General features: G+C 53.7%; 45 protein-coding genes (1 of these 45 running past the window's edge). 27 read left to right on the forward strand and 18 right to left on the reverse strand.

The features are described from left to right. The coding region (locus IMQ48_RS22625; protein ID WP_230326530.1) for a GrpB family protein at positions 1–362 on the reverse strand (362 nt) is incomplete at its 3' end. A gap of 365 nt (positions 363–727) precedes the next feature. Here IMQ48_RS22625 and IMQ48_RS22630 point away from each other — a divergent pair. Then, positions 728–1330, forward strand: coding sequence for a hypothetical protein (locus tag IMQ48_RS22630; protein ID WP_196210752.1), 603 nt, complete (start codon positions 728–730; stop codon positions 1328–1330). Positions 1331–1618: 288 nt separating this feature from the next. On the opposite strand, the gene hcr is transcribed toward IMQ48_RS22630, so the two are convergent. The 4 genes from hcr to aqpZ all read right to left on the reverse strand — a co-directional run bounded on the left by hcr (position 1619) and on the right by aqpZ (position 6271). Beyond that, entirely contained in the window at positions 1619–2587 is a 969-nt protein-coding gene (gene hcr, locus IMQ48_RS22635; protein WP_196210753.1) for an NADH oxidoreductase, read from the reverse strand. Between the two features lie 11 nt (positions 2588–2598). Beyond that, positions 2599–4251 carry a hydroxylamine reductase gene (gene hcp, locus IMQ48_RS22640; RefSeq protein WP_096756556.1) on the reverse strand — a complete coding sequence of 551 codons (1653 nt, stop codon included), beginning with the start codon at positions 4249–4251 and terminating at the stop codon, positions 2599–2601. A gap of 155 nt (positions 4252–4406) precedes the next feature. Then, the gene (locus IMQ48_RS22645) at positions 4407–5306 is read right to left on the reverse strand and encodes a lysine exporter LysO family protein (protein WP_096756557.1); all 900 of its coding nucleotides are present in this window, start codon (positions 5304–5306) and stop codon (positions 4407–4409) included. 269 nt (positions 5307–5575) lie between these two features. Next, a complete protein-coding gene (gene aqpZ, locus IMQ48_RS22650; protein WP_196210754.1) occupies positions 5576–6271 on the reverse strand; it encodes an aquaporin Z in 696 nt (231 codons plus the stop codon). A 371-nt stretch (positions 6272–6642) separates the two neighbouring features. Here aqpZ and IMQ48_RS22655 point away from each other — a divergent pair, with 371 nt between their 5' ends. Then, positions 6643–8301 (forward strand): ATP-dependent endonuclease, encoded by a 1659-nt coding sequence (locus tag IMQ48_RS22655; RefSeq protein WP_196210755.1) that lies wholly within the window; start codon positions 6643–6645, stop codon positions 8299–8301. Here IMQ48_RS22655 and IMQ48_RS22660 read toward each other — a convergent pair. After that, positions 8298–9245: a VirK/YbjX family protein gene (locus tag IMQ48_RS22660; RefSeq protein ID WP_196210756.1), complete on the reverse strand. Its 948-nt coding sequence runs from the start codon at positions 9243–9245 to the stop codon at positions 8298–8300. The genes IMQ48_RS22655 and IMQ48_RS22660 overlap by 4 nt on opposite strands. Positions 9246–9405: 160 nt before the next feature. On the opposite strand from IMQ48_RS22660, the gene macA reads away from it, so the two are divergent. Further along, the gene (macA, locus tag IMQ48_RS22665) at positions 9406–10521 is read left to right on the forward strand and encodes a macrolide transporter subunit MacA (RefSeq protein ID WP_196210757.1); all 1116 of its coding nucleotides are present in this window, start codon (positions 9406–9408) and stop codon (positions 10519–10521) included. After that, positions 10518–12464 carry a macrolide ABC transporter ATP-binding protein/permease MacB gene (gene macB / locus IMQ48_RS22670; RefSeq protein ID WP_196210758.1) on the forward strand — a complete coding sequence of 649 codons (1947 nt, stop codon included), beginning with the start codon at positions 10518–10520 and terminating at the stop codon, positions 12462–12464. The genes macA and macB overlap by 4 nt, the downstream gene beginning before the upstream one ends. A gap of 84 nt (positions 12465–12548) precedes the next feature. Here macB and cspD read toward each other — a convergent pair whose 3' ends face one another. Beyond that, a complete protein-coding gene (cspD, locus tag IMQ48_RS22675) occupies positions 12549–12773 on the reverse strand; it encodes a cold shock-like protein CspD (protein WP_096756563.1) in 225 nt (74 codons plus the stop codon). A gap of 322 nt (positions 12774–13095) precedes the next feature. On the opposite strand from cspD, the gene clpS reads away from it, so the two are divergent. Both clpS and clpA read left to right on the forward strand, forming a co-directional pair. After that, positions 13096–13416, forward strand: coding sequence for an ATP-dependent Clp protease adapter ClpS (clpS, locus tag IMQ48_RS22680; RefSeq protein ID WP_196210759.1), 321 nt, complete (start codon positions 13096–13098; stop codon positions 13414–13416). 29 nt (positions 13417–13445) lie between these two features. After that, positions 13446–15722 carry an ATP-dependent Clp protease ATP-binding subunit ClpA gene (gene clpA / locus IMQ48_RS22685; RefSeq protein WP_196210760.1) on the forward strand — a complete coding sequence of 759 codons (2277 nt, stop codon included), beginning with the start codon at positions 13446–13448 and terminating at the stop codon, positions 15720–15722. A 246-nt stretch (positions 15723–15968) separates the two neighbouring features. Here clpA and yegQ read toward each other — a convergent pair whose 3' ends face one another. The 8 genes from yegQ to IMQ48_RS22725 all read right to left on the reverse strand — a co-directional run bounded on the left by yegQ (position 15969) and on the right by IMQ48_RS22725 (position 29241). Further along, the gene (gene yegQ / locus IMQ48_RS22690) at positions 15969–17330 is read right to left on the reverse strand and encodes a tRNA 5-hydroxyuridine modification protein YegQ (protein ID WP_196210761.1); all 1362 of its coding nucleotides are present in this window, start codon (positions 17328–17330) and stop codon (positions 15969–15971) included. A 120-nt stretch (positions 17331–17450) separates the two neighbouring features. Further along, positions 17451–18182, reverse strand: a complete 732-nt coding sequence (locus IMQ48_RS22695; protein ID WP_196210762.1) for a tetratricopeptide repeat protein — start codon at positions 18180–18182, stop codon at positions 17451–17453. A gap of 77 nt (positions 18183–18259) precedes the next feature. Next, positions 18260–18982, reverse strand: coding sequence for a two-component system response regulator BaeR (baeR, locus tag IMQ48_RS22700; protein WP_196210763.1), 723 nt, complete (start codon positions 18980–18982; stop codon positions 18260–18262). Continuing rightward, entirely contained in the window at positions 18979–20382 is a 1404-nt protein-coding gene (baeS, locus tag IMQ48_RS22705; protein WP_196210764.1) for a two-component system sensor histidine kinase BaeS, read from the reverse strand. Before baeS ends, baeR begins: the two co-directional genes overlap by 4 nt. Then, entirely contained in the window at positions 20382–21794 is a 1413-nt protein-coding gene (locus tag IMQ48_RS22710) for an MFS transporter (RefSeq protein WP_196210765.1), read from the reverse strand. Before IMQ48_RS22710 ends, baeS begins: the two co-directional genes overlap by 1 nt. After that, positions 21791–24871, reverse strand: a complete 3081-nt coding sequence (gene mdtC / locus IMQ48_RS22715) for a multidrug efflux RND transporter permease subunit MdtC (protein WP_196210766.1) — start codon at positions 24869–24871, stop codon at positions 21791–21793. The genes IMQ48_RS22710 and mdtC overlap by 4 nt, the downstream gene beginning before the upstream one ends. After that, entirely contained in the window at positions 24872–27994 is a 3123-nt protein-coding gene (locus IMQ48_RS22720; RefSeq protein WP_196210767.1) for an MdtB/MuxB family multidrug efflux RND transporter permease subunit, read from the reverse strand. Further along, complete coding sequence (locus tag IMQ48_RS22725; RefSeq protein WP_196210768.1) at positions 27994–29241, reverse strand: MdtA/MuxA family multidrug efflux RND transporter periplasmic adaptor subunit; 1248 nt, start codon at positions 29239–29241, stop codon at positions 27994–27996. The genes IMQ48_RS22720 and IMQ48_RS22725 overlap by 1 nt, the downstream gene beginning before the upstream one ends. A gap of 279 nt (positions 29242–29520) precedes the next feature. On the opposite strand from IMQ48_RS22725, the gene IMQ48_RS22730 reads away from it, so the two are divergent. Continuing rightward, positions 29521–29580 (forward strand): type I toxin-antitoxin system Ibs family toxin, encoded by a 60-nt coding sequence (locus IMQ48_RS22730; RefSeq protein ID WP_106672390.1) that lies wholly within the window; start codon positions 29521–29523, stop codon positions 29578–29580. A 99-nt stretch (positions 29581–29679) separates the two neighbouring features. Here IMQ48_RS22730 and yegD read toward each other — a convergent pair whose 3' ends face one another. Continuing rightward, entirely contained in the window at positions 29680–31032 is a 1353-nt protein-coding gene (yegD, locus tag IMQ48_RS22735) for a molecular chaperone (RefSeq protein ID WP_196210769.1), read from the reverse strand. Between the two features lie 136 nt (positions 31033–31168). Here yegD and alkA point away from each other — a divergent pair, with 136 nt between their 5' ends. Further along, positions 31169–32038 carry a DNA-3-methyladenine glycosylase 2 gene (gene alkA / locus IMQ48_RS22740; RefSeq protein ID WP_196210770.1) on the forward strand — a complete coding sequence of 290 codons (870 nt, stop codon included), beginning with the start codon at positions 31169–31171 and terminating at the stop codon, positions 32036–32038. On the opposite strand, the gene IMQ48_RS22745 is transcribed toward alkA, so the two are convergent. Next, positions 32006–35335, reverse strand: coding sequence for a diguanylate cyclase (locus tag IMQ48_RS22745; protein ID WP_196210771.1), 3330 nt, complete (start codon positions 35333–35335; stop codon positions 32006–32008). The two genes, alkA and IMQ48_RS22745, sit on opposite strands and share 33 nt — an antisense overlap. 315 nt (positions 35336–35650) lie before the next feature. Here IMQ48_RS22745 and udk point away from each other — a divergent pair, with 315 nt between their 5' ends. The 3 genes from udk (at position 35651) to asmA (ending at position 38845) form a co-directional block, all read left to right on the forward strand. Beyond that, positions 35651–36292, forward strand: a complete 642-nt coding sequence (gene udk, locus IMQ48_RS22750; RefSeq protein ID WP_005128328.1) for a uridine kinase — start codon at positions 35651–35653, stop codon at positions 36290–36292. Between the two features lie 92 nt (positions 36293–36384). Then, entirely contained in the window at positions 36385–36966 is a 582-nt protein-coding gene (dcd, locus tag IMQ48_RS22755) for a dCTP deaminase (protein WP_196210772.1), read from the forward strand. A 25-nt stretch (positions 36967–36991) separates the two neighbouring features. Beyond that, positions 36992–38845, forward strand: coding sequence for an outer membrane assembly protein AsmA (gene asmA, locus IMQ48_RS22760; protein WP_196210773.1), 1854 nt, complete (start codon positions 36992–36994; stop codon positions 38843–38845). Between the two features lie 48 nt (positions 38846–38893). Here asmA and IMQ48_RS22765 read toward each other — a convergent pair whose 3' ends face one another. Then, the gene (locus tag IMQ48_RS22765) at positions 38894–40480 is read right to left on the reverse strand and encodes a TerC family protein (RefSeq protein ID WP_196210806.1); all 1587 of its coding nucleotides are present in this window, start codon (positions 40478–40480) and stop codon (positions 38894–38896) included. 653 nt (positions 40481–41133) lie between these two features. Here IMQ48_RS22765 and IMQ48_RS22770 point away from each other — a divergent pair. The 16 genes from IMQ48_RS22770 to wcaJ all read left to right on the forward strand — a co-directional run. Next, on the forward strand, positions 41134–42273 hold the full coding sequence (locus tag IMQ48_RS22770) for a polysaccharide export protein (RefSeq protein WP_196210774.1): 1140 nt from the start codon (positions 41134–41136) through the stop codon (positions 42271–42273). Between the two features lie 5 nt (positions 42274–42278). Next, the gene (gene wzb, locus IMQ48_RS22775) at positions 42279–42728 is read left to right on the forward strand and encodes a low molecular weight protein-tyrosine-phosphatase Wzb (RefSeq protein WP_096756580.1); all 450 of its coding nucleotides are present in this window, start codon (positions 42279–42281) and stop codon (positions 42726–42728) included. Further along, positions 42725–44887 carry a tyrosine-protein kinase Wzc gene (wzc, locus tag IMQ48_RS22780; RefSeq protein WP_196210775.1) on the forward strand — a complete coding sequence of 721 codons (2163 nt, stop codon included), beginning with the start codon at positions 42725–42727 and terminating at the stop codon, positions 44885–44887. The genes wzb and wzc overlap by 4 nt, the downstream gene beginning before the upstream one ends. A 137-nt stretch (positions 44888–45024) precedes the next feature. Further along, on the forward strand, positions 45025–45867 hold the full coding sequence (wcaA, locus tag IMQ48_RS22785; RefSeq protein ID WP_196210776.1) for a colanic acid biosynthesis glycosyltransferase WcaA: 843 nt from the start codon (positions 45025–45027) through the stop codon (positions 45865–45867). A gap of 2 nt (positions 45868–45869) precedes the next feature. Continuing rightward, complete coding sequence (wcaB, locus tag IMQ48_RS22790; protein ID WP_196210777.1) at positions 45870–46358, forward strand: colanic acid biosynthesis acetyltransferase WcaB; 489 nt, start codon at positions 45870–45872, stop codon at positions 46356–46358. After that, complete coding sequence (wcaC, locus tag IMQ48_RS22795) at positions 46355–47572, forward strand: colanic acid biosynthesis glycosyltransferase WcaC (RefSeq protein ID WP_196210778.1); 1218 nt, start codon at positions 46355–46357, stop codon at positions 47570–47572. Before wcaB ends, wcaC begins: the two co-directional genes overlap by 4 nt. Next, positions 47547–48764 carry a colanic acid polymerase WcaD gene (gene wcaD, locus IMQ48_RS22800; RefSeq protein WP_196210779.1) on the forward strand — a complete coding sequence of 406 codons (1218 nt, stop codon included), beginning with the start codon at positions 47547–47549 and terminating at the stop codon, positions 48762–48764. Before wcaC ends, wcaD begins: the two co-directional genes overlap by 26 nt. Positions 48765–48769: 5 nt before the next feature. Further along, positions 48770–49516 (forward strand): colanic acid biosynthesis glycosyltransferase WcaE, encoded by a 747-nt coding sequence (gene wcaE, locus IMQ48_RS22805; protein ID WP_196210780.1) that lies wholly within the window; start codon positions 48770–48772, stop codon positions 49514–49516. Between the two features lie 9 nt (positions 49517–49525). After that, positions 49526–50080, forward strand: a complete 555-nt coding sequence (wcaF, locus tag IMQ48_RS22810) for a colanic acid biosynthesis acetyltransferase WcaF (RefSeq protein WP_196210781.1) — start codon at positions 49526–49528, stop codon at positions 50078–50080. 24 nt (positions 50081–50104) lie between these two features. Beyond that, entirely contained in the window at positions 50105–51226 is a 1122-nt protein-coding gene (gmd, locus tag IMQ48_RS22815) for a GDP-mannose 4,6-dehydratase (protein ID WP_196210782.1), read from the forward strand. Between the two features lie 2 nt (positions 51227–51228). Next, on the forward strand, positions 51229–52194 hold the full coding sequence (locus tag IMQ48_RS22820; RefSeq protein WP_196210783.1) for a GDP-L-fucose synthase: 966 nt from the start codon (positions 51229–51231) through the stop codon (positions 52192–52194). A 2-nt stretch (positions 52195–52196) separates the two neighbouring features. Then, the gene (locus tag IMQ48_RS22825; RefSeq protein WP_196210784.1) at positions 52197–52676 is read left to right on the forward strand and encodes a GDP-mannose mannosyl hydrolase; all 480 of its coding nucleotides are present in this window, start codon (positions 52197–52199) and stop codon (positions 52674–52676) included. Next, positions 52673–53896 carry a colanic acid biosynthesis fucosyltransferase WcaI gene (gene wcaI, locus IMQ48_RS22830; RefSeq protein WP_196210785.1) on the forward strand — a complete coding sequence of 408 codons (1224 nt, stop codon included), beginning with the start codon at positions 52673–52675 and terminating at the stop codon, positions 53894–53896. Before IMQ48_RS22825 ends, wcaI begins: the two co-directional genes overlap by 4 nt. 3 nt (positions 53897–53899) lie before the next feature. Further along, complete coding sequence (cpsB, locus tag IMQ48_RS22835) at positions 53900–55336, forward strand: mannose-1-phosphate guanyltransferase (RefSeq protein ID WP_196210786.1); 1437 nt, start codon at positions 53900–53902, stop codon at positions 55334–55336. A 141-nt stretch (positions 55337–55477) separates the two neighbouring features. After that, entirely contained in the window at positions 55478–56848 is a 1371-nt protein-coding gene (cpsG, locus tag IMQ48_RS22840) for a colanic acid biosynthesis phosphomannomutase CpsG (RefSeq protein WP_196210787.1), read from the forward strand. A 54-nt stretch (positions 56849–56902) separates the two neighbouring features. After that, positions 56903–57671: the 5' portion of an undecaprenyl-phosphate glucose phosphotransferase gene (wcaJ, locus tag IMQ48_RS22845; RefSeq protein ID WP_196210788.1), read on the forward strand. The gene runs 626 nt beyond the window's last position; only the first 769 of its 1395 coding nucleotides appear in the window; its start codon is at positions 56903–56905; its stop codon lies off the right edge, out of view.

Consider the following 57671-nt stretch of genomic DNA (forward strand, 5'->3'; position numbering starts at 1 on the left):
TTTTCATAATGAAAAAGTCGATGGCCATGAAAGCGGGGTTCACGAACAATGAGTTCGTATCCAAGGTTTTCAAGTGCTAATAAATATATTCCTTCATCCGCAGCATCGGCAACCGTCACGTCAATATCAATAACGGGTTTAGCGGCCAGACCAGGTACTGCCGTGGAACCCACATGATCAATTTTTAGTAGATTCGAACCTAATTTATTCTTAATTTTAGATTCCAATGCTGAATATATTTCCGGCCACGAGGGATCATAAACAACGACCGTAATATTCTCAATCGGCGGTACACCATTAACAAAGTAGCTGTCCTGAAGGTCGATGACATAATGCTCCATCATCTCTTTTTTGCTAATCATAAACTGATACCCATAGATCATTCAAATTATGAACAATAGTGTACAGGACATGGGGTTGGATGTCTCTCAAGCGACCGCTTTTGGCACAGAACGGACAAACTGACTGAGCTGAAGGTCCGCTGTGAGCGAGGAGCGGAAGCTCACGGTTGTTTTCACATCAGATGAAGGCATTACTTAAATCACGGTGTGTTAATCAACTAGGCGCGGCTCAGTATGGGCATGTATACAAATTGAGAGGCGAAAGGTTCATTTCTATAGCCCGCTCCTCGTCGCACTGGTACTATGAATAGGTATCTACGTCAGCTATCTTAACAAGAAGAAATTATTTAGAAATATTTAAACATCTTTGAAGCAATGAGTTTTTTATGATAAAATTTGTTTATATCTCCATGTTATTAACCAGTGTGGTTCTTTCAGGGTGCGCATCTGATGATATTCCTCCTCATATGGATCTTATCTGTGGATCAAATACATTTCATGTGACTAGTGATGAATTTGGCACACCACAATCTGTATTTTTGGACGGGACCAGTTTTCATTCTAAAGCTACTTTCAACCCATACACAAGTATGTATCAAGGATGGACGTTAGATCATCGATATTTGTTAACATTCCATCATACCCCTGGTTATTTACCTGAGTACAATGCAAATATTATAGATTCGACTAAATACATTACTGGTGTGCCTAGAGGTGGGGTTATTTTCAATGGTGGGTGCTCACGCGCTGATAGAATTACCAGCGATAAAATTAACACAGCAATTGGACGTGGATTAAATACATTATTTACTGCTGGATCGCATGTTCAGCCAAACAATGACGTTTCAGTTTCGTCATATATACGTAGTAATGGAACATATGTTGATTCGCATATGAGAAGTGCACCAAATGGTGATACAGAGGACAACTGGAGTCATCAAGGCAACACAAACCCATACACCGGTAAAATTGGATCAAAACTCGATTAAAGAGGTCTTACTGCAAAGTGAATAAACTCGAATTTTCTAGATGGTTCCGAGCCAACCAAGCACTTATATAAGTTGCAGGTACTCGGACTTCACATGCATTGTGATTACCCGCAACCACAAAAACCTGTAACAGTCATATGTATAATGTCCTCAATAAAGTCCGCTCTTGGCCCATGGCAGACAATCACCTCAACATACACAACCTGCAAACCAACATCCGCGCCTCACAAGCAAAAAAAAGGCCGCCCAGCATAACCAGGCAGCCTTTTAATCTCAGATGCTCAGCAACTATGCCAGCACTAAATCACCCTGCGGGTGGCAGGAGCAGGCCAGTACGTAGCCTTCGGCGATTTCCGCGTCAGTCAGCGTCATGGTGCTGGAAACCGTGTAGCTACCATCAACCACTTTGGTTTTGCAGCAGCCGCACACGCCTGCACGGCATGCGGCGACAACCGGCACTTTATTGCTTTCCAGTGCTTCCAGTAGCGTGCTGCCTACCGGCGCATAAAACTCTTTTGCCGGTTGTAGCTTGGTGAACTTCAGACCGCTGGTGGCGGCTTCCGCTACCGGTGTGAAGAACTGTTCTTTAAAGAAGCGCGTTACGCCGAGCGCTTTCACTTCTTTTTCGACCAGATCCATGTACGGAGCAGGGCCGCAAGTCATCACGGTACGTGAAGTTAAGTCCGGTACGCTTTTCAGCAGGTCGGTGGTGAGTCGGCCAGGAACAAAGCCATGGGTGGCATTGTTTTCAGCGACCAGCGTCACCGGATACTCGCGCCATTCGTCGGCAAAAATGACATCTTCCGGCGAACGAACGTTAAAGATAACCTGCACATCGGCCTGCGGACGGTACTTCGCCAACCAGCGACGCATCGACATGATAGGCGTCACGCCACAGCCGGCTGCCAGCATCAGGAACTTGTCTTCTGCTTTATCTTCACAGGTAAACTCACCCATGGCATCAGACAGCCAGATATAGTCGCCGCGCTTCACGTCGCGGGTGAGCCACTGTGAACCCGCACCGTCGTCAATGCGGCGGATGGTCAGCGTGATGTACTCGCTAACGCCCGGCGTTGAAGAAAGGGTGTAGGCACGCAGCGTATCCGCTGAGTTACGTACGCTGACCAGTGCATACTGCCCGGCACGATAAGGATAATAATCGTGGCACAGCAACGAAATCGTCCATACATCCGGCGTTTCCTGATGGATGTGATGAACCTGCATCCGCCACGGGCACTGATGGGTTGGCATTGTCATGACTTAACTCCTTACGCGCTCAGCAGCTGCTTCATGTCTTCTTCAACGGTGGTCACGGAACGCAGACCGAATTTCTCGTTGAGCACAGCCAGCAGGTCCGGCGTGAAGAAGCCTGGCGCAGTCGGGCCAGTGACGATGTTTTTCACGCCCAGAGACAGCAGGGTCAGCAGAATAACAATCGCTTTCTGTTCGAACCAGGAGAGCACCAGAGACAGCGGCAGGTCGTTCACGCCACAGCCCAGTTTCTCAGCCAGAGTCACCGCCAGGATGATGGCAGAGTAAGCATCGTTACACTGACCGGCATCAACCAGACGCGGCAGACCTTCGATATCGCCGAAATCCAGTTTGTTGAAACGGTATTTACCGCAGGCCAGGGTCAGGATCAGGCAGTCATCCGGCACGCTGGTGGCGAAATCGGTGAAGTAGTTACGTTCGCCGCGTGCGCCATCGCAACCGCCGACCAGGAAGATGTGGCGCAGTTTTTCGCGGCTCACCAGGTCGATCAGCGTATCAGCAGCGCCCAGCAGCGTCTGACGACCGAAACCTACGGTGATCAGGTGCGGGATTTCGCTGTACGGGAAGCCCGCCATTTGCTGTGCCTGCGCGATAACCGGACCAAAGTTGTCGCCTTCGAGGTGGCTCACACCCGGCCAACCGACGATGCTACGGGTCCAGATGCGGTCGTCGTAAGCGCCAACGGTTGGATCGATGATGCAGTTAGAGGTCATCACGATTGGGCCTGGGAAGCGGGCGAACTCAACCTGCTGGTTCTGCCAGCCGCTGCCGTAGTTACCGATCAGGTGTTTGAATTTACGCAGTTCCGGGTAGCCGTGTGCTGGCAGCATTTCACCGTGGGTGTAGACGTTAACGCCGGTACCTTCGGTCTGCTCCAGCAGGTTGTACAGATCTTTCAGGTCGTGACCTGAAATCAGGATGCATTTACCTTCGGTCGCTTTGACGTTGACCTGAGTTGGGGTTGGGTGACCGTATTTGGTGGTTTCGCCAGCATCCAGAATGCTCATCACTTTGAAGTTCATCTGGCCGATTTCCATAGAGCACTCCAGCAGAGCGTTCATATCGGAAGGCCAGGTACCCAGCCACGCCATAATTTTGTGGTACTGCGCGTAGATATCGTTGTCGTACTGACCCAGAACGTGCGCGTGCTCCATGTAAGCAGCCGCACCTTTCAGGCCGTACAGGCACAGCAGACGCAGGCCAAGAATGTTCTCGCCGATAGTTGCTTTATCTTTGTTCGGGGTAAATTCAGCCGCCTGGCGCTGCAGGTCGCCCAAATCGTCGCTCACCAGTTGCAGGTCAGCCATTGGGTTTTCAACCGTTGCGTTGGCATCAATGTTCAGGCACTGCGCTTTCAGGGCGTCACGCATGGCGATGGCTTCACGGGCATAGCCGACGATACGTGGGGAGTCGAAGTTAACGTTGGTCAGGGTAGAGAAGAATGCGCGCGGGGCAAAGTTATCCACTTCATGATCGATGATACCGTATTCACGCGCTTTAACTGCCCATGCAGACAGACCTTGTAGGGAAGCAATCAGCAGATCCTGCAGATCGGAGGTTTCTGCTGTTTTACCGCACATACCTTGCGCGTAAGAGCAGCCGTTCCCTGCCGGAGTACGGATGGTTTGTTCACATTGCACACAAAACATGGTCACACCTTTTAAAGTTATATTTAATATACATGTTTAAGATTATGCCTGCGCGCGAAGGGATTAAAGGGATTTCTGCTACAACTTGCAGGGAGATTGATTTAGCGCAATTTTGGCGGTAGATGACTACCGCCAGAGGGGTATTTGTTGGTTTATCAGGCGGAGAAAAAGGCCATTAACAACGGTACTAACAGACTCAGAATAAAGCCGTGAACGATGGCTGCAGGCACCATTTCCAGACCGCCGCTGCGTTGTAATACGGGGAGGGTGAAATCCATTGAGGTGGCGCCACATAGCCCTAATGCAGTGGACCGGCTGCGACCCACTAAGCCCGGAATCAACATAATGGCAATCAGTTCGCGTGCCAGATCGTTAAAGAAGGCGGCGCTGCCAATGACGGGGCCGAAGGACTCGGTCAGCAGAATGCCGGACAGGGAATACCAGCCAAAACCTGAGGCCATCGCCAGGGCGGTTTTTAGCGGTAGTCCGAGGATTAATGCATTGATTACGCCTGCCAGCATTGAACTTGCTACCACGACAACGGCAACAATCATTCCCCGGCGGTTCAGCACAATCTGTTTTAATGTCATACCGCTGTTGCGCAGTTGAATACCCACCAGGAACAATAAAAAGATCAGCGTATATTCACTGGCTTCGGTGGCGTGCTGTAAGAATGAGAACCCAGTGAGTCCCAGCAGAAACCCCAGTACGACAACGCCGCAAAGTTGTAGCGACTCCAGCGCCATGGCAATGCGTGATGGCAGCTTTTCCTGCCGATGGTTGTGCCGCCAGGGGAGTGAACGCTCGAGCCACAACAGCGCGGCAATATTACATAGCAGAATAACTGTCACGCTGACGGCAGAATAATGCAGTATCGATAACAGATTGCTGGCGAGGTTATCCAGAAACGCCAGGCTGATACCCATAAAAAAGAGAATAAGGTAAACGATCCAGCTCAACAGGCGATTGATGAGTTTTAAGGCAGCCCTGTGCCGAAGCGGAATAAGATAGCCCACAATAAGTGGAATCAGAATGATTAACAGCCCTGAAAACATGAAAACCCGGTCCTTGCAGAGAAGTAAGACGAAATGCGCCACTATAACCTAAATAATTCAAGTTGCAGGAAGGCGGTAAGGGAGTGACCCCCCGGGAGCGTACTCAAGTATGTGACTGGGGTGAGCGAGCGTAGTCAACACATCTGCAACTTGAAGTATGACGGGTATACACACTACTGAAAGCAAAGAGGGGAGTAAAGTTGCAAATAAAAGGATATAAAGCGGGGAGGAAAAGACCTGACTTGATGTCAGGTCTTTTTCGTTATCGATTAATCACGTTTTTCCAGCAGCGTGCGATAAATAAGGCCACCGAGGATCCCACCGATAATCGGCATAACCCAGAACAGCCACAGTTGCTGTAACGCCCAACCGCCCTGGAAGAGGGCTACCGCGGTGCTACGCGCCGGGTTTACGGAGGTGTTAGTGACAGGAATACTGATCAGGTGAATCAAAGTTAGTGCCAGACCAATAGCGATCGGCGCAAAACCTGCTGGCGCATGTTTATCCGTTGCTCCGTGAATCACTAATAAGAAACCTGCAGTCAGCACAATTTCAATAACAATGGCAGAAAGCATGGAATATCCGCCAGGTGAATGTTCACCGTAGCCGTTTGATGCAAAACCACTGGCGGTGGCGTCAAAACCGGCTTTACCGCTGGCAATCAAATACAATACCGCTGCCGCAACAATCCCGCCGATAACCTGCGCAATAACATAGCCAATCACGTCTTTTGCCGGGAAGCGACCGCCCGCCCATAGGCCTAATGTCACGGCCGGGTTAAAATGGCCGCCTGAAATATGTCCCACGGCGAATGCCATGGTTAATACGGTCAGACCGAATGCCAGCGCGACACCGGCAAAGCCAATTCCTAACTCCGGGAATGCTGCGGCCAGTACGGCACTCCCGCACCCACCAAAAACAAGCCAAAACGTACCGAAGAATTCAGCTGCTAATTTCCTGAACATAACCACCTCAATTAAAAGTTCCGGGTTCGTTTTTCTGGCCCGGTATTTCATCGTTAAAAGGGACGATGATTAAAGAGCGTGTATTCTAGAAAAAAATCTCATCCCTTCGCCACTTAAATTAATGAAAAAATTTGATTTAAGGCAATATGATGTAAATCCTTTTTGGCGTTCAGGTGGATAAAGCATAGTTCAATTAGCAAAAAGTAAATGGTTGTGCGCTGTAATAATATCTGGCGTAAATTTTAAGAAGAATATTCTGATTTTTTTATTGTTCCGACTTACGTCTGTGCGATCCGCTGGTGTTCTGCACGTCAGGTTGACGTTATACTCCTGATAACTTGAAGGAAAAAGTTAGCATTTCCGGAGGCTATATGATTCTCGAACGCGTTGAGATTGTTGGGTTTCGTGGTATTAATAGGTTGTCGTTGATGCTGGAACAGAACAACGTACTGATTGGGGAGAACGCGTGGGGTAAGTCCAGCCTGCTGGATGCGCTAACCCTGCTGTTGTCACCGGAATCGGACTTGTATCATTTTGACCGCGAAGACTTTTGGTTCCCTCCGGGCGATATCCAGGGCCGGGAACACCATCTGCATATTATCCTCACCTTTCGTGAATCTCAGCCGGGTCGTCATCGGGTACGCCGCTATCGTCCGCTGGAAGCTTGCTGGTCGCCGTGTCACGATGACTATCACCGTATTTTCTATCGGCTGGAAGGTGAGTGTGCGGATGACGGTAGCGTCCTGACGCTGCGCAGTTTCCTTGATGGCGAAGGGCGTCCGCTCGCGCTCGACAATATTAACGAACTGGCGCGTCATCTCGTTCGTCTGATGCCGGTGCTGCGACTACGTGATGCGCGCTTTATGCGGCGGATCCGCAACGGCACGGTGCCGAATCTGGCCGAAGTTGAAGTGACTGCCCGTCAGCTGGATTTTTTGGCGCGTGAACTGGCAACCCGGCCACAAAATCTGACGGACGGGCAAATCCGCCAGGGGCTGTCAGCAATGGTACAACTGCTGGAGCACTACTTTTCTGAGCAGGGCGCGGGCCAGTCTCGTCATCGCCTGATGCGCCGGCGTTCCAATAACGAGCAGCGTAGCTGGCGCTATCTGGATATTATCAACCGGATGATTGATAAGCCCGGTGGACGTACACATCGTGTGATTCTGCTGGGGCTGTTTTCAACGCTGTTACAGGCTAAAGGTACGTTACGGCTTGACAAAGACGCCCGTCCCTTGCTGTTGGTTGAAGATCCTGAAACGCGTTTGCACCCCATTATGCTGTCGGTCGCCTGGCAGTTGCTGAATCTGTTACCTCTGCAACGCGTGGCAACCACCAATTCAGGTGAATTGCTATCACTTACCCCCGTTGAGCATGTTGTGCGCCTGGTGCGTGAATCTTCGCGTGTCGCTGCCTGGCGACTAGGACCGGGAGGCCTGAGTGCGGAGGACGGGCGGCGGATTGCCTTTCATATCCGTTTTAATCGCGCATCGTCGCTGTTTGCCCGCTGTTGGCTGCTGGTGGAAGGCGAAACGGAAACCTGGGTCATCAACGAACTGGCCCGCCAGTGCGGTCATCATTTTGACGCCGAGGGAATTAAAGTAATTGAATTTGCTCAGTCCGGACTTAAACCGCTGGTAAAATTCGCCCGCCGGATGGGGATTGAGTGGCATGTGCTGGTTGACGGTGACGAGGCAGGGAAAAAATATGCCGCCACCGTACGCAGTTTGCTGAGTAACGATCGTGAAGATGAGCGCGACCATCTGACCATGCTGCCCGCGCTGGATATGGAACACTTTATGTATCGTCAGGGCTTCTCAGACGTCTTTCATCGGGTGGCGCAAATCCCGGAAAACGTGCCGATGAATATGCGTAAAATTATCTCAAAGGCGATTCATCGCTCGTCAAAACCGGACCTGGCAATTGAGGTGGCGATGGAAGCCGGGCGGCGTGGCGTCGATGCCGTTCCCACCCTGCTGCGAAAAATGTTTTCGCGCGTGCTGTGGCTGGCACGCGGACGCGCTGATTAGTGGCGAAACATCAGCGATAGCTGTTCATGGATAGTGTCCAGTAACTGATAACGGCGGCGATATTCCGCCCGCTTCTTACTGGCAATATCCGCCTCGCTTTTTCGCGCCAGCGTGCGTGGAATATGATAATACCCGCGGCTGTCGCATTCACCGCCAACCGACGCCCAAAAAGCATTATAGTCGGAAAGAATAACCTTATTTTTATCATGGTAACGCGGACTGCGAAAGATATGCTGTTCATTACTGACAGCCATAACCTGTTCGATATTCAACTGTTCTGCTAAACGGCAAATGGCTTCCATCACAATACGTTTTGGGAAAATGCCATGGCAGGACTTCGTTGCTTTTTGTGTCGCCTCGTGAGGAAGTGCCGAATTGCCCTGCACGCCGCCAATAAAAAGCGTACTTTTCCTATTATATTCACAGAACGTAAATGTCATTTTAGTCAGAACGTCTCCGGTGCCATTTCGCACCAGAATGGTACATTCGCCCTCTTTATCCAGTACCGGGAAGATCATCATGGTGACGGTAAATATTTCGTCATCTTTGCCCTCAACTCTTGCCAGCTGTAAGCCGTCCTTGCTTAACAAGGCGTTAAATTCAGCAGGCAAGAATGCGTGATGGATGACATGATAATGAAAACGCACGGCATCCAGGCGCATTCTGGGATTGAAGTTTGCGGCAAGGTAGGGACGGTGCAGCCGCACTGGCAGACGAGGTTGACAGGCGAGTAGCTTTTCAAGCTCCGGCCATTGGGCCAGTTCAGTCATCCATTCCTGAGTGAGACGGGGTATCAATAATGAACGCCAGATAAATTTACGTCTAAAACTCCGTTTATCCCAGCATTGCCCAGGACGTAATTGACCACGGCTCAGGCTGTAAAAAAGGTTAAAGCTGGTGACGGGCTTGCTGGAAAGAAAAGTACTTTCAGTTAGTTGACTCATAATATAAATCCGATGGATACCCTGATAGTAATTTCAGCACAGCGGATCTTAACGATTCATCAATAACTCTGTTATTCTTGGCGCTTTTCAACGGCTATTTATTTATCGTTGACGTTTAACACTCCACTCTGGTGGACGTATTGGGGAATTTGGGACTTTTATGAAGCTCAAGGGAAAAATCAAAAAACGCTATTTTATCTTCGCCGTCATCATTATTGTGGCGGTAATTGCACTTTGGCGAACGCTGAATGCGCCATTACCTCAATACCAAACATTAATTGTGCGACCCGGCGATCTCCAGCAAAGCGTGCTGGCAACCGGGAAGCTGGATGCACTGCGCAAAGTTGACGTGGGTGCACAGGTGAGCGGTCAGTTAAAAACGCTGTCAGTGGCCATTGGCGATAAAGTCAAAAAAGATCAGCTGCTCGGTGTTATCGATCCTGAACAGGCGCAAAACCAGATCAAAGAAGTCGAAGCAACGTTGATGGAACTACGTGCCCAACGTATGCAAGCTGAGGCCGAATGGAAACTGGCGCGGGTGACGCTTTCTCGGCAGCAACAGTTAGCGAAAACGCAGGCGGTTTCGCAGCAGGATCTTGATACGGCCGCGACGCAGATGGCGGTCAAACAGGCGCAAATCGGCACTATTGATGCGCAAATTAAGCGTAATCAAGCCTCACTGGATACGGCAAAAACGAATCTCGACTACACCCGTATTGTGGCGCCGATGGCTGGTGAAGTGACGCAAATTACCACTTTGCAGGGGCAAACAGTGATTGCTGCCCAGCAGGCGCCGAACATTCTAACGCTGGCGGACATGAGCACCATGTTGGTTAAAGCGCAGGTTTCCGAGGCCGATGTTATTCACCTGCATCCGGGGCAAAAAGCCTGGTTTACCGTGCTGGGCGATCCGCAGACGCGCTACGAAGGTACGCTCAAAGATGTGCTGCCGACGCCTGAGAAAGTGAACGATGCAATTTTCTACTATGCCCGCTTCGAAGTGCCTAACCCAAAAGGGATCCTGCGCCTGGATATGACTGCGCAGGTGCATATTCAGCTGACAGACGTCAAAAACGTGCTGACCATTCCGCTGGCGGCGCTGGGCGATCCAATTGGCAACAATCGCTATAACGTCAGACTGCTCCGCAACGGAGAAACCCGCGAACGTGAGGTCTCAATCGGTGCCCGTAACGATACCGATGTGGAGATTGTGAAAGGGCTGGAAGAGGGTGATGAAGTCATCATCAGCGAGGCAAAACCTGGAGCAGCACAATGACGGCTTTGCTTGAGCTGAGCCATATCCGCCGCAGCTACCCGTCAGGCGAAGGGCTAGTCGAGGTGTTGAAGGACGTCTCCTTGAGCATCCATGCCGGTGAAATGGTGGCGATTGTCGGGGCGTCTGGCTCGGGAAAATCGACACTGATGAATATCCTTGGGTGTCTGGATAAGCCCTCCAGCGGCACGTACCAGGTGGCGGGGCGCGATGTTTCAACGCTAGATAGCGACGCGTTAGCGCAACTGCGGCGCGAGCATTTCGGCTTTATTTTCCAGCGCTATCATTTGCTCTCGCATTTGACGGCGGCGCAAAACGTAGAGGTACCTGCGGTCTATGCGGGTACAGAGCGCAAGCAGCGACTGGCGCGGGCGCACGCGTTACTGCAGCGTCTGGGATTGGGCGATCGCGTGGACTATCAACCCTCCCAGCTTTCCGGTGGTCAGCAGCAGCGCGTCAGTATTGCGCGTGCGCTGATGAACGGCGGACAGGTCATTCTCGCCGACGAACCTACCGGTGCGCTGGACAGCCATTCCGGTGAAGAGGTAATGGCTATTCTGCATCAGCTGCGTGACCGCGGGCATACGGTGATTATTGTCACCCACGACCCGCAGGTTGCGGCGCAGGCTGAACGGGTGATTGAAATTCGTGACGGTGAAATTGTGCGCAATCCGCCGTCGCAAAAAAACGCGACTGGACGTGAGATTGCCGAACCTACGGTAACGACGGCCTCTGGCTGGAATCAGTTTGTCAGCGGTTTTCGCGAGGCGCTGACCATGGCCTGGCTGGCAATGGCTGCCAACAAGATGCGTACGTTGCTCACTATGCTGGGTATCATTATTGGTATCGCGTCAGTGGTGTCGATTGTGGTGGTTGGCGATGCGGCAAAACAGCTGGTGCTGGCAGATATTCGCGCTATTGGCACGAACACTATTGATATCTATCCCGGTAAAGATTTTGGTGACGATGACCCGCAATACCAACAGGCACTAAAGTATGACGACCTGACGGCTATCCAGAAGCAGTCATGGGTCAGTTCCGTGACGCCTGCGGTATCGAAAAACCTACGGCTGCGTTATGGCAATATCGACGTGGCAGCCAGCGCTAACGGCGTGAGCGGCGATTACTTCAACGTCTATGGGATGACGTTCAGCGAGGGAACCACCTTTAACGCCGAGCAGTTAAATGGTCGGGCGCAGGTGGTGGTGCTGGACAGTAACACCCGCCGCCAGTTGTTCCCGAATAAAGCGAAAGTGGTGGGTGAGGTCGTTCTGGTTGGCAATATGCCCGCCACCGTCATTGGCGTGGCGGAAGAGAAGCAGTCGATGTTTGGCAGCAGTAAGATCCTGCGAGTCTGGCTGCCATACAGCACTATGTCCGGGCGCATTATGGGACAATCGTGGTTGAACTCTATTACCGTGCGCGTGAAGGACGGTTTCGACAGCACTCTGGCGGAACAGCAGCTTACCCGACTGCTGTCTTTGCGGCATGGCAAAAAAGATTTCTTCACCTGGAATATGGACGGTGTCCTGAAAACCGCTGAAAAAACCACGCGCACCCTACAGTTGTTCCTGACGCTGGTGGCGGTAATTTCGCTGGTGGTGGGTGGAATCGGCGTGATGAATATTATGCTGGTTTCCGTCACCGAACGAACGCGCGAGATTGGTATTCGTATGGCGGTGGGCGCGCGTGCCAGTGATGTACTGCAGCAGTTTTTGATTGAAGCGGTGCTGGTGTGTCTGGTCGGTGGCGCGTTAGGTATCAGCTTATCGATGCTGATTGCCTTCACGCTACAGCTTTTCCTGCCCGGTTGGGAAATTGGATTCTCGCCTTTTGCGCTGTTGACGGCTTTCCTGTGTTCAACGGCGACTGGGATTTTGTTTGGCTGGCTCCCGGCACGTAACGCGGCAAGGCTGGATCCGGTAGATGCCCTTGCACGAGAATAATGTGTTGAATTGAAAAAGAAATAAAAATGCCAGCTCTGGGGGCTGGCATTTTGTTTGCGGGATGTACACAATGAGACAGAGGAGCTATGCGACAGCTTCTGCTTCAAGTACGGGCACAATAAGACTGGCGTGATTGCCTTTGGGCCCCTGGTGGACATCAAACTGGACAGATTGTCCGGCTTTTAGCGTTCTGTAACCATCCATCTGAATGGTGGAGTAATGAGCGAAGATATCTTCGCCGCCGCCTTCAGGGCAGATGAAACCGAACCCTTTGGCATTGTTGAACCACTTAACAGTACCCGTTTCCATACTTCGACATCCTTCGTAAATCTTATATAAGTAAGATGGAATGAACCGGTGGCGGAGTGGGGGCTGTTCAAAACCTCGCCAACTCTCGAAACTACAATTTAGAGAAATCAGGCGGGGCGTCAAGCGCCAGGCTTGTGGAATTGGGTAAAAATGCATCAAAATTTGAAGCAGTTAACGCTATTGTCGGATCTGTGACAGATGTCGCGGATGGCACTGATAGATGATAGTTATCTAATAATTGAGGTAGATTGATTGTGCGCATAGGCTCTTGTCAGCGGCAAGTTATTCTGCCGGTAACCGTAACTGAAGATGACGACTGACAATGGGTAAGACGAACGACTGGTTGGATTTCGACCTGCTGGCGGAAGAAAAATTGCGCGACGCGCTAAAACCGCCATCTATGTATAAAGTGATATTAGTCAATGATGATTACACTCCGATGGAGTTTGTTATTGACGTGTTACAAAAATTCTTTTCTTATGATGTAGAACGTGCAACGCAACTGATGCTTGCTGTTCACTATCAAGGTAAGGCGATCTGCGGCGTATTTACCGCCGAAGTGGCTGAGACCAAAGTGGCGATGGTGAACAAATATGCGAGGGAGAACGAGCATCCGTTGCTATGTACGCTGGAAAAAGCCTGAATCAGGCATAAACATTGGGGGAGGTGCCTATGCTCAATCAAGAACTGGAACTCAGTTTAAACATGGCTTTCGCCAGAGCGCGCGAGCACCGACATGAGTTTATGACCGTCGAGCACTTGTTACTGGCGTTGCTCAGTAACCCATCGGCCCGCGAAGCGCTGGAAGCGTGTTCTGTGGACCTGGTGGCGCTCCGTCAGGAACTCGAAGCCTTCATTGAACAAACCACTCCCGTATTGCCTGAGAGCGAAGAAGAGCGCGACACGCAGCCGACGTTGAGTTTTCAGCGTGTGCTGCAACGTGCAGTCTTCCATGTTCAGTCCTCGGGGCGTAATGAAGTCACTGGCGCCAATGTCCTGGTTGCCATCTTCAGTGAGCAGGAATCTCAGGCGGCCTATCTGCTGCGTAAGCATGAAGTCAGCCGTCTGGACGTGGTGAATTTTATTTCGCATGGCACGCGTAAAGACGAACCGAGTCAGTCTTCTGACTCCGGTAATCAGCCAAACAATGAAGAGCAAGCTGGCGGGGAGGACCGTATGGAGAACTTCACCACTAACCTTAACCAGCTCGCTCGCGTGGGTGGGATTGACCCGCTCATTGGTCGAGAAAAAGAACTGGAGCGCGCCATTCAGGTACTGTGCCGCCGCCGTAAAAACAACCCGCTGCTGGTGGGCGAGTCAGGCGTCGGTAAAACCGCGATTGCCGAAGGTCTCGCCTGGCGTATTGTCCAGGGCGACGTGCCGGAAGTCATGGCAGACTGCACGCTTTACTCTCTGGATATTGGCTCGTTGCTGGCAGGTACCAAATACCGCGGGGATTTCGAAAAACGCTTTAAAGCGCTGCTGAAACAGCTGGAACAGGATACCAACAGCATCCTGTTTATCGATGAGATCCACACCATTATTGGTGCGGGTGCGGCATCGGGCGGCCAGGTGGATGCTGCAAACCTGATCAAACCGCTGCTTTCCAGCGGCAAGATCCGCGTGATTGGCTCAACCACTTACCAGGAGTTCAGCAATATTTTCGAGAAAGACCGTGCGTTAGCGCGTCGCTTCCAGAAAATTGATATTACTGAGCCGTCGGTGGAAGAGACCGTGCAGATCATCAACGGGCTGAAACCGAAATACGAAGCGCACCATGACGTTCGCTACACCGCCAAGGCGGTACGTGCGGCGGTGGAACTGGCGGTGAAATACATCAACGATCGTCATCTGCCGGATAAAGCGATTGACGTGATCGATGAAGCGGGCGCGCGGGCGCGTCTGATGCCGATCAGTAAGCGTAAGAAAACCGTCAATGTGGCGGATATCGAGTCTGTGGTAGCCCGCATTGCGCGGATCCCGGAGAAGAGCGTGTCGCAAAGCGATCGCGATACGCTGAAGAATCTGGGCAACCGTCTGAAGATGCTGGTATTCGGACAGGATAAAGCCATTGAAGCGCTGACCGAAGCCATCAAGATGAGCCGTGCTGGCCTGGGCCACGAGCACAAACCTGTCGGTTCATTCCTGTTTGCCGGTCCGACCGGTGTCGGGAAAACCGAAGTCACGGTGCAGCTGTCCAAGGCGCTGGGCATTGAACTGCTGCGTTTTGATATGTCCGAGTATATGGAACGCCACACCGTCAGCCGTCTGATTGGTGCGCCTCCGGGATATGTCGGGTATGACCAGGGTGGTTTGCTGACCGATGCGGTCATTAAGCATCCGCACGCGGTACTGCTGCTGGATGAAATCGAAAAAGCGCACCCTGACGTCTTTAACCTGCTGCTGCAGGTGATGGATAACGGTACGTTGACCGACAATAACGGGCGCAAAGCGGATTTCCGTAACGTGGTGCTGGTGATGACCACCAACGCCGGGGTGCGCGAAACCGAGCGTAAATCGATTGGCCTTATTCATCAGGACAACAGTACTGATGCGATGGGCGAAATCAAAAAAGTATTTACGCCGGAATTCCGTAACCGTCTCGACAACATTATCTGGTTCGATCACCTCTCTACCGAGGTTATCCATCAGGTGGTTGATAAATTTATTGTTGAGCTTCAGGTGCAGCTGGATCAGAAAGGTGTTTCTCTGGAAGTGAGTCAGGAAGCGCGTGACTGGCTGGCAGAGAAAGGCTATGACCGCGCGATGGGCGCACGTCCGATGACGCGTGTGGTCCAGGATAACCTGAAAAAACCACTGGCCAACGAACTGCTGTTTGGTTCGCTTGTCGATGGCGGTCAGGTGACCGTTGAGCTGGATAAAGAGAAAAACGCGTTAACCTACGCGTTCCAGAGCGCGCAAAAGCACAAGCCAGAAGCCGCTCATTAATGTCTTCTTGCACTACAGGCCGGGCGTAATGCCCGGTTTTTTTTCGTCTGATTTTCAGAAGGGTCGATTACAGGCAAAAAATAAGCCTGCGTAAGGGAGATTACGCAGGCTAAGGAGGTGGTTCCTGGTACAGCTAGCATTTATGGGTTATGTTTTTCAGCGAAACGGATAATACCCTTATTGAACGAAACGGTATGTGATCGATTTCTAAGAATCTTCCGAACGCTGAAAAATAACCGTAATTAACTATTTATCATGCGGGTTTCGCGTGGACTCACCGGCAAAATTACGCATTAACAACGCATAATTCAGATCGATATCTTCCGGGACCGGCATCCAGACGGTGTAGCCGTCGCCCGGCGCTACCGGCATCGCTTCGCCTTTGGCATTTTCCATCTGTTCGAGCGTAAAATTGACGTTGCCCGGCGGGGTCATCAACTCCAGGCTATCACCGACGGTGAATTTATTTTTCACGATAACCGCAGCCAGCTCACCTTTACGCTCGCCGGTGAACTCACCGACAAACTGCTGGCGCTCGGAAACGGAGAAACCGTACTCGTAGTTCTGATAGTCGTCATGCGTATGACGGCGCAGGAAACCTTCGGTGTAGCCGCGATGCGCCAGGCCTTCCAGCGTTTCCAGCAACTGTGGGTCGAACGGTTTACCGGCGGCGGCATCGTCAATCGCTTTACGATATACCTGCGCGGTACGTGCGCAGTAGTAATAAGACTTGGTGCGGCCTTCGATTTTCAGCGAGTGCACACCCATTTGGGTCAGGCGCTCAACGTGGGCAATGGCGCGTAAATCTTTGGAGTTCATGATGTAAGTGCCGTGTTCGTCTTCGAACGCGGTCATGTACTCGCCCGGACGCTGGGCTTCTTCGATCATAAACACTTTGTCCGTTGGCGCGCCAATACCCAGCGTCGGCTCAACGTTTTGTACCGGGATGGGCTCGTATTTGTGCACGATGTTACCCACCACGTCTTCTTTGCCTTCCTGCACGTTGTATTCCCAGCGGCAGGCATTGGTACAGGTTCCCTGGTTCGGGTCACGCTTGTTGATGTAGCCGGAGAGCAGGCAGCGGCCGGAGTAGGCCATGCACAGTGCGCCGTGAACGAAGATTTCAAGCTCCATATCCGGCACCTGGGTGCGGATCTCTTCGATTTCTTCCAGCGACAGTTCGCGGGAGAGGATCACGCGGGTCAGTCCCATCTGTTTCCAGAATTTTACCGTCGCCCAGTTTACGGCGTTCGCCTGAACGGACAGGTGAATATCCATGTGCGGGAAGTTTTCCCGCACCAACATAATCAGACCTGGATCGGACATGATTAATGCATCCGGCCCCATTTCCACTACCGGCTTCAGGTCACGAATGAAGGTTTTCAACTTGGCGTTGTGTGGTGCAATGTTGACCACTACATAGAATTTTTTACCCAGTTCATGGGCTTCATTGATGCCGAGCTGTAAGTTTTCGTGGTTGAATTCGTTGTTGCGTACGCGCAGGGAGTAACGCGGCTGGCCCGCGTAGACGGCATCTGCGCCATAGGCAAAAGCGTAACGCATGTTCTTCAGCGTTCCCGCCGGGGAAAGGAGTTCCGGTTTAAACATAGTTTTCTCGTTCTGATGACAGGTCAGACTCGCCTCACTTGGTGAGGCGGTTAGGGGAGTGCCCCCATATTAAGGGCGGGCATTGTAGCGCTGCGCGAGGATACAGTAAACCTTGCGGGGTCAATCAACCCGCAGATAGTGCCCGTCGGCGCGCACGTACATACCGAAACCGCAGTTTTGCGGATCGTCGGTACTGGCGTCGATGCCTTCAGGCGTGACCGTTAGCGAGATATCGCAGTGGATGTAGTCATCTTCTCTGAGTGCAATCACGCCTTTATTGTTTTTCAGCGTGACCAGTTCTGAGAATTCACCGATGTTTGGTCCGTTATAGAGGGCCATCATGCCAAAGTAATACCCCTGAAAATCAACCTGGTAGTCTGATTTTTTCTCTGTAGGTTTTACGTTCAGTGTTTTCCAGTTCGCCAGACCCGCATACTCCCAGTATTCGCCGGCGGCAGAGTCGTTTTTCGGCAATGCGGCTAACTTCTCTTTGATAAGCCCCAGATTGTAGATTGATTTGGTATCGTTGGGATTAATGGTCAGCCAGGCCTGAGCTTTACGCCATTCCCCCTGGCGCATCCAGGTTAGCGCCACGTTGTTATATGCTGTCGCCACGGTTTTATCATCGAGCTGACAACCTTCGCTCCAGGTCACCTGTTTTTCAAAGGCTTCACGCGCTTTGGCATAGTTCCTGGCTTTGTAGAACTGCTCACCCTGGCTGGCGTAGATGGGGACTTTCGCGCAGTCGGCTTCGAGTTGTTGCTCTGTGATTTCTGCTCTGGCTGCAAAACAAACCATTAGCAGGGGGTAAAGAAGTAATTTGGCGTTGAGAATGCGTTCATCCTGAACCATGGGTAGTCCTTTAGGTCGGGGAAGAGTGTAAATTCCGTACGCTGTAGCCTATATCAGCGCAGGATGAGATTTTTTAGTTACGCTATCCGACAGGCATCCGCTTCCCAACGATATCCGACGCCGTACACTGCGCGGATAAACGACTGTTCGGCGTCCAGCGACTCCAGCTTGCGCCGCAGGTTCTTGATATGGCTGTCGATAGTGCGGTCGGTCACGACCCGGTAGTCATCATAGAGATGGTTAAGCAACTGTTCGCGGGAGAAGACTTTTCCCGGCTCATGCGACAACGTTTTCAGTAAGCGGAACTCCGCGGGAGTCAGATCGAGCATCTTCCCGCGCCAGGATGCCTGAAAACGGCCTTCATCGACGATGAGCGGGCTGGCAGCATCCAGTTGCTGCAGTTCGCGCAGGGGTTTACAGCGCCGCAGGATCGTCTTCACGCGGGCGACAACTTCGCGCGGGCTGTAGGGTTTACAGATGTAGTCATCGGCACCGATCTCCAGCCCCAACAGACGGTCAATTTCTTCGATTTTGGCGGTGACCATCATGATCGGCACTTCAGAGAAACGTCGAATTTCCCGGCACAGGGTCAGGCCGTCAGTACCTGGCAACATTAGATCCAGCAAAATCAGATCGGGTGGCGTCTGGCGCACGTATGGTAAAACCTGGTCACCGTGGTTGATGAGCGTCGGGGCATAGCTCGCGGCACGCAGGTAGTCGATAAGCAATTGTCCCAGCTTGGGTTCATCTTCCACGATCAGTATGCGCGGCGTGTTTTCATCAATGGGTAACTCTGTCATACATCTCTCTGTAAGTCGCGTTCCAGTGGTAATTCTACTGTAATGCTTACCCCGCCAAAAGGCGAATGGGCGGCGCGGATATGCCCATTGTGCGCCTCGACGATATTGACGCAAATCGCCAGACCCAGACCGGAGCCTCCGCTGGCGCGGTTGCGTGAACCTTCGGTGCGATAAAATCGCTCAAACAGTTTTTGCAACTGTGCATCGTTTACGCCCGGGGCTGAATCGGCGAAGGTTAACAATACCTGGCGGTCGCGTTGTTCGGCACTAATATGCAGCCCACCGCCGCTGTCAGTGTAGCGCAGGCTGTTTTCCAGCAGATTATTGAACAGTTGCATCAGGCGATCCCGGTCGCCAAACACCGTCATGCTGTCCGGCAGCGAGAGCTGTATTGTGAGACCGCGGCTGGCAAAACGTTCGCGAAATGCGCCGCTTGCCACTTCCAGTAAGGGGATCAAATCCAGGGAGGTTTTTTGGTAGGCCAGCGCGCCCTCATCAGACATCGAGAGCTGATGAAGATCGTCCACCAGTTTGGTTAGCGTGCCCACTTCGGCCTGTAAAGAAGCCACTGACTCCGGGGTGAACTGACGAACACCATCCTGAATCGCTTCCAGTTCGCCGCGCAACACCGCCAGCGGCGTACGCAGTTCGTGAGAGATATCGGCCATAAAATCACGGCGCATCTGCTGGTTCTTTTCCAGCGTACTGGCCAACTGGTTGAAATCCTGCGCCAGTTTGCCCAGTTCATCAGTGCTGGTGGGCGCAACGCGGGTGGTGAAATCACCAGCAGCCAGTTTGTGCGTGCCGTCCACCAGACGTTTGACGGGGGCCAGCAGGCTGCGTGCCAGCGTAAACGTAGCCAGCGCCGCCAGTATTGTGGAGAGCGCGACGATAAGCCAGCTGGTGCGGCGCTGCTGTTTATCGAAATTAATATCTGTATTGCGCGTTAAACGTTCTACGGGCGAAGCGATGATGGCACCCACTTCGATCCCGTTAACCGTTATCGGGCGGCGCGTGCCGTCGCCGGGAACCGGACCTCGTGGGCCGACCAGCACGCGGGCGTTTTGGTCGATGACCCAAAACTGGGTACGCCACCCATGCGGTGGCATACCGGGGCCTTGCTTGTCATCGTTGTTGTCGTGTTCAAAAGAACGCAGGATCTGAAAGACAAAGCGATCGTTATTGCGCAGAAACCGCCAGTTGCCGTGCTGTTGATATTGTTCGCCCAGCGCGTCGCTCAGCATTTGTAGCCGCTGTTCGTTACCGTGTTTGATGTAGTCAATAAACCCGCGTTCGAAGCTTACCCGTACGGCCCAGTGCATGCTGATCAGCAACACAATGCAGGTGGCGAAAATTGCCAGAAACAGTTTGCCGGTTATTCCGGGCCGCCATAACTTCATCAGGTGCTCCTTTTACGCCGTGAAATCACCGCGTTGGCTTGCGTGTCGTTTGGCACGCGGGCAAAAATAATCGCTGGCAGCGCAATAATCAGGGCAATACACAGCCAGGTGTACATAAAGACGGTATGGGTGGTGCCGCTGTCGAGGGCGATATGTTGTTGACCAAACATGCCCAGCAGCAAGCCTGCGATGGTTACCCCGATACTCATCGACAGCTGCATGATCATCGACAGCAGGCTGTTGCCGCTGCTGGCGAGGTTGTCAGGTAAGTCTTTTAAGGTCAGGGTGTTCATCGATGAAAAACGGGTGGAGTTGACCATGCCTTGTAAGAACAGCACGAAGGGCAGCACGTAATACCAGCCTAGCAGCGCAGTGGTCATCAGCAACAGGCTAACCAGTGACAGGCCCAGCGTGGTGGCAACCAGCACCCGGCGATAACCGAACCGATTGACGACCTGAACCACAATACGCTTCATGCCCATGCTGCCCAGCACCATCGGGATCATCATCAGCCCGGCATGAAACGGTGAAAAACCCAGCCCAATCTGCAAAAACACCGGCGTCATAAACGGCAACATACCGCTGCCAATGCGCCCGGCAAAGCTGCCAAGCAGGCCTAATGAGAAGGTGGGGGTGCGAAACAGATGCAGACTGAACAGCGCGCGTGGGTTGTTTCTGGCGTGTCTGATATACAGGATGATTGCCAGTATGCCGCTGATAACCAGCGCCGCCAGCGTAATGTCCGAGATCCCGCTGCCTTTGCTGCCATCCAGCGCCAGCGTCAGTACCGCCATGCCAACGGCCAGCAGCAAAAATCCCGAAAGATCGAAGCGTCGGGTTTGCAGGGTGTAGTTGGGCATCAGCATTAAGGTGGCTATTGCCCCGACAATGCCGACCGGAATATTAATCAGAAAAATCCAGTGCCAGGAGGCGTACTCCACCAGAATGCCGCCCAACGCCGGACCGAGCAATGGGCCAATTTGCCCGGGTAAAGTAACGAAGGTCATTGCCGCCATATACTGCTCGCGTGGGACGATTTTCATCACCGTCAACCTGCCAACCGGTACCATCATCGCACCGCCGACGCCCTGTAACACGCGGGCCATTACCAGCTCATTAAGCGTGCTGGACCCGGCACAAAAAAGCGATCCCAGCGTGAACAGGATGATGGCGGTGAAGAAAATATTACGTACGCCGATCTTGTCCGCCAGCCAGCCGCTGGCGGGTAGCATCACTGCCACAGTCAAGACATATGACACAATGACCATATGCATATGCAACGGGCTTTCCCCGAGGCTTTTGGCCATTGAAGGAAGTGCGGTGTTGACGATGGTGGTATCCAGCGATTGCATAAAAAAGCCGAATGCCACAATCCAAAGCTGCCAGCGGGTGCTGTCGGGAAGTTCTGTCATAAGTCTGCTACCGGGTTGCTGTTTTTACGTGAAAAACGCACACGCAGACGGTCGAAAAAGAGATACACCACCGGGGTGGTGTACAGCGTCAGCAGTTGGCTCACTACCAGCCCGCCGACGATGGTTATCCCCAACGGCTGGCGTAGTTCTGAGCCGTCGCCAGCTGAGAACACCAGCGGCAGTGCGCCAAAGAGTGCTGCCAGCGTGGTCATCATGATAGGACGAAAACGCAGCAGGCAGGCCTGGAAAATCGCCTCTTCCGGCGTTAGTTTGCCGTTTCTCTGCGCCTCAAGTGCAAAGTCGACCATCATGATGGCGTTTTTCTTCACAATGCCAATTAATAGCATAATCCCTATCAGGGCGATTAGGCTGAACGGGGCATTGAACAGCTCCAGCGCCAGTAGCGCACCCACCCCGGCAGAAGGCAGCGTTGAGAGGATTGTTAGCGGATGAACGTAACTTTCATACAGCATGCCCAGCACGATATAGACCGTGGCGATGGCGGCGATAATCAGGATCACCTGTGAGTTCATCGTGTCCTGGAAAACCTGTGCTGTACCGGCAAAACTGCCGCGCACCGTTGGGGGAACGCCAAGCTGGGTCATGGTTCGATTAATGGCTTCTGTGGCCTCAGAAAGCGACGCGCCGGTCGGCAGGTTAAATGACACGGTTGAGGCGGCAGACAGTCCCTGATGGTTCACTGACAGTGGGGCGTTCGCTGGTTGCCATTTGGCAAAATACGACAGCGGTATCGCCTTACCGTCGCTATTAATAACGAACATTTTATCCAGCGCGCTGATGTCCTGGGTGTAGCGCGGGTCGACCTCCATCACCACTTTGTACTGATTCATCGGCTGGTAGATGGTTGATATTTGCCGCTGACCAAACGCGTTATTCAGCAGGCTGTTGGCGGCTTCGACGTCGATCCCCAGACGTGACATGGTGTCCCGGTCGTAGGTCAGATTCATCTCTGCGCCGTTGTCCTGCTGATCGGAGTTGACGTCAGCCAGTTGGGGCAGGGTGGCTAACGCTTTACGGATTTTCGGTTCCCATTCCCGTAATGCGGCAAGATCGTCCGACAGCAGCGTGTACTGGTAGCTGGCGTTGGCTTGCCGACCCCCGACGCGAATATCCTGCACCGCCATCAGAAACAGGTTCGCCCCCGGCTCTTTGGCTAACTTCACGCGCAGGCGGTCGATCACCTGCTGAGCGGTTTGCTGGCGTTCTCCGCGCGGTTTCAGGGTAATGAACATCATGCCGCTGTTAACGCGGGAGCCGCCGGTAAAACCGGTGACGTTATCCACCGCCGGATCGTCACGGATGATCTTCATAAAATCCTGCAACTTCCCGCGCATGGCCTGAAACGAAATGCTTTGGTCGGCCTGGATCCCGCCCATCAGGACGCCGGTGTCCTGCTCCGGGAAAAAGGTTTTGGGGATAGAAATATACAGCCAGACGTTGAGCGCGATGGTTGCCAGTAATACCACGCCCACCATTCGGGTATGGCGTAACACCCACTGCAGCGAGGTAGCGTAACTTTGTTGCAGGGCAACCAGCACCCGGCCAAATCCTCGCTTACGAGACTGTTCACGTGGGGCGCTGGATTTGAGCATCCAGCCGCACATCATTGGCGTGAGCGTCAGCGAGACCAGCAGTGAAATCCCGATGGCAACTGACAGGGTCACGGCAAATTCCCGCAGTAATCGTCCCGGTAGACCGCCCATTAACAGCAGCGGCAGGAAGACCGCCACCAGCGACAGGCTCATGGAGAGCACCGTAAATCCGACCTCGCGCGTACCCTGTAACGCCGCCTGGAGCGGCTTCATTCCCGCTTCCAGGTGCCGGGATATATTTTCCAGCACCACGATGGCGTCATCGACCACAAACCCGGTGGCAATGGTCAGCGCCATTAGCGACAGGTTGTTCAGGCTGAATCCACACAGATACATGGCGGCAAACGTGCCTATCAGCGAGACGGGCACTGCCACGGCGGGGATCAGCGTCGCTCGCCCGGAACGCAGGAAGACAAACACCACCAGGATAACCAGCGCCACGGAGATAATCAGCGTCTGCTCCACCTCTTCCAGCGACGCTCGAATGGTCGGCGAACGATCCTGGGCAATTTGCAAATCAATGGCGGCCGGGATCAGCGTTTGTAACTCCGGCAATTTGGCCCGGATGCTGTCCACCGTCTGGATAATATTGGCTTCCGGTAGTTTGCGGATTATCAACAAAATGGCCGGCTTGGCATTGGTCATCCCGGCGTTACGTACGTCCTGCACAGAGTCAGTGATAGAGGCGATGTCACCCAGACGTACGGCCGCACCGTTGTTGTAGTGAATAATCAGCGGTTGATATTCTGCCGCAGTTTTGAGCTCGTCGTTGGTTTGCACCTGCCAGCGGCGGGTTTCATCTTCCAGCGCGCCCTGCGGTTGACGTACGTTGGCGCTATTGATTGCGCTACGTACGTCATCCAGCGAGACGCCCTGGTTAAACAGTGCCTGCGGGTTCAGGCCAACGCGCACGGCGGGCAGGGAGCTGCCGCCGACGTCGACGTCACCAACGCCGTCGATTTGGGCGATGGTTTGTGCCAGTTGAGTTGAGGCAAAATCGTACAGCTCACCCTGAGAATAGGTATCCGAGGTTAGCGTCAGGATCATGATAGGTGCGTCAGACGGGTTCGCCTTCCGGTACGTCGGTCGGCTGGGCATTCCGCTGGGGAGCAGACTTTGGGCGGCGTTAATGGCGGCCTGAACGTCCCGCGCCGCGCCGTTGATGTCGCGATCAAACGTAAACTCAAGAATAATACGTGTGCTGCCAAGCGAACTGCTCGACGTCATTTCATTCACGCCCGAGATGCGCCCGAGCGAGCGCTCCAGCGGCGTGGCGACGGACGACGCCATCGTTTCAGGTGACGCTCCCGGCAGCGATGCGCTGACCATGATCACCGGGAAATCCACCTGTGGCAGCGGCGCGACCGGTAACAAGCGAAAGCCCAGAATGCCGCACAGGGTAATAGCGACGGAAAGGAGAATGGTCGCTACCGGACGATGAATGAAGAGAGCAAAAAATTTCATTTACGCGTCCTCTTCCTGACGCGGAAAGCGGTTTTTCACGTACAACGACAGTCGGTCAAACAGCAAGTAGATCACCGGCGTGGTGAACAGGGTTAACACCTGACTGACCAGTAGCCCGCCGACCATGCCAATGCCTAATGGGCGACGTAACTCTGCGCCCACGCCGGTACTTAACATCAGCGGTAACGCCCCCAGTAGCGCTGCCAGCGTGGTCATCAGGATCGGGCGAAAACGCAGCAGGCACGCCTGGAATATGGCGTCGCGCGGCGCCATGCCCTGTTCGCGCTCAGCGGCAAGGGCAAAGTCGATCATCATGATGGCGTTTTTCTTGACGATACCGATCAGCAAAATAATGCCGATGATCGCGATAACGTCCAGTTCACTACCGGCAATCATCAGCGCCAGCAGTGCCCCGACGCCCGCCGTCGGCAGCGTGGAGAGAATGGTTACCGGGTGAATAAAGCTCTCATACAGCACGCCGAGCACGATATACATCGCGACGACCGCCGCCACAATCAGCCAGATGGTGTTGCCGAGCGCGGCCTGGAAGGCCAGCGTACTGCCCTGGAACTGGGTGGTAATACTTGACGGCAGGTCCAGCGTTTTTTCCGCCTGCAGTATTGCCTCTACCGCATCGCCCAGCGAGTGGTCATCCGGCACGTTGAACGAGATGGTGGTGACCGGGAACTGATCGAGATGGTTAATCGACAGCGGGGCAAAACGCTGCTCAATGCTGGCGATGGTGCTAAGCGGGACGATCCCGCCGTCGCTGCTGGTCAGGCGAATGGTGTCCAACGCGGAAAGCCCCGGCGCGCTGGTGGTGTCATGTTCCAACACCACCCGATACTGGTTTGCCTGGGTGTAAATGGTTGAAATCAGCCGCTGTCCGAAAGCGTTGTACAGCGCGTTATCGACATCTGCCATGCTGATGCCTAAACGACTGGCGCTGTCGCGATTAACATTTACATAGGCTACCAGACCCTGGTCCTGCCAGTCGCTACTGACATCAGACAGCTGCGGCAACTGCTGCAGTTTTTCCAACAACTGCGGTACCCAGGTGCTGAGGGCGTCCAGCGAGGTGGCCTGCAGCGTAAACTGATACTGGGTGCGGCTTACCTGCGTATCAATGGTCAGATCTTGGGTGGGCTGGAGATAGAGGTCGACGCCGGGCACGTTATCCACCGCATCCTGCAGGCGGGTGATGACCTTTTGCACGCGGTCATCGCGTTCATCCAGCGGTTTAAGGTTAATTTGCAGGCGCGCGCTGTTCAGCGCCGGATTGGTGCCGTCAACGCCGACGAACGCGGTCAGGCTTTCCACTGCCGGGTCCTTAAGGATCACATCAGAAACCTGACGCTGGCGCTGAGCCATGCTGGCAAATGAGCTGGACTGCGGTGCCTGCAACGTGCCCTGAATAATGCCGTTATCCTGGGTCGGGAAGAAGCCTTTCGGAATAACGACCCACAGCATCACGCTTAACGCCAGCGTGCCGAGCGCTACGCTTAGCGTCAGCCACGGGTGGCTAAGCACTTTTGCCAACCAGTGCCCGTATCCGGCAATGACGCGCTCAAACATTTTTTCTGAGGCGCGGGAGAAGCGGTTTTGCTTGCGCAACGACGCCTGGCTGAGCATACGGGCGCACATCATCGGCGTGAGGGTCAGTGATACGACGGCGGAGATCAAAATTGCCACCGCCAGCGTGACGGCGAATTCGCGGAACAATCGCCCGACGATATCGCCCATAAACAACAACGGGATCAGCACTGCAATGAGGGAGAATGTGAGGGAGATGATGGTAAAACCAATCTCGCCTGCACCTTTCAGGGCGGCGGTCAGCGGCTTTTCCCCTTTTTCGATATAGCGCGAAATATTCTCAATAACCACAATGGCGTCATCGACCACAAAACCCGTGGCGATGGTCAGCGCCATCAGGGTCAGGTTATTGATCGAGAAATCAAGGAATACCATTACCGCAAAGGTGCCAATCAGCGACAGCGGTACGGCGACCGCGGGAATAATCGTGGCCGGTATATTGCGCAGGAACAGGTAAATAATCATCACTACCAGCGCAATCGCCAGCATCAGTTCAAACTGGGTGTCGGAAACGGAAGCACGAATGTTGGTTGTACGATCTGAAAGCACCGTGACATTGACCGATTTTGGCAGGCTTTCTGTTAGCGCAGGCAGCATCTGGCGAATGCTGTCCGCGGTGGAGATAATGTTCGCACCAGGCTGGCGCTGAACGTTCATCACGATAGCTTGTTGCTTATTGGCCCACGCACCCAGCCAGCTGTTTTCCGCCCCTTGCTCGACGGTTGCGACATCGCCGAGGCGCACTGGCGCACCGTTTTTATAGGCAATGATTAACTGACGATACTCATCGGCAGACTGCATCTGGTCGTTGGCGGACAGAGTGACGGCGCGCGTTGGGCCATCCAGGCTACCTTTGGCTGAATTGACGTTGGCGCCGGTGATGGCGGTGCGGACGGTTTCGCTGGTCAGCCCTAACGCGGCAATGGCCTGTGCGTTAAGCTTCACGCGTACGGCCGGTCGTTGTCCGCCTGACAGCGTCACCAGACCCACGCCGGAGACCTGGGAAATTTTCTGCGCCACGCGGGTTTCGACCATATCTTCCACCTGCGTCATCGGCATGGCGGTAGAGGTCACCGCCAGCGTCATGATCGGCGGATCCGCCGGGTTCACTTTGCTATACACCGGTGGGTTAGGCAGATCGCTCGGTAATAAATTGGTCGCGGCGTTAATTGCGGCCTGGACTTCCTGTTCGGCGACGTCCAGCGGCAGCGTAAGCTGGAACTGTAATGTCACCACTGATGCACCACCGGAGCTTTGTGAGGACATCTGTTTCAGGCCAGACATCTGTCCAAACTGGCGCTCAAGCGGAGCAGTAACGGCAGAAGTCATCACATCCGGGCTGGCGCCTGGGTAGAGCGTCACCACTTGAATGGTCGGGTAATCCACTTCCGGCAACGCCGCGATGGGCAGGAAGCGATAGCCGATAATCCCGGCGAGTAAAATCGCTACCATCAGCAGCGTGGTGGCGACAGGGCGCAGAATAAACAGGCGCGATGGGCCGCCTGTGTTGTCCGGAGGTAACGCCTGCATCAGGAGCGTGCTCCTTTTTTGCCGTACTCGCGTGCGGTGGCTTTATCGTTTGTGGCTGTGGCGGTATGCGCCTCCACAACGTCAACTTTTGCCCCTTCCGTCAGACGGTCAATACCGTCAGTAATGACGCGATCGCCTGCCGACAGTCCGGCGGTAATCACCACTTTTTGACTGTCCTGAATACCCGGTTTGACCAGATGTTTGCTGACTTTATTCTCTGTATTCAGCACCCAGACAAAGTGACCTTCATTGCCCATTTGTAAGGCCGCAGTGGGGATCACGATGGCGTTTTGTTCGGTGTCGACCAGCATGCGGGCGTTAACGAACTGGTTCGGAAACAGCGTGTCGTCCTGATTGTTAAAACGGGCTTTTGCTTTAATGGTGCCGGTGGTGGCGTCAATCTGGTTGTCGAGGCTCAGCAGCACACCTTCGCTGAGTTTCTGCGAATTGGTACGATCCCAGGCCTCGACCTTCAGCGCGGTACCCGTTTTTTGTGCCCGCTGCACGGTCGCAATATCGTTTTCAGGTAAGGTGAAGATCAGGTCGATGGGATGGGTTTGTGTAATGACGACAATCCCGGTGGTATCGCCGCTGGATATTTGGTTACCCACGTCGACCAGTTTCAGGCCGACACGGCCATCGACAGGGGCGGTGATGCGACTCCAGTCGAGCTGCAACTGGGCGCTGGCGACGCTGGCTTCATCGGCTTTAATCGTCCCTTGCGTTTCGTTCACCAGCGCCTGCTGAGCATCCAGTTCCTGACGGGAGACCAGATTGGTTTTAACCAGTTGCTGATAGCGGGCCAGGTCGCGACGGGCATTTGCCAGCGTAGCGGTATCTTTGGCTAACTGTCCCTGCGCCTGGGCAAGGGCGACTTTGAACTGGCTGGGGTCTATTTCAGCCAGCAGGTCGCCAGCTTTGACCTGCTGTCCTTCCTGAAAGTGTAACGCGATAAGCTGACCGTCTACCCGACTGCGAACCGTTGCGGTATTCGCGGCCGTCACGGTGCCCAGTCCCGTCAGGTAGCGCGGAACGGCTTGTTCAGTGGCGGTGGCTACCTGCACGGGGGCTAACGGACCAGAACGCATTCCGCGACGCCCTGAGCCTGCGGCGTGCTGGGCTTGCCCGGTTGCACCGGGGGGGGGCCCCTGAGATTCACTGCGGCTGTGCCAGAACCAAAATGCTGCGATGGCCGCCACGACGGTCACGATTGCTATCACCCAGCGGGATTTGTTACTGCCTTTCATTGTTATAAGTTTCTCATCCTGAAACGTTTCGCGGAATGATACTAGTTTAGCCAGCGATCAAGGGAGAAAAATGGAGGAATTATGAAACACTGTCGGGATTCGTCTGAATGACGACGCGGCTTTGCGAGGCGTTACGCAACAATGGGCGGTGAAAATCGCCAACGCGGAAGAGTGAGATAGAGTGCGGACAAGGCAAAAGGAGGTCAGCCAGAGATTTCAGCCGGACGCTGAAACGGGAAAGCCCCTCCCGAGGAAGGGGCTCAAAAAAAGGAAAGGGTTATGATGAAGTACGTCATCATACTGGTGATACTCTTAGTCATTAGCTTACCGGCTTACTAAGACACCAGGGGGAGGGGAAACCTTCCCTAACCCTCACTCCTGACCATAAGCCACAGTCACGATGATGTCAATACGCACACTTTTCAGCCTGCGAGCTGCTTAGCGGAAAACCACGTCGGCCCAGCGTGCCAGACCGGCAGTCACCGAACCGAAATCATCGCCACCGGCGATTGGGATCCCCGGCAACTGTTCGGCGAGCGCTTTTTTGATAAGCGGTGAGCGCGCGCTGCCACCGGTCAAATAAATGACATCCGGTTTTTCCTGGGCATTATCCAGCGCCAGCTGCACCTGCTCCAGAATGCGAGCCAGTGGCTGATTGAGCGCTGTCTCCAGCCCCTGTTGGTTGATTGCGGTCGCCAGTTCATCACTGATAAACGGCAGCGCCGCCGTGACGTTTGCCTGTGCGGAAAGCGCAATTTTGCTTTCTTCAGCGCTGCGAACCAGCCGGTAGCTCAGACGCTCGCGCCATACTTTAAGCAACAGCGCGACTTTGTCGGCTTCACGCGCATCGCGGATCAGATCGTTTAACAAGCGTCCGTTGGCGGTACTGTAAAAATCACTTTGGGCAGGAACGTCGTTAATGGCGACGGCGTTCCACCACGGTAGAATAGGTAAGGCGATGCCTTTTTCGGTTTCGCCCCCCATGCCGAGCAGCGGCATCAGGTGTTTAAAGGCCAGAGCGATGTCCAGATCGTTACCGCCTACGCGACATCCACTGTGACCTAACAGGCTGGTTTCGCGATCGGCGCGCTGATGCCACTGCGGGCCCATCAGCAGCAACGAGCAGTCGGTGGTACCACCGCCGATATCCACCACCAGTACGCGTTTTTCGTCTTGCAGCGTGGCTTCATAATCCAGTCCTGCTGCGACCGGCTCATACTGAAAAACCACATCCTGGAAACCGGCGCGTTTGGCCGCGCGCTCAAGAATTCCTTGTGCCTGGGCGTTGGCGTCGTCGCCGCCTAATCCCTGGAAGTTGATCGGACGACCGATAACGGCCTGGGTTATCGCTTCAGGGAGCTGGTTTTGTGCCTGGTTGCGGATGTGCAGCATCATCGCACAGACTAAATCTTCAAACAGCGCAACCTGCTGCGGTTTCAGGCCGCTGGCACCCAGAAACGATTTCGGTGATTTAACGAAGTAGACTTCTTCCGGGTCATCAATATATTGGCCCAGTGATGCCAGACCAAACTGCACGCTATTGGCGTTAACATCAATGTCTTCTTCGCGGTTAAAGCGTACCGCACGACGCAGTAATGCCTGCGTTTCGTCATCCGTTGCCGGGACATCATGATGGCGATACAGCCACTCGCTGACCGCTTCACGCGTTGGAGCGCACAGCATGGAGGGTAACAGCGTGCTGTCATTTTCCATTTTGAGCAATTGAGGCTGTCCGTCACGCATGACGGCCACTGAACAGTTTGCTGTACCGTAGTCAAAACCAATAAACACCGTAAAACTCTCCAGGGCAGTCAAGAAGGGGCGAGACTTTAGCGAAATGTTGTCGCCCCGACAACTGGAATATGAAAGCAAGGCGCATCGTCGGGATAGCGTTTATGCTGTAGTCTGGCAAAAAAAGGAAGCGTACATGTTTACTCTGAGCTGGCAAGCGCCCTATGACTGGCCCTGGATGCTGGGGTTTCTGGCTGCCCGTGCCGTTGCAGGCGTAGAAACCGTGGGGACATTGCAGTATGCAAGAAGCCTGGCGATTGGCGAGCATCGCGGGGTGGTGCGCGTTGTCCCGGATCTGGAAACCAACGTGCTGCAGGTAACGTTAAGTCCGGGACTCCAGCCCGTTGCCCGCGAGTGTCTGGGCAAAATGGAGCGGTTGTTCGATCTGAACTGCAGTCCGCAGCACATTGTCAGCGCGTTGGGGAGTCTGGGGGCGGCACGCCCTGGACTGCGTCTACCGGGTTCGGTTGATGCGTTCGAACAGGGCGTTCGCGCGATTTTAGGCCAGTTGGTCAGCGTGGCGATGGCAGCAAAACTGACGGCGAAGGTGGCGCATCTGTATGGCGATCCGCTTGTCGATGCGCCAGAGTATGTGTGCTTTCCTACTCCTGAAGCGCTGGCCGCCGCACAACCGCAGCATCTGAAAGCGTTAGGCATGCCGCTCAAACGTGCCGAAGCGTTGATTCACCTTGCACGGGCGGCGCTGAATGGCACGCTTGAGCCCGTAGCCCCGCCTGATATCGAGCAGGGGGTGAAGCAGTTACAAACGTTTCCGGGGATTGGGCGCTGGACGGCCAACTACTTTGCGCTGCGCGGGTGGCAGGCAAAGGACATTTTTCTTCCTGATGATTACCTGATTAAACAGCGTTTTCCGGGCATGACGCCGGCACAAATCCGGCGCTACGCAGAGCGCTGGAAGCCCTGGCGTTCCTATGCGCTACTGCATATCTGGTATACCGAAGGTTGGCAACCGTCAGTTGATGGCGAAATTACTGGTGTTGAGTAGCAAATCCAGCGGTTGGGCGTCGGCAATGATATCGCCATAAATCATATCGATACCGATGCCAGACAAGGCATCCATTATCAGCGGCATTTGTACCGGCCCGGCGATAGTTTTGATATCCAGACGTTGCGCGTGGCCCTGAATAATGGAAACCCACATTTCGTCCGTCAGATTGCCGTGCGCGCTGGCGCTCAGTTCGCTGTCGAGTAACAGGTAATCGGCGACGTGATACTTGAGATTATCAAAGACCTCTAAATCGCGACCTACCTGGCTTAAAATGATGCGACAACCTGCCTGGCGTAATCTGTGCATTGCGGAGACTGCCTGCGTTGGGTTAGTTTTCATCACCTCTACCGGCACGGTGAGATGCAATAAACGTGGCGGTAGAGGACTACTTTCCACCAACGCCAGCAATTCATCAACCAACACGGGATTGAGCAACCCGGCGGCGGAAAGGGGCAGGGCAACGCTAAGCCCCTTACTGGCAACCGCAGAGGCGAAATGCTGGAAAAATTCATTCAATACCCGACGGTCAAGGGCATGATTGAGTGCGGGATCGACCAGACTGGCGCGGAAAGTCTGTTCCTCAATGACGTCTCCTTCGCTGTCCCATAAGCGTAAAGAGATAAGCCAGAAGCTAAATGTTTCAGGAATACGCGGAGAAGCGACGCCGTGGGCGATCATCAGCATCGGGTTGTGGGTAATGACCTTGCGCTGTTCATCCGGCGACAGCAGGCCACGCGCCGCATGCGTCTGACTCTGCTGAGGTTCATAGACGCATACCCGCCCGCGGCCGCTATTTTTAGCTGCATAGCAGGCGATATCCGCCTGCGACATCACCTCGGTAGCGACATGGTTTTTGTCATCAATCAGCGTGATCCCGGCACTGGCACCAATGCGATGTAAGCGGCCTTCCCACGTAAAGTGGTAATCGTTTATGGCGCTAATAATGCGACCAGAGATAAACCGTGCGCTTTCGATATTACAGTCTGGTAGCAGCAGACCGAACTCATCGCCGCCAAGTCGCGCCAGCACATCGCTGGTGCGCAGCATGCTGAGCATCAGGGAAGACAGCTCGCGTAGCAAGGCATCGCCCGCTGCATGACCGGCGCTGTCGTTGACGGCTTTAAAACGATCCAGATCGATAAAGACCAGCGCATGACGCTGCTGTGAGCTGCGTACCGTATGCAGCAATTGCTTCAGATGGTTCTCGAAGCTGACCCTGTTGGCCAGATGCGTGAGGTCGTCATGCGATGCGCTGTAGCTGAGTTGACGTAACATTTTGCGCGACTCGGTGACGTCCTGAATAACTAATACGGAGCCGATGCTACCGCCGTCGAGGGTGCTGAGCGGCGTGATACTATACTGAATATCGTAACTGGTGCCGTTACGACAATGCAGGACCACTTCTTGCTCAATGGCTGTACGCGACATGTCGGCGCTGTAGATATTCTCCATCAGCGGGCCGTTGTCGCCAAAAGTGATGCGCAGCACCGTGAGCAACGGGTTCCCCAACGCGTTCTCCTGCGACCAGCCGCTCATTTTCTCGGCCACCGGATTCATAAAGGTGACGTTCAGGTCGACGTCGATACAAATCACCGCTTCGCCGATGGAATCCAGCGTAATATGCAAACGCTCTTTTTCCTGATACAGCGCCTCGTTTAGCTGCTTTACTTCGGTCATGTCGAGGTTGATGCCGAGCAACCGTTCCACTTCGCCGTCTTTATTCAGCACCCGGTTAGCCAGCGAGCGGATGTGGCGAATACCGTCTTTGACCGCAATGCGGAATTCGAGTTTGAAAGGAATACGCGCCGCCAACGAATCGCGAATAACGCCTTCGGCATGCTCGCGATCTTCAGGCACTACGCAGTCATACCAGACCTGCCAGCTAGGTTTAACGTGCGCAGGGACCTCATAGAGATCGAACATACGCTTATCCCAGCTGATTACGTCAGGCTGTAACTCCCATTCCCAGATGCCAATCCCGCCAGCTTCATTTGCCAGCGTAATGCGTTCCATCAACCGTTTATTGATCCACTCTGTGTGCTTCAGGTCGTTAATGTCCTCAACCTGGGCAATAAAGTAGAGCGGGGTGTTATCACTATGACGAACCAGTGAAACTGCCAGCAGTGCCCACACGACTTCGCCTGCGCGGGTGTAATAACGTTTTTCCATCGAATAACTGTTGATTTCACCCCGCGACAGCATCTGCAACTGCTCAAGGTCGTTATTCAGATCTTCCGGCCAGGTCAATTGCTGGAAGGTCAGCGCGCGCAGTTCTTCCTGGCTGTAGCCCAGAAACTGACACAAGGCTTTGTTGGCTTGTAGCCATTGTCCCTCGGTGCCCACCAGCGCCATACCGATAGCGGAGTATTCCATGGCATTGCGAAAACGTGTTTCGCTTTCAGAGATGTGTTTACGTTCGGCACGAAACGCGTACATCACCATGGTCATCATGTTGGCTGGTAACAGAATCATCAAAAACGGCAGCCACGGCATGCTGGACATGACGAACGTTTTCGAGGTGGAGAGTAGTGAAGGGTCGGCGGCCAGCATCAGCGAGACCATCATCACGGTGCTGAGGAAAATCAGAAACGCTTCCATGCGCGGCAGGCGCACGGCGCTCCACATCAGCAGAACAATCACGCAGGTAAATGGCCACGGAAGATACATCATCGACAGCCAGCTGAACGTTAAGGTCACCAGCAGGGTGATGAGCGTTTCCAGTAATAAACGAGGATCGCGGTGGCGCAGCAGATAGTGTGGCTTAAACAGCAAACCTAACGGTACCAGTGCGAGTGCGCCGATGGATTCTGAAAGCACCCAAATCAGAAAGTTATTTAACGAGGTAACACCTGGAAGCAGCAACCACATAAAAAAGCCGCCCAGTAGCGGCGGGATCACGGCACTACCGAATGCCAGACGTGCCCAGTCGTTTAGATTTTGTAAGGGATTGTACCAGGGTAACAGCCTGCGCAATAACATGGCACCCGCAACGGCCTCAATAATATTGATGGCGGTGTAGGTGAAGTTCAGCGTATCGGTCGGGAAAAACAACACAGACGCGCCGATGCTGCCAAATGAGCACGCCAGCGCGATCCCCGGCCACATCCTTCCGGCATGACGGTAAAAGGCCACCATCATGATCGAGGTTGGAAACCACAGCGGCGCCAGCTGCGTACCGTAACGCGACAGCTCCAGCGAAAATAGCGTAAAGATGAACGCCACCAGACCTAAACTGGCAAGGCGCAGTAGAGGATGCGGTAAGGTAACTAAAACATGTTGGGATTGTTTACTCATTACCGCTTTACCCGAATAGCCGATGTCGCCGTGGCGAAGATGCCGGACGCATCATGTTTAATCTGTGATTATGCTAGTACAAACATTTTACAATTTATACGCCAGCTGCTCATAAAATAACACTCTCAAGCTATTAATTCCTAAGGCGGGTGAATAAAATTCGTCCCTGCTTTAAAACTAACCATTTTAATTTGCGACAGGGACAGCATTGGTGCAGCCTGGGCTGGCATCGTGCCGCTGAAATCCCTATAATTGCCGCGTTTGGCGTTTCGACGCCCCCTTCCTAACATCCAGGTTAATCAGGTCGCTAAATTTATGACTGATCAGTCTCATCAGTGCGTCATTATCGGCATTGCCGGCGCATCGGCTTCCGGCAAGAGTCTTATTGCCAGTACTCTCTATCGCGAATTGCGTGAACAAGTGGGTGACGAACATATTGGCGTTATTCCCGAAGACAGTTATTACAAAGATCAAAGCCATCTGTCGATGGAAGAACGTGTTAAAACGAACTACGACCATCCGAACGCGATGGATCACAGCCTGCTGTTCCAGCATCTGCAAACGCTAAAACGCGGTTCGGCAATTGAATTACCCGTTTACAGCTATGTTGAACACACGCGTACGCAAGAGACTATTCATATTGAACCCAAAAAAGTGATTATCCTGGAAGGCATTTTGCTGCTGACGGATGCACGTTTGCGTGACGAGATGAACTTTTCTATTTTTGTGGATACCCCGCTCGACATTTGTCTAATGCGCCGCATTAAGCGGGACGTCAACGAGCGCGGCCGCTCGATGGATTCGGTGATGGCGCAATACCAGAAAACCGTGCGTCCAATGTTCCTGCAATTTATTGAACCCTCAAAACAATACGCCGATATCATCGTGCCGCGCGGGGGAAAAAACCGCATTGCCATCGATATTCTGAAGGCGAAAATCAGTCAGTTCTTTGAATAAGTTCAGCGAATTGTGTACCGTATCAGTGATAACCTGGTTCACCCTTAACGCACCTGGCGTTGAGGGGTTGAAGCACGAAAGGAGAAAGTGCCATGCGTTTATGTGACCGAGATATTGAAGCCTGGTTGGATGCAGGTCGTTTGTCGATCAATCCACGTCCTCCTGTCGAGCGAATTAATGGCGCAACGGTAGATGTGCGTCTTGGCAATAAATTTCGTACGTTCCGCGGTCATACGGCGGCATATATCGATTTGAGCGGGCCGAAGGATGAAGTTAGCGCCGCGCTGGATCGCGTGATGAGTGATGAAATTGTTCTCGACGAAGGCGAAGCTTTTTTCCTGCATCCTGGTGAGTTAGCGCTGGCCGTGACCTTTGAGTCAGTGACGCTTCCGGCGGACCTGGTTGGCTGGTTAGACGGACGTTCATCGCTGGCGCGTTTGGGCCTGATGGTACACGTGACCGCACACCGTATCGACCCGGGCTGGTCCGGTTGCATCGTGCTGGAATTTTACAACTCCGGAAAATTACCGCTGGCTTTACGTCCGGGCATGCCGATTGGCGCACTGAGTTTTGAACCGCTTTCCGGTCCGGCTGCGCGGCCTTACAATCGTCGTCAGGATGCGAAGTATCGCGACCAGCAGGGCGCAGTAGCCAGCCGGATTGATAAAGACTGAGTAGTTTCAGTTTCTTGGGGATAGCATGAGACGATTTCTGACGACGCTGATGATTCTCCTGGTCGTGCTGGTGGCCGGTTTTTCTGCGTTAGTTATGTTGGTTAATCCAAATGATTTTCGCGCGTACATGGTGAAGCAAGTTGCTGCCCGCAGCGGATATCAATTGCAACTGGACGGCCCCCTGCGTTGGCACGTCTGGCCCCAGCTTAGCATCCTCTCCGGACGCATGGTGTTAACGGCTGAAGGGGCCAGCGAACCGCTGGTTCGTGCTGACAACATGCGTCTGGACGTCGCGTTATGGCCGCTGCTGAGCCACCAGCTCAACGTTGAGCAGGTGATGCTCAAAGGTGCGGTTATTCAACTGACGCCGCAGACCGAAGCGGTGCGTGGCGAAGATGCGCCCATTGCCCCGAAAGACAACACGTTGCCGGATGTCGCTGAAGATCGCGGATGGTCGTTTGATATCGCGCGCCTGCGCGTTGCCGACAGTGTGCTGGTGTTCCAGCATGAAGACGACGAACAGATTACGGTTCGCGACATTCGCCTGGAAATGGAGCAGGACGCCCAGCACCGTGGTACTTTTGACTTCTCTGGTCGTGTAAATCGCGATCAGCGCGATCTTGCTCTGGCCTTTAATGGTACCGTTGATGCTTCTGACTATCCGCATAACTTAGCGGGCAATATCGAAAAGCTCAGTTGGCAGCTACAAGGTGCTGATTTGCCGCCGCAGGGGATCCAGGGGCAGGGTAAGTTCCAGGTCCAGTGGCAGGAAGAGAATAAACAGCTCGTATTTAACCAAATTGCGTTGACGGCTAACGACAGCTCGCTGGCCGGGCAAGCCCGTGTTTCTCTGGCAGATAAACCAGACTGGTCCGTCGATCTGCGCTTCGGCCTGCTCAATCTGGATAACTTGATTGTGCAACATGACGCCATGGCGTCGACAAACGGCGGGGCGCAACAGGGGCAAAGCCAGTCGACGCTCGCACGACCGGTGATTGCATCTCAGGTCGACGCTGTGTCGTATCAGGGGCTCAGGGGTTTTTCCGCGGATATCGCGCTACAGGCGGACAAAGTCCTGTGGCGGAAAATGGCCTTTGATAATGTCTCAGCCAAAATGGCGAATCAGTCTGGTTTGCTGAACATCACCGAATTGCAGGGAACCAATAATGGTGGGTTGATTTCGCTTCCTGGCAAGCTGGATTCCAGAAAGGCGCAGCCGCGCGCAGTCTTTCATCCGCGTCTGGAAAACGTCGAAATCGGTACCATCCTGAAAGCCTTCAACTATCCTATTGCGCTCACTGGCAAGCTGTCGTTGGCAGGCGATTTTTCCGGTTCTGATATCGATGCTCAGGCATTCCGCCACAGCTGGCAAGGACAGGCTCATGTTGATATGAGCGACACTCGCATGGAAGGGATGAACTTCCAGCAGTTGGTGCAGCAGGCCGTTGAGCGCAGCGGCGGCGACGTGAAGTCTCAGCAGAATCTGGATAACGTCACCCGACTGGATCGTTTTGTCACCGAGCTGTCGCTGGATAACGGCAAGGTCTCTTTAGATGATATGGAAGGGCAGTCCGCGCTACTCGCGCTTTCGGGACATGGTGCGTTAGATCTGGTTGAGCAGACGTGTGACGCGCAGTTTAACGTGCGTGTGCTGGGTGGCTGGAATGGGGAAAGCAAACTGATTGATTTCCTGAAAGAGACCCCGGTACCGCTGCGCATCTATGGCCCGTGGCAGGCGTTGAACTACAACCTGCAGGTGGACCAGTTGTTGCGTAAGCATCTGCAGGATGAAGCGAAGCGTCGGCTGAACGACTGGGCCGAGCGCAACAAAGAGTCCCGTAGTGGCAAAGATGTGAAAAAACTGCTGGATAAACTCTGACAGATAATGCCGGATGGCGGCGCGATTGCGCCTCATCCGGCACGTCACCTACACTTCGTAATCCATTTCTTCTTCATTATTGTGCAGCGGTATCAACTGGACCTTTTGCACCCGGTGGTTTTCCACCTGCAACGTTTTCAACCGATAGTCGCCCACCTGCACTTCTTCCCCGGTTTTCGGTATACGCTGCAAATATTCCATCAACAATCCGGCAATAGTGTGATACTCCCGTTTCTCATCGAGGGGAATAGGGACGTACTGCACCAGATCTTCCAGCGGCATATGCCCGTTAGCCGTCCATGAACCGTCGGCATTCTTCTGAATGTCGTGGCGGGCGTCGATCTCTTCTACCTCATTAGGCAGGTTACCGGCGATGGTTTCCATCACGTCGCTCAGCGTCACAAGCCCCTCTACGGAACCAAACTCATCCGCCACAAACGCAAAGTGGGTGCGGGCATTACGGAACTGCTCCAGCGCCGGCAGTAGCGGCAGGGTCTCCGGGAACACCAGCGGCTGGCGGATCAAGGCGCGCAGATCGAGCGGTTCGCCGCGCAGCGACTGTTGCAGCAAGTCGATGACGTGCACCACGCCGAGCAGTTCTTCCTGCTCATCTTCTCCGGTTACCACCAGACGCGTGTGCTGGTTTTTCTCCAGCAGGGCGCGGATCTCCGCTTCGGGCGCGTTAAGGTCGATGTGCTCAATATCATGGCGTGAGGTCATAATGCTGCTGACGGTGCGCTGATTCAGATTCAGCACACGCTCAATCATCCGGCGCTCCTGCGGGGCAAAAATCTGACCTTCATGATGATCGGCCAGCATGGCGGCCGTTTCAGCATCCAGTTCGGCATCTTCTTTTTGCCCACTCAGCAGGCGCATCACCGCCTCAGCGGTACGCTGGCGCAGGGTGTGATTAGCTGACAGAAAACGGCGGCGGTTAAAGATGGCCAGCTGATTTAATGCCTCAATCATGACCGAGAAACCGATGGCTGCGTACAGGTAACCTTTTGGAATGCGGAAGCCAAATCCTTCGGCGACCAGGCTGAAGCCGATCATCAGCAGGAAGCTAAGACACAGAATGACGATGGTAGGATGGCTGTTAACAAAGCGGGTTAACGACTTGCTGGCCAGCACCATCAGGCTAATGGCAATAATGACGGCGGCCATCATCACGGCCAGATGATCGACCATCCCGACGGCGGTGATCACCGAGTCGAGCGAGAAGATGGCATCCAGCACCACGATTTGTGCGACCACGCCCCAAAACTTCGCGCCTTTACGCTGGGTGGGGTTATCGCTGTCTTTCCCCTCCAGCCGCTCATTGAGCTCCATTGTGGCTTTGAACAGCAGGAAGAAGCCCCCGAAGAGCATGATCAGGTCCCGTGCGCTAAAGCTCAGATCCCGAATGCTAAACAGCGGGGTGGTCAGCGTCACCAGCCAGGAGATTGAGGCCAGCAGCAGCAGGCGCATTACCATCGCCAGCAGGAGCCCGGTAATACGCGCCTTGTCCCGCTGGGCTGGAGGTAATTTCTCCGCGAGGATGGCAATAAAAACAAGATTATCAATGCCAAGAACAAGTTCGATCACGATTAGCGTGACGAGTCCGGCCCAGATTGACGGATCGGCAATCCATTCCATAGTAAAAACGATACCCATAGTTGTATGACAATTGTCACAATTCGATCATGGATAAAGCCAGCGAAAAATGCAATGCCGGTGACGAATTTCTCTCTCATTGATATCTGCCAGTCAGCCGGGAAATAGGCTTAATGTTATTGTGAAAAATAACAATATAACGCCAGGTATATTTAGGAAATATCGCAGGTGATCTGTTTTTATATTAGTGTTGTCAATATCAATAAAATCCTAAAAATATTGTAATTTTATTCTTAATATTAATCTTAAAAGCAAACGATAGAGGCGTTGTTATCTTGCCTGCTATTCTTTTAGCTGCAACAATTCTTTCCGTATATAACAAGAGAACTCTTTCGACTTTCCTCCGTGCTGCATTTCATGATGTGACGCAAAGAGGGGTGCGGTGAAAATAAAGGATAAGTTAAAAATTTAAATTAATCAGTGCATTGGTAGCTAAAAAGCCAGGGGCGGTAGCGTGTCTGGTCGCCTGATGAACAGCCTGATTTATTCAGTCAACAGACCGCAGATGAATTCAATATTTTTAGGATAGATGCCAGTTAAATTTCTTTTCAATTAACGGCAAGGTAACTGTGAACAGGTGAAACTGCCATTTAGAAAGCACGTGATAATGACTCGGTCAAAGTGATAAATAATCAATGATGAAATCCAAAATTAAATTGATACCCGTCCTGGTGTCGGTGATCTTGATAAACGGTTGTACCGTACTACCGGGCAGCAATATGTCGATGATGGGTAAAGACGTGATTAAGCAGCAGGATGCCGATTTCGATCTCGACCGTATGGTGAATGTTTATCCACTGACGCCCCGACTGGTAGAACAATTACGCCCACGGCCGAATGTCGCCCAGCCCAATATGTCTCTGGATCAGGAGATTTCCGGATACCAGTATCGCGTCGGCCCGGGTGACGTCCTGAATGTGACCGTCTGGGACCATCCGGAACTGACCACGCCAGCGGGGCAATACCGCAGCTCCAGCGATGCCGGTAACTGGGTTCAGCCCGATGGCACCATGTTTTATCCCTACATTGGCAAAGTCAACGTGTCCGGAAAAACGTTGGCAGAAATCCGCAGTGATATTACCGGGCGCTTAGCGAAGTACATTGCTGACCCGCAGGTGGACGTTAATATCGCCGCTTTCCGCTCGCAGAAGGCTTACGTCTCCGGGCAGGTGAACAAATCCGGCCAGCAGGCCATTACCAACGTGCCGTTAACCATTCTCGACGCCATTAATGCCGCTGGCGGTCTGACCGAAGCGGCAGACTGGCGTAACGTCGTGCTGACCCATAACGGCCAGGAGCAGCGAATTTCCCTGCAGGCACTGATGCAAAATGGCGATCTCAGCCAGAACCGACTGCTCTATCCCGGCGACATCCTGTTTGTACCACGTAACGACGATCTGAAAGTCTTCGTGATGGGGGAAGTGAAGAAACAGAGCACGCTCAAAATGGACTTCAGCGGTATGACGCTAACCGAAGCGTTGGGCAATGCGGAAGGGATCGACCTGACCACCTCCAATGCCAGCGGCATCTTCGTTATTCGACCATTGAAAGGCGAGGGCGCGCGCAACGGCAAAATTGCCAACATTTACCAGCTTGATATGTCCGATGCCACCTCTCTGGTGATGGCGACGGAATTCCGCCTTCAGCCTTACGACGTGGTGTATGTCACTACCGCACCGGTCGCCCGCTGGAACCGTTTGATCAATCAGTTGCTGCCGACCATTAGCGGTGTTCGTTATATGACGGATACGGCCAGCGACCTTCACAACTGGTAATCGACATGTTTAACAAAATCTTAGTTGTCTGCGTGGGGAACATTTGCCGGTCCCCTACGGCAGAACGTCTGTTAAGGCAATTCCACCCGGCGTTGACGGTCGCCTCTGCAGGCCTCGGGGCGCTGGTGGGCAAGGGCGCTGACCCGTGTGCCGTGAGCGTGGCGCAGGCACATAACCTGTCGCTGGAGAATCATTGTGCGCGGCAAATCTCAGGGAAAATGTGCCGGGATTATGACCTGATCCTCACCATGGAGAAGCGCCACATTACCGCGCTGTGTGACATGGCACCGGAGATGCGCGGCAAGGTGATGCTATTTGGTCACTGGGACAGTGAGCGCGAAATACCAGACCCTTACCGTAAAAGCCAGGATGCGTTTGACGCGGTGTACGCCTTACTTGAACAGTCTGCCCGCCAATGGGCTCAGGCACTGAATGCGGAGCAGGGAAAACAATGACAGAGAACGTAAAACAGTCTGCTGCGCCAGCAACCGGCAATGATGAAATTGATATCGGTCGCCTGGTCGGAACGGTGCTGGAAGCGCGCTGGTGGGTGCTGGGTATTACCGCGGCCTTTGCGCTGTGCGCGGCCATTTACACGCTGTTTGCCACGCCTATCTACAGTGCCGATGCGCTGGTGCAAATTGAGCAAAATACCGGCAATTCACTGGTGCAGGATATCGGCTCGGCGCTGTCGAATAAACCTCCTGCCTCGGAAGCCGAAATTCAGCTGATTAAGTCGCGGCTGGTGTTGGGGAAAACGGTGGACGATCTGGATCTGGATATCGCCGTCACCAAAGATACGTTCCCGCTGTTTGGCGCGGGCTGGGACCGACTGATGGGCCGCCAGAACGAAACGGTTAACGTGACGACGTTCACCCTGCCAAAGGCAATGAATGAGCAAACGTTCACCCTTAAGGTGCTGAATGATAAAAGTTATCAGCTGGTCAGCGACGGCGGTTTTAGCACCCAGGGTCAGGTTGGACAGCCGTTAAACCACGGCGGCGTCACGATGCAGGTCAACGCTATTCATGCTGCTGCTGGCAGTGCTTTTACCGTCAGCAAATATTCTACGCTTGGCATGATAAACGCCCTGCAAAACAACCTCAGCGTGACGGAAACCGGCAAAGACACCGGCGTACTGAGCCTGACCTATACCGGTGAAGACCGCGAGCAGATTCGCCAGATCCTCGACAGCATCACCCGTAACTACCTTGAACAAAATATAGTGCGCAAATCCGAAGAGGCGGCCAAAAGCCTGGCGTTTCTGGCAAAGCAACTGCCGGAGGTACGTAACCGTCTGGACGTTGCTGAAAATAAACTGAATGCCTTTCGCCAGGATAAAGACTCGGTGGATTTACCGCTGGAAGCCAAAGCGGTGCTGGATTCGATGGTTAACATTGATGCCCAGTTGAATGAACTGACGTTCAAGGAGGCGGAGATCTCCAAGCTGTTCACCAAAGCGCATCCGGCTTACCGCACGCTGCTGGAAAAACGTCAGGCGCTGGAAGATGAGAAAGGCAAACTGAACGGCCGGGTGACGGCGATGCCAAAAACGCAGCAGGAAATTGTCCGTTTGACCCGCGATGTGGAGTCTGGTCAGCAGGTCTATATGCAATTGCTGAACAAGCAGCAGGAGCTGAAGATAACCGAAGCCAGCACGGTAGGGGATGTGCGTATTGTCGACCCGGCTATTGCCCAGCCCGGCGTGCTGAAACCGAAAACTGCGCTGATTATTCTCGGCAGTATTCTGCTTGGCCTGATGCTGTCGGTGGTCGGTGTGCTGCTGCGTTCGCTGTTCAACCGCGGGATCGAGAGTCCGCAGGTGCTGGAAGAGCAGGGGATTAATGTGTATGCCAGTATTCCGCTGTCGGAATGGCAAAAAGCGCGTGATAACGTGCAGACCATCAAAGGCATCAAACGTTACAAGCAGAGCCAACTGCTCGCGGTGGGGAATCCAACGGACCTGGCGATAGAAGCGGTGCGCAGTCTGCGCACCAGCCTGCACTTTGCCATGATGCAGGCGCGCAACAATGTGCTGATGCTGACGGGCGTCAGCCCATCGATTGGCAAAACCTTTGTCTGTGCCAACCTGGCGGCGGTGATCAGCCAGACCAATAAACGCGTGCTGCTGATCGACTGCGATATGCGCAAAGGGTATACGCACGAACTGCTGGGCACCAATAACGTCAACGGTTTGTCCGACATCCTTGTGGGTAAGGGCGATATGGCCACCTGCGCCAAACCGACGTCTATTCCTCATTTCGATCTGGTCCCGCGCGGTCAGGTGCCGCCCAACCCTTCTGAACTGCTGATGAGCGAACGCTTTGGCGAGCTGATTGCCTGGGCCAGTGCGCGCTATGACCTGGTACTGATTGATACCCCGCCCATTCTGGCAGTCACCGACGCGGCCATTGTTGGCCGTCATGTTGGCACCACGCTGATGGTCGCGCGTTATGCCGTCAACACCCTGAAAGAGGTGGAAACCAGCCTGAGCCGCTTTGAACAAAACGGGATTCAGGTCAAGGGTGTGATCCTCAACTCCATCTTCCGACGCGCCAGCGGGTATCAGGATTACGGTTATTACGAATATGCATACACGTCGGATGCGAAATAAATAACCAACCCTGCCGGATGCGGCGTAAGCGCCTTATCCGGCCTACAAAAACATATTTATACCCTAAATAATTCGAGTTGCAGGAAAGCCAACGCACATGCAACTTGAAGTATGACGGGGATATTCGGGAAACGAAAATGACCACAGAAAACCCGCTTATTTCAATTTATATGCCGACCTGGAATCGTCAGCAACTGGCGATCCGGGCGATTAAATCGGTGCTGCGCCAGGACTATCCGCACTGGGAGATGATCATCGTGGATGACTGTTCCTCTGCGTATGAACAATTACAGCAGTATGTTGAAGATCTGAACGATCCGCGCGTCACCTATACCCATAATGCCTTTAATTCCGGGGCGTGTGCTGTGCGCAATCAGGCCATTATGCAGGCCCGCGGGCAATACATTACCGGTATTGATGATGATGACGAGTGGACGCCGAATCGCCTGAGCGTGTTCCTTAAAGATCGCCATCAGCTGGTCACTCGGGCGTTTCTGTATGCCAATGATTATGTCTGTGAAGGTGAAGTCTATTCCCAGCCCGCCAGTCTGCCGCTGTATCCCAAGTCGGTGTACTCACGGCGCAAGTTCTACAAGCGCAACATTATTGGCAATCAGGTCTTTACCTGGGCGTGGCGGTTCAAAGCCTGTCTGTTCGACACCTCGCTGAAAGCGGCGCAGGATTATGACATTTTTCTGCGCATGGTGGTGGCCTATGGCGAGCCATGGAAAGTTAATGAAGCCACGCAGATCCTGCATGTGAATCACGGCGAGATGCGCATCACCTCATCACCGAAGAAATTCTCCGGTTACTTCCAGTTTTACCGCAAGCACAAAGGCAAATTTGACCGTGCCAGCAAAAAATATCAGCTGTTTACGTTGTATCAGATCCGCAACAAACGCATGAACTGGCGCACGCTGCTGACCCTGTTGTCGCTGCGTAACAGTAAACGTCTGGCTGACAGTCTGCGAGGGCGATAAATATGCTGGAAGATATCCGCGCTAATAGCTGGAGCCTGCGCCCGTGCTGCATGGTGATGGCCTACCGGGTCGCCCATTTTTGCTCCGTCTGGCGTAAAAAAAATGTGCTGAATAACCTGTGGGCCGCACCGGTGCTGGTGATGTATCGCCTAATCACTGAGTGTCTGTTTGGCTATGAAATTCAGGCGGCTGCAACCATAGGCCGTCGTTTTACCATCCACCATGGCTATGGTGTGGTGATCAACAAACACGTAGTTGCCGGGGACGACTTTACCCTGCGCCATGGCGTGACCATCGGCAACCTCGGCGCAAACGATCTGGCCTGTCCGACGATCGGCAACGACGTTGAGCTGGGTGCCAATGTCACCTTGTTGGGCGATGTCGTCATTGGTCATAACGTGACGATTGGTGCTGGCAGCGTTGTTGTGGACAGCGTGCCGGACAATACGCTGGTGGTGGGTGAGAAAGCGCGAGTAAAGGACGTAAAATGAATATCCTGCAATTTAATGTCCGACTGGCAGAAGGCGGCGCGGCAGGGGTGGCGCTGGATTTACACCTGCGGGCGCTGGAGCAAGGGCTGTCGTCACGCTTCATCTATGGCTACGGCAAAGGCGGTAAGAAAAGCGTCAGCCACCATCATTATCCGCAGGTGTTCAAGCATACGCCGCGCCTGACATCCGCAATGAATATTGCGCTGTTTCGCTTCACGAACCGCGACCTGTTTGGCAATCTCGACAATCTGTATCGCACCGTCACCCGGACTACAGGCCCGCTGGTGCTGCATTTTCACGTGTTGCACAGCTACTGGCTGAATCTGGAAGAGGTGGTGACGTTTTGCCAAAAGGTGCAGGCGCATAAACCGGATATCTCTTTTGTCTGGACGCTGCACGATCACTGGAGCGTGACCGGGCGCTGCGCGTTTACTGACGGCTGCGAAGGCTGGAAAACCGGCTGTCAGCAATGCCCAACGCTGAGTAATTATCCGCCGGTTAAGGTTGATAAAGCGCATCAACAACTGCCCGGAAAACGTCAGATGTTTCGCGCCATGCTGGCGCTGGGTTGTCAGTTTATCTCGCCCAGTCAGCATGTGGCTGACGCGTTTAATAGCCTGTACGGTGCGGGGCGCTGCGCCATTATCAACAACGGGATCGATGTCGCGACCGAAGCCATTCTCAGTGACTTGCCGCTGAACGATGAGCTCCACAGTCGGCCGAAAATCGCCATCGTGGCTCACGACCTGCGCTATGACGGCAAAACCAACTTGCGGTTGGTGAAACAGATGATGGCGCTGGGCGACAAAATAGAGCTGCATACCTTCGGCAAATTCTCACCATTTAGCGGCGCGAACGTGGTGAATCACGGATTTGAAACCGACAAGCGCACGCTGATGAGTGCGCTTAACCAGATGGATGGGCTGGTGTTCAGCTCGCGGGTGGATAACTACCCGCTGATTTTATGCGAAGCGCTTTCTATTGGTGTGCCGGTGATTGCCACGCACAGCGAGGCGGCGCAGGAAGTGCTGGCGAAATCGGGGGGCAAAACCTTCAGTGAACAGGATGTTCTGCGGCTGGTGCAGTGCAATAAAACGGCGATCGCGCAGGCGGTATTCGGTACCTCGCTGGCGGCCTTTCGCCAGCGCAGCCGCAGCGCCTACAGCGGCCAACAGATGCTGGAGGACTATGTCTCGTTCTATCAGAATCTGTAGCTACTTGTTGCTACCGCTGCTGTACCTGCTGGTCAATGTCAAGCTTGTGCAGTTGGGGGAAAGTTTTCCGGTCACCGTGGTCACGTTTTTGCCGCTGCTGTTGTTGCTGTTTGTTGAACGTATCAATATCAAAAAACTGCTGATTGCGCTGGGGATTGGCGGCGGGCTGACTGCCTTTAATTACCTGTTTGGTCAGTCGCTGGACGCCAGCAAATATGTGACTTCCACCATGCTGTTTGTCTATACGGTGATCATTATTGGCATGGTCTGGAGTATTCGCTTTAAAACCGTCTCCCCGCATAACCACCGTAAGATTTTACGTTTTTTCTGGCTGGTGGTGGGGCTGGTGGTGGGGCTGGCTGCGGTTGAGATGGCGCAGATTATTCTCACCGGTGGCAGCAGTTTAATGGAAGCAATTTCGAAATATCTTATTTACAGCAACAGTTATGTTCTGAACTTTATTAAGTTTGGTGGTAAACGAACTACAGCCCTTTATTTCGAACCGGCATTCTTTGCTCTGGCATTAATCTCAATTTGGCTCAGCATCAAACAGTTTGGTATCAAAACGCCTAAGGCCGATGCTATGATTCTGGCAGGGGTAATATTATCAGGATCGTTTTCAGGGGTAATGACCTTTATTTTATTTTATCTGCTGGAGTGGGCATTTCAGTATCTGAACAAAGAAGCGATAAAAAAGAAATTACCGCTGGCAATAATCACACTGAGCGTGTTTATGGTTGGCGTAATATTTGCTTTCCCCTACATTGCTGCACGACTTGGTGATTTAGGTACGGAAGGGTCATCATCGTATTACCGTATTGTGGGCCCGCTGGTGATGGTCGGTTATTCATTACTCAATATTGATGGCGTAGTCAGATTTGGCTCACTTTATGAATATGTAGCGTCATTCGGAATCTTTAACGGTGCAGATGTCGGAAAAACAATAGACAATGGTTTGTATCTGCTGATTATTTATTTCTCATGGTTCGCTGTGATATTAGCGGTGTGGTACATGGGAAAGGTTCTGAAAATGATGTTAAATGCGTTTGGCGATAATCCGAATTATCAGGTGCAGCTTTATCTTTTTACGCCGCTGTCGCTGTTTTTTACCGGTTCAGTATTTAGCCCGGAATATGCGTTTTTAATTGTTTGTCCGTTTATTTTGCGCAAGGCGCTAAATATCGCGAGGTAATTCCTATGCTGCTCACTATTATCACCGTCGCCTTTCGTAATCTGCAGGGGATCGTCAAAACCCACGCATCGTTGGCCCATCTGGCGCAGGCGGGCGACATCAGCTTTGAATGGATTGTCATTGATGGCGGTTCCGCTGACGGTACGCAGGCGTTTCTGGAAAATCTCAACGGTGAGCACCGGTTACGGTTTGTCAGCGAACCGGACAACGGTATTTATGATGCGATGAACAAAGGTATTGCTCTGGCGCGAGGGCGGTTCGCACTGTTTCTGAATTCCGGGGATATTCTGCATGCGGATGCTGCGTCATTTATCCGCCAACTCAAAACGCAAAGCGATAAGGCGATGGTGATTGGCGATGCGTTACTGGATTTTGGCGATGGTCATAAAATAAAGCGTCGTGCCAAGCCCGGGTGGTATATCTATCACAGCCTACCGGCCAGTCATCAGGCAATATTTTTCCCGGTCAGCGGACTGCACACCTGGCACTACGATCTGCAATATAACGTATCGTCTGATTATGCGCTGGCCGCCCAATTATATAAATCCGGTTATGCCTTTAAAAAATTAAGCGGGCTGGTGTCTGAGTTTTCTATGGGCGGCGTATCGACGACAAATAATCTTGAGTTATGTCGGGATGCAAAAAAGGTCCAGCGTCAGATATTACATATGCCAGGTTTTTGGGCTGAACTGTCCTGGCGTTTGCGCTTACGCACCACCGGTAAGACTAAAACCTTATATGGAAAAATGTAAGGGGCAAATATGCAGGATTTAAAAGGCTTCACGATGCCGAAGGGTTTTCGCGGAGGCGGTGCGATTAAAGTGCAATTATGGTGGGCGGTACAGGCAACATTATTTCGTTTGTCGCCGCAGGTGATGTACCGCTGGCGCGCATTTTTACTCCGTTTATTCGGCGCGAAAATAGGAAAAAATGTCGTTATTCGACCTTCAGTAAAAATAACCTATCCGTGGAAATTAACCCTCGGGGATTACGCATGGGTGGGTGATGACGTGGTGTTATATACGCTGGGCACGATTACGATTGGCGCCAATGCTGTTATATCGCAAAAAAGTTATTTATGTACCGGTAGCCATGATTATGCCAGCCCGCACTTTGATATTAATGCCACGCCGATTGTGATTGGCGAGAAATGCTGGCTGGCGACAGATGTATTTGTCGCACCTGGCGTGACGATTGGGGCTGGCACCGTCGTTGGGGCGCGAAGCAGCGTTTTTAAATCGCTGCCCGCCAATGCCGTTTGTCGGGGAAATCCTGCGGTCGTGACGCGCGAACGCGTTGAGAAAGTTACTCCCTGAGGGGATCATTTAAGAGGTATAAACATGTCAAAAGTCGCTCTCATTACTGGCGTAACCGGGCAGGATGGTTCTTACCTGGCAGAACTTCTGTTGGAAAAAGGGTATGAAGTTCATGGGATTAAACGTCGTGCGTCGTCGTTTAACACCGAACGAGTGGACCATATTTATCAGGATCCGCACTCGGGTAATCCAAAATTTCATCTGCACTATGGCGATCTGACGGATACCTCCAACCTGACCCGTATTTTACAGGAAGTTCAGCCGGATGAAGTCTATAACCTCGGGGCGATGAGCCACGTGGCAGTCTCGTTTGAATCCCCTGAATACACCGCGGACGTCGATGCGATTGGTACGCTGCGCCTGCTGGAGGCGATCCGCTTCCTCGGTCTGGAAAAGAAAACCCGCTTCTATCAGGCCTCCACGTCTGAACTATACGGCCTGGTACAGGAAACGCCGCAGAAAGAGACCACGCCGTTCTACCCGCGTTCTCCGTATGCGGTCGCCAAACTGTACGCCTACTGGATAACCGTCAATTACCGGGAATCCTACGGCATGTTCGCCTGCAACGGCATTCTGTTTAACCATGAGTCTCCGCGCCGGGGCGAAACGTTCGTTACCCGCAAAATTACCCGGGCGATTGCCAACATTGCACAGGGGCTGGAGTCATGCCTGTATCTCGGCAACATGGATTCCCTGCGTGACTGGGGCCACGCCAAAGATTACGTGCGCATGCAGTGGATGATGCTGCAGCAGGAGCAGCCGGAAGATTTTGTTATTGCCACCGGCGTGCAGTACTCCGTGCGCCAGTTTGTCGAAATGGCGGCCGCGCAGCTGGGCATTAAATTGCGCTTTGAAGGGCAGGGCGTAGAGGAGAAAGGCATTGTTGTGTCGGTGACCGGACACGATGCGCCGGGCGTGAAGCCGGGTGACGTGATGATTGCGGTCGATCCGCGTTATTTCCGTCCGGCAGAAGTCGAAACGCTGCTCGGTGACCCGGCGAAAGCGCACGACAAGCTGGGCTGGAAGCCGGAAATAACCCTGAGCCAGATGATCAGCGAAATGGTTGCCAACGATCTGGAAGCGGCGAAGAAACATTCTCTGCTGAAATCTCACGGCTATGAGGTCGCCATCGCGCTGGAGTACTGAGGATGATGAAACAACGTATTTTTGTGGCGGGCCATCGCGGGATGGTGGGGTCCGCCATCGTCAGGCTGCTGGCCGCGCGCGACAACGTGGAGCTGGTGCTGCGTACCCGTGACGAGCTCAATCTGCTGGATGCCCGTGCGGTGCAGCATTTTTTTGCCACCGAGCGTATCGACCAGGTGTACCTGGCGGCGGCGAAGGTGGGGGGGATTGTGGCAAACAATACTTACCCCGCTGATTTTATTTACGAAAATATGATGATTGAGAGCAACATCATTCACGCGGCGCACTGTCACAACGTGAACACGCTGCTGTTTCTCGGTTCATCCTGTATTTACCCGAAGCGGGCTAACCAGCCGATGCGCGAAAGCGAACTGTTGCAGGGAACGCTGGAGGCCACTAACGAACCCTACGCGATTGCCAAAATCGCCGGGATCAAACTGTGCGAGTCGTATAACCGTCAGTACGGTCGCGATTACCGCTCGGTGATGCCCACCAATCTGTACGGGCCGCAGGATAACTTTCACCCAAGCAACTCGCACGTGATCCCGGCGTTGCTGCGCCGCTTTCATGAAGCCTGCGCACAAAATGCGCCGGATGTGGTGGTGTGGGGGAGCGGCACGCCAATGCGCGAGTTCCTGCATGTGGATGACATGGCTGCCGCCAGCATTCACGTGATGGAACTGGACCGTGAGGTCTGGCAGGAACATACCCAACCGATGCTGTCGCACATCAACGTGGGAACCGGTGTGGACTGCACCATTCGCGAGCTGGCGCAGACGGTTGCGAAGGTCGTGGGCTACAAAGGCCGCGTGGTGTTTGACGCCAGCAAACCCGACGGCACGCCGCGCAAATTGCTGGATGTTACGCGTTTACACCAGTTGGGTTGGTACCACGAGGTGTCGCTGGAGGACGGGCTTGCCAGCACGTATCAGTGGTTCCTTGAAAATCAGCAGCGATACCGGGGGTAAATATGTTTTTACGTCAGGAAGATTTTGCCACGGTCGTGCGCTGCGCGCCGCTGATTTCCATTGATTTGCTGGTGGAAAATGCGCGCGGTGAATACCTGTTAGGCCAACGCCTCAACCGTCCCGCCCAGGGCGTTTGGTTTGTGCCAGGTGGACGGGTGCAGAAGGATGAACCGCTTGAGAGCGCGTTTGAGCGCCTGACGCTGGCGGAACTGGGGTTACGTTTGCCGCTGTCTTCCGCGGAGTTTTACGGCGTCTGGCAGCACTTCTATGACGATAATTTTTCGGGTACCGATTTCACTACCCATTATGTGGTGCTCGGTTTTCGCCTGAAGGTGAGCGAGGCAGACCTGCGTCTGCCCGATGCCCAGCATGACGACTACCGCTGGCTGACGCCGCAGGCGTTGCTGGCCAGCGATAACGTTCACGACAACAGCCGGGCGTACTTTGTGCCGGAGCGTCAGGCCGGAGTGCCGGGCTTATGAAAATTCTGGTGTATGGCATTAATTATTCGCCGGAACTGACCGGAATCGGCAAATACACCGGCGAAATGGTGGAGTGGATGGCGCAAGCAGGGCATGAAGTACGGGTGATCACCGCGCCGCCTTACTACCCGCAGTGGAAAGTAAACGGTCGTTATTCCGCCTGGCGCTATCGTCGGGAAGACGGTGATGCCACCGTCTGGCGCTGTCCGCTGTATGTGCCAAAGCAACCTTCAACGCTAAAACGTCTGCTGCATTTAGGCAGTTTTGCTGTAAGCAGTTTTTTCCCGCTGATGGCGCAGCGACGCTGGAAGCCCGATCGCATTATCGGCGTGGTGCCGACGCTGTTTTGCACGCCGGGAATGCGCCTGCTGGCGAAACTCTCCGGGGCGCGCACGCTGCTGCACATTCAGGATTATGAAGTTGACGCCATGCTCGGCCTCGGGATGGCCGGGAACAGCAGGGGCGGCAAAGTGGCCACATTGGCCAGCGCGTTTGAACGCAGCGGCCTGCATAACGTCGACTATGTCTCAACCATCTCGCGTTCGATGATGAATAAAGCGCAGGAAAAAGGGGTCGCTGAGGACAAAGTTATCTTCTTTCCTAACTGGTCAGAAGTAGCGCGATTTCGCGACGTGACCGGGGATGATGCCTGGGCGCTGCGGCAAAAACTCGGTGTGCCTGAAGGAAAAAAAATCATTCTTTACTCGGGCAACATCGGTGAAAAGCAGGGACTGGAGAGCGTGATTGATGCCGCCGACGAGCTTAGTGCTCAGCCCTGGCTGTTTGTGATTGTCGGGCAGGGCGGCGGCAAGGCGCGACTGGAAAACAGGGTCCGCGAGCGCGGCCTGGAAAACGTAACATTTTTCCCCCTGCAATCTTATGACGCACTGCCTGCGCTGCTGAAGATGGCCGACTGTCATTTAGTGGTGCAAAAGCGTGGTGCGGCGGATGCAGTACTGCCCTCCAAGCTGACCAATATTCTTGCCGTGGGCGGCAATGCGGTGATCACCGCCGCGCCTGATACCGAACTGGGCCAGCTCTGCGAGGACCATCCGGGTATTGCGGTATGCGTGGAGCCGGAGTCGGTGAGCGCGCTGGTGGCCGGAATTACCCAGGCGCTAATCATGCCTGAAATCAACACGGTGGCACGTGACTATGCCGAACGCACGCTGGAAAAAGACCGCGTGCTTAGCCAATTTATTGCAGATATACGGGGATAACTCATGCGTCAACGCACACTCTTTCCGGTGGTGATGGCCGGTGGCTCCGGTAGCCGGTTGTGGCCGCTGTCCCGCGTCCTGTATCCCAAGCAGTTCCTGTGTCTGAAGGGCGAACTCACCATGCTGCAAACCACGATATGCCGTCTGAAAGGCGTGGAGTGCGAAAGCCCGGTGGTCATTTGCAACGAGCAGCATCGCTTTATCGTTGCTGAACAACTTAGGCAACTCAACAGGTTGACCGAAAATATCATTCTGGAACCCGCCGGGCGTAATACCGCCCCGGCGATTGCACTGGCCGCGCTGGCGGCAAAACGTCACAGTCCGGACGCTGACCCGCTGATGCTGGTGCTGGCGGCGGATCACGTGATTACCGACGAAGAGGCGTTTCGCGAGGCGGTTCGCAATGCGATGCCGTATGCCGAAGCGGGCAAGCTGGTGACATTTGGTATCGTGCCGGACTCGGCGCAGACCGGCTACGGCTATATTCGTCGCGGTGACGTTTGCCCCGCAACTACCGATGCGCTTGCCTTTGCGGTGGCGCAGTTTGTGGAAAAACCGGATCAGGACACTGCTGCAGCCTACGTGGCAAGCGGTGACTATTACTGGAATAGCGGTATGTTTCTGTTCCGTGCCGGGAGCTATCTGGAAGAGCTGAGAAGGTTCCGCCCCGATATTCTGAGCGCCTGCGAAAAGGCGATGAGCACGGTCGATCCCGATCTCGATTTTATCCGCGTCGATGAAGAAGCGTTTCTCGCCTGCCCGGAAGAGTCGGTGGACTATGCGGTAATGGAACATACCGCGGACGCGGTGGTGATGCCAATGGATGCGGGCTGGAGCGACGTGGGATCGTGGTCTTCGCTGTGGGAGATAAGCGCCCATACCGCTGAAGGAAACGTGCATCACGGCGATGTGATCAGCCACAAAACCGAAAACAGCTACGTGTACGCGGAGTCTGGACTGGTGACCACCGTAGGGGTGAAAGATCTGGTGGTGGTGCAGACCAAAGACGCGGTGCTGATAGCCGATCGCAACGCGGTCCAGGATGTGAAAAAAGTGGTGGAGCAAATTAAAGCTGACGGACGCCATGAGCACCATATTCACCGCGAAGTGTACCGCCCGTGGGGCAAGTATGACTCCATCGACGCCGGAGAACGTTACCAGGTTAAACGCATTACCGTAAAACCGGGCGAGGGACTGTCGGTGCAGATGCACCATCACCGCGCTGAGCATTGGGTGGTGGTGGCTGGGACGGCGAAGGTGACGATTGATGATGACATCAAACTGCTCGGTGAAAACGAATCTGTCTATATCCCTCTGGGGGCGACGCACTGTCTGGAGAACCCCGGAAAAATCCCGCTGGATCTGATTGAAGTGCGTTCGGGATCTTACCTCGAAGAGGACGATGTAGTGCGGTTTGCGGATCGCTACGGGCGGGTGTAGGCATTGAATATCTTGCCGGACGGTGCTCAGCCTACTAACCCGTAGGCCCGCTAAGCGCAGCGCCACCGGGCAATCAACAACAATTATCTATTTTGACCATATTCCGGTCAGGGCCTCCTGTTGCCTGAAGAAGGGGAAATCATGACGACATTAACCTGTTTCAAAGCCTACGACATTCGCGGCAGGCTGGGCGAAGAGTTGAATGAAGAGATTGCGTGGCGAATTGGTCGCGCTTGTGGTGAATTTTTGCAACCAAAAACCATGGTGCTGGGCGGTGATGTCCGCCTGACCAGCGACACATTGAAGATGGCGCTGGCAAAAGGGCTGCAGGATGCGGGCGTAGACGTGCTGGACATCGGCATGTCGGGCACCGAAGAAATTTACTTCGCCACCTTCCACCTCGGCCTGGACGGCGGGATTGAAGTCACCGCCAGCCATAATCCGCTGGATTACAACGGCATGAAGCTGGTTCGTGAGGGCGCACGGCCCATTAGCGGTGATAGCGGTCTGCGCGAGATCCAACGCCTGGCGGAAGCCAACGACTTCCCACCTGTGGATGCGTCCCGACGTGGTCGTTACACCGTAATCAATCCGCGTGCGGCCTACATTGACCATCTGCTCAGCTACATCGACACCAAAAACCTTAAGCCGATGAAGCTGGTGCTGAACGCCGGTAACGGCGCGGCGGGCCCGGTGCTGGACGCCATTGCAGCCCGTTTCAAGACGCTTGGTGCCCCGGTTGAATTGATAACGATCCACAACACGCCTGACGGCACCTTCCCGAACGGTATTCCCAACCCGCTGCTGCCGGAATGCCGGGCAGATACCCGTAACGCGGTGATTGAACACAGTGCGGATATGGGAATTGCCTTTGACGGTGATTTTGACCGCTGCTTTCTGTTCGATGAGAACGGCCAGTTTATTGAGGGCTACTACATTGTCGGCCTGCTGGCGGAGGCGTTTCTGGAGAAGCATCCGGGGTCGAAAATCATCCATGACCCGCGGCTGTCGTGGAACACGGTCGATGTGGTGACGGCGGCGGGCGGTAAGCCGGTGATGTCGAAAACCGGGCATGCCTTCATTAAAGAACGAATGCGGCATGAAGATGCCATTTACGGCGGTGAGATGAGCGCTCATCACTATTTTCGTGATTTTGCCTACTGCGACAGCGGAATGATCCCGTGGCTGCTGGTGGCCGAACTGCTGTGCCTGAAGGGACAGACGTTGGGCGAACTGGTTCGCGACCGCATGGCGGCGTATCCGGCGAGCGGGGAAATCAATAGCACCCTGGCAGAACCGAAGGTGGCGATTGACCGGGTTGAGCAGCATTTCTCCGGCGAGGCGCTGGCGGTGGACAGAACCGATGGCATCAGCATGTCGTTTGTCGACTGGCGCTTCAATTTACGTTCCTCCAATACCGAACCGGTGGTGCGCCTGAACGTGGAATCGCGCGGAGACATTCCGTTGATGGAAGCGCGAACGCGCACTCTTCTGGCGTTGCTGAATCAGTAATGCCGGTGCTTCCCTTGCCCGACAGTGGGCAAGGGGTGACTAACAGGAACTACGATGACACATCTAAAAAAGCGCCAACGCGCGAAAACCAATGCGTCGTTAATCTCAATGGTGCAACGCTTTTCAGATATCACCATCATGTTTGGCGGGCTGTGGCTGGTCTGTGAACTGAGCGGCTTGCCCTTCCTGTACATGCACCTGCTGGTGGCGCTGGTAACGCTGGTAGTTTTTCAGATGCTGGGGGGGATCACCGATTTTTACCGTTCCTGGCGTGGCGTCAAAATTTCTACCGAGCTGGTGCTGCTGCTGCAAAACTGGACGCTGAGCCTGATCTTCAGCGCAGGATTAATTGCTTTTAACAACGACTTTGATAACCGACTCGCCGTCTGGCTGGCGTGGTATTTGCTGTCCAGCGTCGGTCTGCTGCTGTGTCGGGCGTTTATTCGCTACGGTGCGGGATGGCTACGCAATCGTGGATATAACACCCGTCGGGTGGCGGTAGCGGGCGATCTCCCCGCCGGACAGCTGCTGCTGGACAGCTTTCGCCATGAACCGTGGCTGGGCTTTGAAGTGGCGGGCGTCTATCACGATCCCGCCCCAGGCAAAAACTCCCGCGACTGGGCCGGAAATCTGCAACAGCTGGTGGATGACGCTAAAGCTGCCCGCATTCACAACGTCTATATTGCCATGTCGATGAACGACGGCACCAGTGTGAAAAAACTGGTACGCGACCTGGCCGACACCACCTGTTCGGTGATCCTGATCCCTGACGTCTTTACTTTTAACATCCTGCATTCACGCATTGAAGAGATGAACGGCGTGC

The sequence above is a fragment of the Citrobacter sp. Res13-Sevr-PEB04-36 genome, from assembly GCF_015672735.1.
Taxonomy (GTDB): domain Bacteria; phylum Pseudomonadota; class Gammaproteobacteria; order Enterobacterales; family Enterobacteriaceae; genus Citrobacter.

Bases quoted from the DNA above. Each gene is read 5' to 3' on its own strand.
- yegQ (WP_196210761.1), bottom strand. From the start codon at position 17,330: ATGTTTAAACCGGAACTCCTTTCCCCGGCGGGAACGCTGAAGAACATG.
- IMQ48_RS22695 (WP_196210762.1), bottom strand. From the start codon at position 18,182: ATGGTTCAGGATGAACGCATTCTCAACGCCAAATTACTTCTTTACCCC.
- wzc (WP_196210775.1), top strand. From the start codon at position 42,725: ATGACAGAGAACGTAAAACAGTCTGCTGCGCCAGCAACCGGCAATGAT.
- IMQ48_RS22720 (WP_196210767.1), bottom strand. From the start codon at position 27,994: ATGCAGGCGTTACCTCCGGACAACACAGGCGGCCCATCGCGCCTGTTT.
- wcaF (WP_196210781.1), top strand. From the start codon at position 49,526: ATGCAGGATTTAAAAGGCTTCACGATGCCGAAGGGTTTTCGCGGAGGC.
- dcd (WP_196210772.1), top strand. From the start codon at position 36,385: ATGCGTTTATGTGACCGAGATATTGAAGCCTGGTTGGATGCAGGTCGT.
- clpS (WP_196210759.1), top strand. From the start codon at position 13,096: ATGGGTAAGACGAACGACTGGTTGGATTTCGACCTGCTGGCGGAAGAA.
- hcp (WP_096756556.1), bottom strand. From the start codon at position 4,251: ATGTTTTGTGTGCAATGTGAACAAACCATCCGTACTCCGGCAGGGAAC.
- baeS (WP_196210764.1), bottom strand. From the start codon at position 20,382: ATGAAGTTATGGCGGCCCGGAATAACCGGCAAACTGTTTCTGGCAATT.
- asmA (WP_196210773.1), top strand. From the start codon at position 36,992: ATGAGACGATTTCTGACGACGCTGATGATTCTCCTGGTCGTGCTGGTG.
- wcaI (WP_196210785.1), top strand. From the start codon at position 52,673: ATGAAAATTCTGGTGTATGGCATTAATTATTCGCCGGAACTGACCGGA.
- IMQ48_RS22655 (WP_196210755.1), top strand. From the start codon at position 6,643: ATGATTCTCGAACGCGTTGAGATTGTTGGGTTTCGTGGTATTAATAGG.
- IMQ48_RS22645 (WP_096756557.1), bottom strand. From the start codon at position 5,306: ATGTTTTCAGGGCTGTTAATCATTCTGATTCCACTTATTGTGGGCTAT.
- IMQ48_RS22825 (WP_196210784.1), top strand. From the start codon at position 52,197: ATGTTTTTACGTCAGGAAGATTTTGCCACGGTCGTGCGCTGCGCGCCG.
- IMQ48_RS22710 (WP_196210765.1), bottom strand. From the start codon at position 21,794: ATGACAGAACTTCCCGACAGCACCCGCTGGCAGCTTTGGATTGTGGCA.
- wcaA (WP_196210776.1), top strand. From the start codon at position 45,025: ATGACCACAGAAAACCCGCTTATTTCAATTTATATGCCGACCTGGAAT.
- macB (WP_196210758.1), top strand. From the start codon at position 10,518: ATGACGGCTTTGCTTGAGCTGAGCCATATCCGCCGCAGCTACCCGTCA.
- IMQ48_RS22770 (WP_196210774.1), top strand. From the start codon at position 41,134: ATGATGAAATCCAAAATTAAATTGATACCCGTCCTGGTGTCGGTGATC.
- IMQ48_RS22820 (WP_196210783.1), top strand. From the start codon at position 51,229: ATGATGAAACAACGTATTTTTGTGGCGGGCCATCGCGGGATGGTGGGG.
- clpA (WP_196210760.1), top strand. From the start codon at position 13,446: ATGCTCAATCAAGAACTGGAACTCAGTTTAAACATGGCTTTCGCCAGA.
- wzb (WP_096756580.1), top strand. From the start codon at position 42,279: ATGTTTAACAAAATCTTAGTTGTCTGCGTGGGGAACATTTGCCGGTCC.
- IMQ48_RS22660 (WP_196210756.1), bottom strand. From the start codon at position 9,245: ATGAGTCAACTAACTGAAAGTACTTTTCTTTCCAGCAAGCCCGTCACC.
- mdtC (WP_196210766.1), bottom strand. From the start codon at position 24,871: ATGAAATTTTTTGCTCTCTTCATTCATCGTCCGGTAGCGACCATTCTC.
- wcaC (WP_196210778.1), top strand. From the start codon at position 46,355: ATGAATATCCTGCAATTTAATGTCCGACTGGCAGAAGGCGGCGCGGCA.
- udk (WP_005128328.1), top strand. From the start codon at position 35,651: ATGACTGATCAGTCTCATCAGTGCGTCATTATCGGCATTGCCGGCGCA.
- hcr (WP_196210753.1), bottom strand. From the start codon at position 2,587: ATGACAATGCCAACCCATCAGTGCCCGTGGCGGATGCAGGTTCATCAC.
- IMQ48_RS22725 (WP_196210768.1), bottom strand. From the start codon at position 29,241: ATGAAAGGCAGTAACAAATCCCGCTGGGTGATAGCAATCGTGACCGTC.
- wcaB (WP_196210777.1), top strand. From the start codon at position 45,870: ATGCTGGAAGATATCCGCGCTAATAGCTGGAGCCTGCGCCCGTGCTGC.
- gmd (WP_196210782.1), top strand. From the start codon at position 50,105: ATGTCAAAAGTCGCTCTCATTACTGGCGTAACCGGGCAGGATGGTTCT.
- cpsB (WP_196210786.1), top strand. From the start codon at position 53,900: ATGCGTCAACGCACACTCTTTCCGGTGGTGATGGCCGGTGGCTCCGGT.
- wcaE (WP_196210780.1), top strand. From the start codon at position 48,770: ATGCTGCTCACTATTATCACCGTCGCCTTTCGTAATCTGCAGGGGATC.
- alkA (WP_196210770.1), top strand. From the start codon at position 31,169: ATGTTTACTCTGAGCTGGCAAGCGCCCTATGACTGGCCCTGGATGCTG.
- wcaD (WP_196210779.1), top strand. From the start codon at position 47,547: ATGTCTCGTTCTATCAGAATCTGTAGCTACTTGTTGCTACCGCTGCTG.
- IMQ48_RS22745 (WP_196210771.1), bottom strand. From the start codon at position 35,335: ATGAGTAAACAATCCCAACATGTTTTAGTTACCTTACCGCATCCTCTA.
- cpsG (WP_196210787.1), top strand. From the start codon at position 55,478: ATGACGACATTAACCTGTTTCAAAGCCTACGACATTCGCGGCAGGCTG.
- aqpZ (WP_196210754.1), bottom strand. From the start codon at position 6,271: ATGTTCAGGAAATTAGCAGCTGAATTCTTCGGTACGTTTTGGCTTGTT.
- macA (WP_196210757.1), top strand. From the start codon at position 9,406: ATGAAGCTCAAGGGAAAAATCAAAAAACGCTATTTTATCTTCGCCGTC.
- IMQ48_RS22765 (WP_196210806.1), bottom strand. From the start codon at position 40,480: ATGGAATGGATTGCCGATCCGTCAATCTGGGCCGGACTCGTCACGCTA.
- cspD (WP_096756563.1), bottom strand. From the start codon at position 12,773: ATGGAAACGGGTACTGTTAAGTGGTTCAACAATGCCAAAGGGTTCGGT.
- baeR (WP_196210763.1), bottom strand. From the start codon at position 18,982: ATGACAGAGTTACCCATTGATGAAAACACGCCGCGCATACTGATCGTG.
- IMQ48_RS22630 (WP_196210752.1), top strand. From the start codon at position 728: ATGATAAAATTTGTTTATATCTCCATGTTATTAACCAGTGTGGTTCTT.